54 protein-coding genes (2 of these 54 cut by a window edge) are annotated in these 57671 nt (G+C 44.6%); 24 read left to right on the forward strand and 30 right to left on the reverse strand.

Features of this window, described 5'->3' with window-relative positions; all coding sequences use genetic code 11:
• A protein-coding gene (locus R7F07_RS20000; protein ID WP_171342510.1) for an OmpP1/FadL family transporter crosses the window boundary here: on the forward strand, positions 1-321 show its end. It extends 765 nt beyond the left edge of the window; 321 of the gene's 1086 nt are visible here — the last part of the coding sequence; its start codon lies off the left edge, out of view; the stop codon is at positions 319-321.
• A gap of 176 nt (positions 322-497) precedes the next feature.
• Entirely contained in the window at positions 498-1295 is a 798-nt protein-coding gene (locus tag R7F07_RS20005; protein WP_005385112.1) for a hypothetical protein, read from the forward strand.
• Between the two features lie 47 nt (positions 1296-1342).
• Here the strand turns inward: R7F07_RS20005 and speG are convergent, their stop codons facing one another.
• The gene (speG, locus tag R7F07_RS20010) at positions 1343-1882 is read right to left on the reverse strand and encodes a spermidine N1-acetyltransferase (protein WP_005375417.1); all 540 of its coding nucleotides are present in this window, start codon (positions 1880-1882) and stop codon (positions 1343-1345) included.
• A gap of 246 nt (positions 1883-2128) precedes the next feature.
• On the opposite strand from speG, the gene R7F07_RS20015 reads away from it, so the two are divergent.
• Entirely contained in the window at positions 2129-2281 is a 153-nt protein-coding gene (locus R7F07_RS20015; protein WP_005375418.1) for a hypothetical protein, read from the forward strand.
• A 112-nt stretch (positions 2282-2393) separates the two neighbouring features.
• Here the strand turns inward: R7F07_RS20015 and R7F07_RS20020 are convergent, their stop codons facing one another.
• The 7 genes from R7F07_RS20020 to R7F07_RS20050 form a co-directional block, all read right to left on the reverse strand.
• Positions 2394-3443: a sensor domain-containing diguanylate cyclase gene (locus tag R7F07_RS20020; RefSeq protein WP_053303796.1), complete on the reverse strand. Its 1050-nt coding sequence runs from the start codon at positions 3441-3443 to the stop codon at positions 2394-2396.
• A 282-nt stretch (positions 3444-3725) separates the two neighbouring features.
• On the reverse strand, positions 3726-4577 hold the full coding sequence (gene blaCARB / locus R7F07_RS20025) for a CARB family carbenicillin-hydrolyzing class A beta-lactamase (protein ID WP_171342511.1): 852 nt from the start codon (positions 4575-4577) through the stop codon (positions 3726-3728).
• Between the two features lie 326 nt (positions 4578-4903).
• Positions 4904-5470 carry a copper-resistant cuproprotein CopI gene (gene copI, locus R7F07_RS20030; protein ID WP_171342512.1) on the reverse strand — a complete coding sequence of 189 codons (567 nt, stop codon included), beginning with the start codon at positions 5468-5470 and terminating at the stop codon, positions 4904-4906.
• 76 nt (positions 5471-5546) lie between these two features.
• On the reverse strand, positions 5547-8726 hold the full coding sequence (locus R7F07_RS20035) for an efflux RND transporter permease subunit (RefSeq protein WP_171342513.1): 3180 nt from the start codon (positions 8724-8726) through the stop codon (positions 5547-5549).
• Positions 8727-8728: 2 nt separating this feature from the next.
• Positions 8729-10447, reverse strand: a complete 1719-nt coding sequence (locus tag R7F07_RS20040) for an efflux RND transporter periplasmic adaptor subunit (protein ID WP_238952536.1) — start codon at positions 10445-10447, stop codon at positions 8729-8731.
• Between the two features lie 146 nt (positions 10448-10593).
• The gene (locus R7F07_RS20045) at positions 10594-11985 is read right to left on the reverse strand and encodes a TolC family protein (protein WP_065275409.1); all 1392 of its coding nucleotides are present in this window, start codon (positions 11983-11985) and stop codon (positions 10594-10596) included.
• Positions 11986-12120: 135 nt separating this feature from the next.
• Positions 12121-12543: a hypothetical protein gene (locus R7F07_RS20050; protein WP_017635236.1), complete on the reverse strand. Its 423-nt coding sequence runs from the start codon at positions 12541-12543 to the stop codon at positions 12121-12123.
• Between the two features lie 315 nt (positions 12544-12858).
• Between R7F07_RS20050 and fdhF the strand changes: the two genes are divergently transcribed.
• Positions 12859-17097 carry a formate dehydrogenase subunit alpha gene (fdhF, locus tag R7F07_RS20055; RefSeq protein WP_017821515.1) on the forward strand — a complete coding sequence of 1413 codons (4239 nt, stop codon included), beginning with the start codon at positions 12859-12861 and terminating at the stop codon, positions 17095-17097.
• Between the two features lie 377 nt (positions 17098-17474).
• Complete coding sequence (locus R7F07_RS20060; protein ID WP_005375433.1) at positions 17475-17846, forward strand: hypothetical protein; 372 nt, start codon at positions 17475-17477, stop codon at positions 17844-17846.
• Between the two features lie 109 nt (positions 17847-17955).
• Here R7F07_RS20060 and R7F07_RS20065 read toward each other — a convergent pair whose 3' ends face one another.
• From R7F07_RS20065 to R7F07_RS20080, 4 genes are all read right to left on the reverse strand, one after another.
• Positions 17956-19053: an ABC transporter permease gene (locus R7F07_RS20065; protein ID WP_017635233.1), complete on the reverse strand. Its 1098-nt coding sequence runs from the start codon at positions 19051-19053 to the stop codon at positions 17956-17958.
• Positions 19053-19979 (reverse strand): ABC transporter ATP-binding protein, encoded by a 927-nt coding sequence (locus tag R7F07_RS20070; protein ID WP_017635232.1) that lies wholly within the window; start codon positions 19977-19979, stop codon positions 19053-19055. Before R7F07_RS20070 ends, R7F07_RS20065 begins: the two co-directional genes overlap by 1 nt.
• 4 nt (positions 19980-19983) lie before the next feature.
• Positions 19984-20934, reverse strand: a complete 951-nt coding sequence (locus tag R7F07_RS20075) for an HlyD family secretion protein (RefSeq protein ID WP_017821513.1) — start codon at positions 20932-20934, stop codon at positions 19984-19986.
• 207 nt (positions 20935-21141) lie between these two features.
• A complete protein-coding gene (locus R7F07_RS20080) occupies positions 21142-21933 on the reverse strand; it encodes a PhzF family phenazine biosynthesis protein (protein ID WP_017821512.1) in 792 nt (263 codons plus the stop codon).
• 187 nt (positions 21934-22120) lie between these two features.
• On the opposite strand from R7F07_RS20080, the gene R7F07_RS20085 reads away from it, so the two are divergent.
• The gene (locus tag R7F07_RS20085) at positions 22121-22654 is read left to right on the forward strand and encodes a YbhB/YbcL family Raf kinase inhibitor-like protein (protein ID WP_017821511.1); all 534 of its coding nucleotides are present in this window, start codon (positions 22121-22123) and stop codon (positions 22652-22654) included.
• Between the two features lie 19 nt (positions 22655-22673).
• Positions 22674-23453: an AraC family transcriptional regulator gene (locus tag R7F07_RS20090; protein ID WP_017635229.1), complete on the forward strand. Its 780-nt coding sequence runs from the start codon at positions 22674-22676 to the stop codon at positions 23451-23453.
• Positions 23454-23489: 36 nt separating this feature from the next.
• Here the strand turns inward: R7F07_RS20090 and arsB are convergent, their stop codons facing one another.
• The gene (gene arsB, locus R7F07_RS20095) at positions 23490-24545 is read right to left on the reverse strand and encodes an ACR3 family arsenite efflux transporter (RefSeq protein ID WP_005385145.1); all 1056 of its coding nucleotides are present in this window, start codon (positions 24543-24545) and stop codon (positions 23490-23492) included.
• 85 nt (positions 24546-24630) lie between these two features.
• Positions 24631-24972, reverse strand: a complete 342-nt coding sequence (locus R7F07_RS20100) for an ArsR/SmtB family transcription factor (RefSeq protein ID WP_009706198.1) — start codon at positions 24970-24972, stop codon at positions 24631-24633.
• A 270-nt stretch (positions 24973-25242) separates the two neighbouring features.
• Between R7F07_RS20100 and R7F07_RS20105 the strand changes: the two genes are divergently transcribed.
• Both R7F07_RS20105 and R7F07_RS20110 read left to right on the forward strand, forming a co-directional pair.
• Positions 25243-25827 (forward strand): NAD(P)H-dependent oxidoreductase, encoded by a 585-nt coding sequence (locus R7F07_RS20105; protein ID WP_005375454.1) that lies wholly within the window; start codon positions 25243-25245, stop codon positions 25825-25827.
• A 167-nt stretch (positions 25828-25994) separates the two neighbouring features.
• Positions 25995-26360 carry a winged helix-turn-helix transcriptional regulator gene (locus R7F07_RS20110; protein ID WP_017821620.1) on the forward strand — a complete coding sequence of 122 codons (366 nt, stop codon included), beginning with the start codon at positions 25995-25997 and terminating at the stop codon, positions 26358-26360.
• 195 nt (positions 26361-26555) lie between these two features.
• Here the strand turns inward: R7F07_RS20110 and R7F07_RS20115 are convergent, their stop codons facing one another.
• Both R7F07_RS20115 and R7F07_RS20120 read right to left on the reverse strand, forming a co-directional pair.
• Positions 26556-27239, reverse strand: a complete 684-nt coding sequence (locus R7F07_RS20115) for a hypothetical protein (RefSeq protein ID WP_017821619.1) — start codon at positions 27237-27239, stop codon at positions 26556-26558.
• A gap of 512 nt (positions 27240-27751) precedes the next feature.
• Positions 27752-28291 carry a redoxin domain-containing protein gene (locus R7F07_RS20120; protein WP_005385152.1) on the reverse strand — a complete coding sequence of 180 codons (540 nt, stop codon included), beginning with the start codon at positions 28289-28291 and terminating at the stop codon, positions 27752-27754.
• Between the two features lie 565 nt (positions 28292-28856).
• Between R7F07_RS20120 and R7F07_RS20125 the strand changes: the two genes are divergently transcribed.
• Complete coding sequence (locus R7F07_RS20125) at positions 28857-30614, forward strand: SgrR family transcriptional regulator (RefSeq protein ID WP_171342515.1); 1758 nt, start codon at positions 28857-28859, stop codon at positions 30612-30614.
• A 9-nt stretch (positions 30615-30623) separates the two neighbouring features.
• Here the strand turns inward: R7F07_RS20125 and R7F07_RS20130 are convergent, their stop codons facing one another.
• Positions 30624-31499: a LysR family transcriptional regulator gene (locus tag R7F07_RS20130; protein WP_171342516.1), complete on the reverse strand. Its 876-nt coding sequence runs from the start codon at positions 31497-31499 to the stop codon at positions 30624-30626.
• A gap of 141 nt (positions 31500-31640) precedes the next feature.
• On the opposite strand from R7F07_RS20130, the gene R7F07_RS20135 reads away from it, so the two are divergent.
• The 3 genes from R7F07_RS20135 (at position 31641) to R7F07_RS20145 (ending at position 33553) form a co-directional block, all read left to right on the forward strand.
• The gene (locus R7F07_RS20135; RefSeq protein ID WP_054574426.1) at positions 31641-32609 is read left to right on the forward strand and encodes an aldo/keto reductase; all 969 of its coding nucleotides are present in this window, start codon (positions 31641-31643) and stop codon (positions 32607-32609) included.
• A 9-nt stretch (positions 32610-32618) separates the two neighbouring features.
• Positions 32619-33005: a GlcG/HbpS family heme-binding protein gene (locus R7F07_RS20140; protein WP_042521512.1), complete on the forward strand. Its 387-nt coding sequence runs from the start codon at positions 32619-32621 to the stop codon at positions 33003-33005.
• A gap of 167 nt (positions 33006-33172) precedes the next feature.
• The gene (locus tag R7F07_RS20145; RefSeq protein ID WP_081007913.1) at positions 33173-33553 is read left to right on the forward strand and encodes a hypothetical protein; all 381 of its coding nucleotides are present in this window, start codon (positions 33173-33175) and stop codon (positions 33551-33553) included.
• Between the two features lie 111 nt (positions 33554-33664).
• On the opposite strand, the gene R7F07_RS20150 is transcribed toward R7F07_RS20145, so the two are convergent.
• Entirely contained in the window at positions 33665-33997 is a 333-nt protein-coding gene (locus tag R7F07_RS20150; RefSeq protein WP_005375470.1) for a helix-turn-helix transcriptional regulator, read from the reverse strand.
• Positions 33998-34138: 141 nt separating this feature from the next.
• On the opposite strand from R7F07_RS20150, the gene R7F07_RS20155 reads away from it, so the two are divergent.
• The 3 genes from R7F07_RS20155 to R7F07_RS20165 all read left to right on the forward strand — a co-directional run bounded on the left by R7F07_RS20155 (position 34139) and on the right by R7F07_RS20165 (position 36904).
• Entirely contained in the window at positions 34139-34450 is a 312-nt protein-coding gene (locus tag R7F07_RS20155; RefSeq protein ID WP_047101654.1) for a hypothetical protein, read from the forward strand.
• Positions 34451-35172: 722 nt separating this feature from the next.
• Positions 35173-36330, forward strand: a complete 1158-nt coding sequence (locus tag R7F07_RS20160) for an amino acid permease (RefSeq protein ID WP_005375474.1) — start codon at positions 35173-35175, stop codon at positions 36328-36330.
• 232 nt (positions 36331-36562) lie between these two features.
• The gene (locus R7F07_RS20165; protein ID WP_081007912.1) at positions 36563-36904 is read left to right on the forward strand and encodes a hypothetical protein; all 342 of its coding nucleotides are present in this window, start codon (positions 36563-36565) and stop codon (positions 36902-36904) included.
• Between the two features lie 144 nt (positions 36905-37048).
• Here the strand turns inward: R7F07_RS20165 and R7F07_RS20170 are convergent, their stop codons facing one another.
• The 4 genes from R7F07_RS20170 to R7F07_RS20185 all read right to left on the reverse strand — a co-directional run bounded on the left by R7F07_RS20170 (position 37049) and on the right by R7F07_RS20185 (position 42403).
• Positions 37049-38920 carry a methyl-accepting chemotaxis protein gene (locus tag R7F07_RS20170; protein WP_171342517.1) on the reverse strand — a complete coding sequence of 624 codons (1872 nt, stop codon included), beginning with the start codon at positions 38918-38920 and terminating at the stop codon, positions 37049-37051.
• Positions 38921-39356: 436 nt separating this feature from the next.
• Positions 39357-40721, reverse strand: a complete 1365-nt coding sequence (locus R7F07_RS20175) for a YjiH family protein (protein ID WP_017635848.1) — start codon at positions 40719-40721, stop codon at positions 39357-39359.
• A 455-nt stretch (positions 40722-41176) separates the two neighbouring features.
• Complete coding sequence (locus tag R7F07_RS20180; RefSeq protein WP_005375484.1) at positions 41177-41848, reverse strand: YoaK family protein; 672 nt, start codon at positions 41846-41848, stop codon at positions 41177-41179.
• A gap of 153 nt (positions 41849-42001) precedes the next feature.
• Positions 42002-42403, reverse strand: a complete 402-nt coding sequence (locus R7F07_RS20185) for a GFA family protein (protein WP_025768472.1) — start codon at positions 42401-42403, stop codon at positions 42002-42004.
• A gap of 200 nt (positions 42404-42603) precedes the next feature.
• Here R7F07_RS20185 and R7F07_RS20190 point away from each other — a divergent pair, with 200 nt between their 5' ends.
• Both R7F07_RS20190 and R7F07_RS20195 read left to right on the forward strand, forming a co-directional pair.
• Positions 42604-43233 carry a hypothetical protein gene (locus R7F07_RS20190; RefSeq protein ID WP_318110554.1) on the forward strand — a complete coding sequence of 210 codons (630 nt, stop codon included), beginning with the start codon at positions 42604-42606 and terminating at the stop codon, positions 43231-43233.
• 124 nt (positions 43234-43357) lie between these two features.
• Positions 43358-44641, forward strand: coding sequence for a peptidoglycan DD-metalloendopeptidase family protein (locus R7F07_RS20195; RefSeq protein ID WP_025768471.1), 1284 nt, complete (start codon positions 43358-43360; stop codon positions 44639-44641).
• A gap of 106 nt (positions 44642-44747) precedes the next feature.
• Here the strand turns inward: R7F07_RS20195 and R7F07_RS20200 are convergent, their stop codons facing one another.
• Complete coding sequence (locus tag R7F07_RS20200; RefSeq protein WP_318110555.1) at positions 44748-46568, reverse strand: putative bifunctional diguanylate cyclase/phosphodiesterase; 1821 nt, start codon at positions 46566-46568, stop codon at positions 44748-44750.
• A gap of 183 nt (positions 46569-46751) precedes the next feature.
• Positions 46752-47639, reverse strand: coding sequence for a LysR family transcriptional regulator (locus tag R7F07_RS20205; protein ID WP_025768470.1), 888 nt, complete (start codon positions 47637-47639; stop codon positions 46752-46754).
• A 105-nt stretch (positions 47640-47744) separates the two neighbouring features.
• On the opposite strand from R7F07_RS20205, the gene R7F07_RS20210 reads away from it, so the two are divergent.
• The 3 genes from R7F07_RS20210 to R7F07_RS20220 all read left to right on the forward strand — a co-directional run bounded on the left by R7F07_RS20210 (position 47745) and on the right by R7F07_RS20220 (position 49730).
• Positions 47745-48938, forward strand: a complete 1194-nt coding sequence (locus R7F07_RS20210; protein ID WP_017821607.1) for a multidrug effflux MFS transporter — start codon at positions 47745-47747, stop codon at positions 48936-48938.
• A 176-nt stretch (positions 48939-49114) separates the two neighbouring features.
• On the forward strand, positions 49115-49462 hold the full coding sequence (locus R7F07_RS20215) for a hypothetical protein (RefSeq protein WP_005375501.1): 348 nt from the start codon (positions 49115-49117) through the stop codon (positions 49460-49462).
• Positions 49463-49595: 133 nt separating this feature from the next.
• Positions 49596-49730: a hypothetical protein gene (locus tag R7F07_RS20220; protein ID WP_017635854.1), complete on the forward strand. Its 135-nt coding sequence runs from the start codon at positions 49596-49598 to the stop codon at positions 49728-49730.
• A 127-nt stretch (positions 49731-49857) separates the two neighbouring features.
• Here the strand turns inward: R7F07_RS20220 and R7F07_RS20225 are convergent, their stop codons facing one another.
• From R7F07_RS20225 to R7F07_RS20235, 3 genes are all read right to left on the reverse strand, one after another.
• Complete coding sequence (locus R7F07_RS20225) at positions 49858-50472, reverse strand: glutaredoxin domain-containing protein (RefSeq protein ID WP_053307846.1); 615 nt, start codon at positions 50470-50472, stop codon at positions 49858-49860.
• 43 nt (positions 50473-50515) lie between these two features.
• The gene (locus R7F07_RS20230; protein ID WP_005375542.1) at positions 50516-51373 is read right to left on the reverse strand and encodes a DMT family transporter; all 858 of its coding nucleotides are present in this window, start codon (positions 51371-51373) and stop codon (positions 50516-50518) included.
• Positions 51374-51837: 464 nt separating this feature from the next.
• Positions 51838-52809, reverse strand: coding sequence for a porin (locus R7F07_RS20235; protein WP_005375535.1), 972 nt, complete (start codon positions 52807-52809; stop codon positions 51838-51840).
• A gap of 609 nt (positions 52810-53418) precedes the next feature.
• Here R7F07_RS20235 and R7F07_RS20240 point away from each other — a divergent pair.
• Both R7F07_RS20240 and R7F07_RS20245 read left to right on the forward strand, forming a co-directional pair.
• On the forward strand, positions 53419-54477 hold the full coding sequence (locus tag R7F07_RS20240) for a porin (protein ID WP_017821605.1): 1059 nt from the start codon (positions 53419-53421) through the stop codon (positions 54475-54477).
• A gap of 221 nt (positions 54478-54698) precedes the next feature.
• On the forward strand, positions 54699-55313 hold the full coding sequence (locus R7F07_RS20245; protein ID WP_171342594.1) for a fumarylacetoacetate hydrolase family protein: 615 nt from the start codon (positions 54699-54701) through the stop codon (positions 55311-55313).
• Here the strand turns inward: R7F07_RS20245 and R7F07_RS20250 are convergent.
• The 3 genes from R7F07_RS20250 to R7F07_RS20260 form a co-directional block, all read right to left on the reverse strand.
• On the reverse strand, positions 55310-55621 hold the full coding sequence (locus R7F07_RS20250; RefSeq protein WP_005385193.1) for an AzlD domain-containing protein: 312 nt from the start codon (positions 55619-55621) through the stop codon (positions 55310-55312). The two genes, R7F07_RS20245 and R7F07_RS20250, sit on opposite strands and share 4 nt — an antisense overlap.
• Complete coding sequence (locus R7F07_RS20255) at positions 55621-56331, reverse strand: AzlC family ABC transporter permease (RefSeq protein ID WP_005375526.1); 711 nt, start codon at positions 56329-56331, stop codon at positions 55621-55623. Before R7F07_RS20255 ends, R7F07_RS20250 begins: the two co-directional genes overlap by 1 nt.
• Before the next feature lie 79 nt (positions 56332-56410).
• A complete protein-coding gene (locus R7F07_RS20260) occupies positions 56411-57238 on the reverse strand; it encodes an AraC family transcriptional regulator (RefSeq protein ID WP_171342518.1) in 828 nt (275 codons plus the stop codon).
• Positions 57239-57467: 229 nt separating this feature from the next.
• Here R7F07_RS20260 and R7F07_RS20265 point away from each other — a divergent pair, with 229 nt between their 5' ends.
• Positions 57468-57671: the 5' end (the start) of a LysE family translocator gene (locus R7F07_RS20265; protein ID WP_115386735.1), read on the forward strand. Its footprint extends 429 nt past the window's final position; 204 of the gene's 633 nt are visible here — the first part of the coding sequence; its start codon is at positions 57468-57470; its stop codon lies beyond the right edge, outside the window.

Below are 57671 nucleotides of genomic sequence, written 5' to 3' on the forward strand. Positions count from 1 at the left end.
ACGCTGGGCGCAGAGACACAAGACACTTACCAAATCGCATTGGGTGCTCAGTACAAACTGAATGAAAAAATGATGTGGAATGCAGGTTTTGCATTCGATACCAGCATGTATGAAAGCCAATCAAACGGTGACATTACCGTTCCTACTGGCAAGGCGTACCGCATTGGTACAGGCATTGATTACAAATTGGATTCAGAAAACTCAATTGGTTTCGCGTTTGAAGCGATCTTGATGGAATCGTCAGAAACGCCACGCTTACAAGCTGGTTTTGATGAGCCTGCTCTGTACTTCATGAGCATGAGCTACAACTGGAAAAACTAATCATTCCTAATCGCTAAAACGCCTTCCTTACAGGCCATTCTACCCTAACTACCTGCACTGGATGCTGTCACACCATCTAAGGTAGTTAGGGCGCTTCTGTCACATCCAGTGAGTGATGATTCAAAAAGTATCTGCGCAGCTAAGTGCGGGTATTCAACATCTCAAAGGACAAAAAAATGAAAAATAAACTAGCGTTAGTGTGTACGACTTTGTTGGTCAGTACGCTGGCTCATGGTGCCGAGCATCGAGTAAAAGACAATAAAAACAAGTTGGCGGATGACCCAACAAAAGTCATCACGAAATTTGGCGCGTCGTACGCAAACAACTACGATTTTGATGATCAAAACATCTCATTCTCGGGCTCACTTGCGCTTGACCAAGCGCGCAAAATTAACCTGCGTATCAATGATGATGCGAGCGAGTGGCGTATTGGTGGCTCGTGGTTGTTTCCGGTCGGTATCGTGAACTTCAACTTCGGTAAAAATGAATACGTAAACGGCGCGGATCAAACCAACTACAGCGTTGGTACCTTTATGCCGCTAAGTTATTTCGGGATTGAGCCAGCAGGCTTCCAAATTTTCCCAATGGCAGGCTATACGTACAACACTGGTGATGTTCCTGTTTGTGACGGTGCAGAAAGTAGTCTCTGTAGCGAGCCTAACTTTACGGGGACGCCAAGTGCAGAGAATGGCTTCAATATGATGAGCTCTTCAGGCAGTAGCGGTTACGTTGGTGCATTTGCGCTGAAATCGTTTACCAAAGAGCTGACGTTAATCAGCTTCGCAGCAGGCACTTACGGCTCAGAAAACAGTGAAGGAGAGAACTACAAAGGCTTCTTTGGTGGTATTGGTCTTGGTTACCTCGTGAGCAAACGCCACTCTTTTAACGTAATGACGTTTGTCATGGACAACAACACCTATTTGGATGAAGCAGACAAGCGCATCGTGTTATCATATCAATATCAATTTGAATAAATAAAAACGCAGCCCAAATAGCTGCGTTTTTACTTTGATAGAATGAACTAGTGAATTGAGTTGTTTTCTTCGATCTTTTTCTGGTACTGGTGTTTTAATATATACATGCGCTTAACATCGCTGTAAGCGCCGTTAATAAAGTATTCTTCTACAAGGTGACCTTCTTCGATAAAGCCGCACTTTTTGTATAAGTGAATAGCGACTTCGTTATCCACTGCGACTAATAAGTAGATTTTACGTAGATTAAGAATTGAGAATGAGTAATCTAACGCACGATTAATCATCTCTGTCGCATAACCTCGGCCTTGATGCTCTGGGGCGATGATTATCTGAAATTCCGCGCTGCGGTGAATGTAGTTAATCTCGATCAGCTCAACTAAGCCAATTACGATGCCGTCTTCATCTTCGACGACAAAACGTCTTTCAGCGTCATCATGTATATGTTTTCGATAAAGTTCTTCGAGCTCGTCATAAGACTCGTAAGGTTCTTCGAACCAGTAGGCCATGATATTTCGGTTGTTATTCAGTTCATGAATAAAGCGCAAATCAGAACGCTCTAATGCACGCATTTTTAGGCCTTTCTTCATCATTTTTCTCCAATGAGGGCGGAGAATACCTCCGCACTTGATGCTAGAAAATATTACCGTATTTCACAAGAATAGCGCATCTTTTTTTGGAAAATATCCTGTGATTTTCAATGTGGAAACTTAGAGTTCACGACAAATATAAATTAATCTTTACGATAAAAAACTCGATTAGGTGCTTTGCCTAATATCGTATTAAATACCGCGCAACGACTTAGTGTCTTAATCTAAACAAACAAGGTATTCAATATGTTTTCAATCGGTGACGTAGTAGTAGCGACTAAAGGTATCGATCTTGGCGAAATGGTTGTTACAGGTTTAAGCAGTGGCGGTTTTTACACACATGTAAAAGCAGGCGAAAAAACACTAACTTACCCAGCTAAAGATCTTAAGAAAGCATAATTAAATTTGCTCATTCTTATTTTTAACTGGCTTAAAGTTCGTACTAGTTATTTTAAGCGGGTTAGAATCGATAAAAGGTAGCGCAATGAGTCGCTACCTTTTTTTATTTTTTCTACCTTTCTTCACCAATATGAAACTCAACGCGATTTCTTCCGGTTTCCTTTGCCTTGTAAAGTGCTAAGTCTGCGCGTTTAACTAATGGTTCAAATGAGTCGTCGAGACGACAGACTTGAGTTACCCCAATACTCGCGGTGAAGCTCATATCACAACCTGAATGTTGAACGGTCGTCGTTTCTAGTGCATTACGAATCGTTTCTAATGTGTCTAGAGCTTGCTGTGATGAGCGACTTCTTAATACGATGGCAAACTCTTCGCCACCAACTCTGGCAAGTAAGTCACAATCAAGTAGATGACTTTTAATAGTATTAACTGCATGGATCAGTGATTTATCGCCTGCGTCATGACCAAATCGGTCATTGAGGCTTTTAAAATTGTCGAGATCTAAAATAGCAACATGGAAGTCAATGCCCTGGGTTCGGTATTCATTTAGGCGGCTTTCGATTTGTCGCATGAACTCTCTGCGGTTTGGAATACCTGTTAGATCATCCGTCGTGGCGAGGTGCTCCATTTTCATAATCTGTATATGAAGGGCAATGTTTAAAGCAATCCAATTAGCGATGCACTGAAGCTGTGCCGCTTGTTCGTTTGTGTAAATGTGCGTTTGATGATGCGCAACGTTAAGCGTTCCTAGGCAGACTTTACCGTGCATTAAAGGCGCGTCCATACACGTACCCATACCATTGGATGCGAGCATCACACAATCGATCTCATCAGATTGCGTAACATCGTCGCAGATCATCAGTTGTTGCTTTTTGAACACTCGGCCAACAAACGCTTGATGAATGGGCACTAAAAATTCAGCGGGAATCGCTTTACTACCAGAGAAAGAGTAGACCTTTAAATGATCATTGTTTTCATAAAGTGTGATACTCGCACGGTCAGAATTAAATATACGATTTATCCATTCTGCCACCGTATCAAGTACTTGCTGTAGTGTTTCCGATTGAGCTAAAAAGTGAACAAACCCTATCGGCATACATATCGGACTTTCCATGTTTTGCATCGATAAGTCATCAGGGTTAAAAGTTCTTTCAAGTCTCAATAGACATCTCCTTGGCAATGTTGCAAATACCAACAATAAATTACGTGAAGCTATTTTGTAGAAAATGTGCTTCTTGGTAAGAGTATGGTTTAATTATCGCCGTTTGTGTGCATTTGGTTGCTTAATGTGGGCGTTAACTCACCCTAAATAAGTAAATCTTATACCTATTTATAAGTAAGTCATTACTCAATAAGTGGTGTTTTTAAGATGGAAGTACAGAATGAGCCCTTCTGGAAGAGAAGGGCTAGAAAAGGATACAAATAGGGTCAGGTGAGTGGTGACTTAATTGTCTTTGTACTTTTGTAAAATCAACTGACTTATCTGCGCAACGAGTTGGTCCCTAGCTTGAAGTGAGAGCTCGGTTTCTGTGACATAAATACTAATGTAAACAGGTCGATGATTTTCCTTCCATATAATCGCGTTAATGCCACGCGAACCATGACCTCCCGCACCAGAACGGTCTGCAATAGACCAACCTGTTGGTAATACAGAACGCATTAACGAGTCTGAAACTTTGTTGTCTTGCATCCAGATTTTTAATTGTACACGAGACTCATAAGACAACGTTTCGCCTTCGATCAAGGTTCGCAGAGTGTTTAGTATGGCGTTAGGTGTGGTTGTATCGCGGCTGTCGCCTGGTGTGGCTTTGTTCAAGCGAGGTTCTATTCTGTCTAGGCGCGTTGCTTTATCTCCAATTGTTCGCAGAAACATTGTTACGGCTTTAGGGCCGCCAATTTCATTTAATACCAAGTTGGCTGCAGTATTATCACTCATTAACATAGCGGCTTCACACGCGTGCTCTATGCGTGTGTTTTGGCCTGCGAGCTTATCCATCACTGGAGACCATACAACGATACTGCGCTCATCGACTTTTGCGGTCGCATTCTTACTTAGCTTACCGCTGTCCATATCACTTAGCATTTTGGCACAAGCTAGGGTTTTGAATGTGCTCATGAGTGGGAAGCGTTCATCGCCACGGTAGTCCCAACGCTCGTCTGCTTGGGTATCCCAAACTGACACCCCAATTCTGCTTGAGGTTTGTTGCTCGAGGAGAGAAATGTCCTCATTCAGTTGGGACGCGTAACTTAGGGTTGAGCAAACCATTAGCCCAGCCAACAAAAATAACTTTTTCATGGATCGTGTTCTTCAATTTTAGTTTTAGTTCGCACCGTAGCGATGTCACGTAAACTATAACGAGCCAATACTCTAAACACTGTTAAATCTATGTCTATTTTATGTAGGATTCTTTGCAATACGCTTATACGGTCTCAATATGAGGAGAAGAGTGTTGCTATCAAGGCCCGTAGTTTGGCTTATATATTACGTCGGTGATTCGGTCATAAAAATATCTTAGCGTGAGACACTGGCTCAGAATTTCTTATCATGAGCTAACGAATAGTTTGATCCAGAGAAATAAAAGGAGCTGAATCATCAGCTCCTTTGTCTAGTTGGATAATTACTTACAGTTCAATCTTTTTAACCATGCCCGATTCTGCATGGCCCGGAATGTTGCACGCGAACTCAACCTTGTTGTCACCGTGGAAGTGCCACAGTAATTGCTTCGCTTTACCTGGTTCTACCGTAACTGCGTTGCCTGAGTCATGCATGTGATCGCCACTCATTGTCTTCATCATTTCGCGATGTTCTAGCTGCTCTTTAGCCGAACCAATCGTAAACTCGTGGTTGATCTTACCTGTGTTCATGACTACAAACTGCACCACATCGTTTGGCTCAATCTTAACGTCTTTCTTGAACTTGATGGTCATGTCATCATCCAAGATAACGTGTACCACCTTGTCTGGCTTTGCCCCTTTTGCTGGCATACCTACTGCCGACATGCCCGGCATATCCATCATGTTTGAATGGTCCACTTTACTGTGGTCCATCTTCATGCTGCCGTGGTCCATATTTTCATGCTTCATGTTGCTATGATCCATGTTTGCGTGGTCCATGTTTGAATGATCCATTTGGGCAAACGCAGTCGTTGTTGTTAGGGCTAGAGCAAGAGTGATTAGTGTCTTTTTCATTTTTATATCCTTGTTTTAATTCATTAATAACTTGGTTGCTTCCCCTCAAACGGCATGTTTGAGAGGAAGGTAGGGATTAAGCGTTGTTGTTTACATCACTAGCTTGAGTGCTAGCTTGGTGATTAGTCGCATTGCTTGGGCGCAACTCACGTTGTTTCCACAGCTTGAAGATGGCTGGAAGCACTAACAGCGTCAGCAGCAGTGCTGATGCCATACCGCCAATCATTGGTGCAGCGATACGTTGCATCACTTCTGATCCTGTCCCTTCGCCGTACATGATCGGAATCAGACCAATAATTACTGTTAGTACCGTCATCATTACTGGGCGAACACGCAGGCCTGCACCTTCACGAATGGCATCAGTTAGGTCTTTCGCTTCAAGATTCTGTTGGCTCTCTTCCGCATCTAGCTTCTTGTAGTGCCATGCTTGGTTGAGGTAGACGAGCATGATGACCCCAATTTCAACCGCGACGCCTGCTAGGGCAATAAAGCCGACCCCAACGGCAATCGAGAAGTTGTAGTTGAGGATATGCATGAGCCACAAACCACCAACCATAGCGAGCGGTAGGGTAAGCATGATGATCATCACTTCGCCGACACGACGGAAGCTGAAGTAAAGCAGCAACATAATGATGGCGATGGTGATTGGCACCACGACACTCAAGCGATCTTTCGCACGCTTCATGTATTCGTATTGACCAGACCAAGCCAGCGAGTAACCCGCAGGAAGCTCCAGTTGATCGGCCACGACTTGCTGTGCTTCCACGACGTAAGATCCGAGGTCACGGCCATCGATGTCGACAAATACCCAGCCGTTCGGGCGTGCGTTCTCTGTCTTGATCATTGGAGGGCCGTCTTCATAACGAATGTCCGCTACATCAGCCAGCGCAATACGAGCGCCATTTGGTGTCACTAATGGTAGGTTTTGCAGTTTAACCACTGAATCACGGTAGTCTTGTGGGTAACGAACGTTGATTGGGTAACGCTCCAAGCCTTCGATGGTTTCACCCACATTCATGCCGCCAACCGCGGTGGAGATCACCTGCTGAACGTCTTTGATGCTTAAGCCATAACGTGCTGCGGCACGACGTTTAATGTCGATCGTGACATATCGACCACCTGCTACACGTTCTGCGTAAACCGATGCCGTGCCTTGTACGTCATTAAGAATTGGCTCTAGCTGAGAACCGATCTTCTCAATCACTTTCAGATCAGGTCCGGCGATCTTAATGCCGATAGGGGTTTTGATGCCTGTTGCCAACATGTCGATACGCGTTTTGATCGGCATTACCCAAGCGTTAGTAAGACCAGGGAACTGAACCAGCTTGTCGAACTCTTTGCGCAGTGACTCGGTTGTTACCCCTTCACGCCATTGGTCGCGTGGCTTCAACTGAATCACGGTTTCAATCATGGTGAGTGGCGCTGGATCGGTTGCGGTCTCAGCTCGGCCAATTTTGCCCCATACGGTTTTCACTTCTGGAACGGTTTTGATCAGCTTGTTGGTTTGTTGTAGAAGCTCACGCGCCTTACCAATTGAGATACCCGGATAGGTCGTTGGCATGTACATCAAGTCGCCTTCATCCAGCGGCGGGATGAACTCGCTACCCAGTTGACTGGTTGGGTAGTAAGCCGATGCCATCAGACCTAATGCGATAACAATCATGGTCTTAGGGTATTTTAAGCTGGTGTTCAACAGCGGACGGTACAACGCGACCAAGCCACGGTTAACTGGGTTTTTGTGTTCTGGTAACACCTTACCGCGAATGAAGTAGCCCATAAGAACAGGCACGAGTGTGATTGCCAAACCTGCTGCTGCTGCCATGGCGTACGTCTTAGTGAACGCAAGCGGCGAGAACATCTTGCCTTCCTGACCTTCTAAGGCAAACACCGGTACGAAGCTAAGAGTAATGATCAGCAACGAGAAGAACAGCGGTGCGCCAACCTCTTCTGCGGCTTTGCCAATTACTTGCCAGCGGTTCTTGTCGGTCAGTGGCGTTCGTTCAATGTGCTTGTGAACGTTTTCAATCATTACTATTGCACCATCCACCATGGCACCGATGGCAATCGCAATACCGCCCAAGGACATGATGTTGGCGTTGATGCCTTGCCAATGCATTACGATAAACGCAGTGAGAATACCGACCGGTAGGCTCAGAGCGATAACCAATGAAGAACGAATGTGGAACAGGAACAACGCACACACAATCGCAACGACGATGAACTCCTCTGCAAGCTTTTTCCATAGGTTTTCTACCGCTGAATCGATAAGGGTAGAGCGGTCGTAGGTTGCAACAATTTCCACGCCTTCTGGCAGGCTGCGTTGTAGGTCTGCGAGTTTGTCTTTGACTTTCGCAATCACTTCACTGGCGTTTTCACCAAAGCGCATCACGATAACGCCACCGACCGCTTCACCTTCGCCATTCAGCTCTGAGATACCACGGCGCATTTGTGGGCCAAGGTTAATGTCTGCGATGTCTCCTAATAGCAACGGCGTGCCTTTCTCAGTGACTTTGAGAGGCAGTGATTTGATGTCTTCAATGCTGGTTAGGTAACCCGTGGTACGAACCATGTGCTCGGCTTCGGCCACTTCGATAACGGACGCGCCGGTTTCTTGGTTACCGTTTTGGATTGCCATGTTCACTTGTTGCAAAGTGAGGTTGTAAGCACGCAGTTTGGCAGGATCAATCTGCACTTGATACTGCTTCACCATACCGCCCACGGTTGCGACTTCAGAAACGCCATCAACGGTTTGCAATTCGTACTTCAAGAACCAGTCTTGCAGGCTGCGAAGATCCGCTAAATCATGCTTGCCGGTTTTGTCTTGTAATACGTAGCTGTAAACCCAGCCCACGCCCGTTGCATCAGGACCTAGGGTTGGTTTTGCGTTCGGTGGCAGCTTAGGTGCCACTTGGCTTAAGTACTCCAACACGCGTGAACGTGCCCAGTACATGTCGGTATCATCGTTGAAAATGATATAAACGTAAGAGTCACCAAAGAATGAGTAGCCACGAACTGTCTCAGCACCCGGCACGGCAAGCATGGCGGTGGTGAGTGGGTAAGTGACTTGATCCTCGACGACTTGAGGAGCTTGCCCCGGATAGCTTGTCTTGATGATCACTTGCACATCAGAAAGATCCGGAATCGCATCAACAGGCGTATTCTTTACACTGTAAAGTCCGCCTAATATAAGGGCTAAGGTCGCGACCAACACTAGGAATCGGTTGCTCAGTGACCAACGAATAATAGCATTGATCATAATTAACCCTCGACGGCTGTTGTTGCAGGAACTAGCTGTCTAAGAACGTAGTCAGATCCTTGTTTTTCAACTAGAAACCGAACTTTCTGTCCTTCTTCAAAACCCGTTAGATCAACCTCTTCACCCACAGAGAAGTTCATCTCGCCTGCATCCCAGTTCCATTCTGCAACCGGTAGGTGGTTTAAGGTGATCATGCCAAAATCAGCCATCAGCATGGTGATGTCACCAGTTAGCCAAACTTCTGCGGCAATGACGCTGTTGTCTGCCTTATAGTCGATGATTTGGTACTGACCGGACTCCGTCTTTTGCATTTCAAATTCGATAGCCTGACCTTTTTTCAAGTCACCCATCTCAACGCCATCTGCGAAAGTGAAGTTCATTACCATGCCCGGCCAATCCCATTCTGGTACAGGCTGGTGGTTGATGGTCAGCATACGGTGATCTTTCATCACATCCGTGATCTCACCTTTAGCCCATGCCGTTTCTACTGCCGCTTCTACACCATTGATGCGAGACAGATCCGCCGACTGGCTTGATTCAGAATCGAGCATGAAGTGAGATGAAGTAACGATCTTGTCGCCTTGCTTAAGCCCTTGTAATACTTCGATTTGTTCTCCAGCTTCGCGGCCAACTTCAATTCGAGCAGAACGGTATTTGCCATCACCTTCCGCCAGAACAACGCGAGTCATACCGCCAGAGCGAATAACAGATGATTTAGGAATCGTTAATACTGCGTCGTCAGTAACAGGCTGCAAGGCAATATTGGCGAACATGTTTGGCTTCAATGCGCCATCTGGGTTAGGGAATTTAAGGCGCACACGCAACGTACGTGTTTTCGAATCAAGGATTGGGTACACGTAATCGACAACACCTTGCCATTCATTGCCCGGAATCGCGTCAAGGGTCATCGTGGCTTGAGAACCCGCTTTCATCCAGTGCGCTTGACGCTCAAAGACTTCTGCATCAACCCAAACATTGTCCAAGGGACCCGCACTGATCACCGCTTGAGCAGGGGATAAATAGCCACCTTCACGCACGTTTAAGCTCGCGATAACGCCATCAGCAGGCGCTTTGATTTCAATGGTTTGCGATGCTTTACCGCTACGAGTAATGGATTTGATTTGAGCGCGGTCAACCCCAAGCGTTACCAAGCGTTCGGTCGCGCCTTTTACAAGACCTTTGCGGCCAGTGCGGTACGCATTTAGCAATTCTTCTTGTGCTTTAACCAGTTCAGGAGAGTAGAGCGTGAAAAGCACATCGCCTTTCTTCACTTTCTCACCCACAGCATTGATGTAGAGTTTTTCTACCCAACCCGCCACACGAACGTTGGTTTGCCATAACAGACTTTCATCAAAGGCGATATAACCAACGGTTTCGATGCGTGGTGATAACTGCTGTAGTGTCGCGTTTGCGGTTTTAACCCCGAGGTTATTTTCTACTGAAGGGTCAATAGTCACTGTACCCGGTGCGTCTTGTTCACCGGATAGGTCTTCTGCGTAAACCGGAATCAAATCCATGCCCATTGGAGATTTACCCGGTTTGTCGCGTTTGTAGTTCGGATCCATTGGGGCAACCCAGTAAAGCGGATCATTAGAGCTTGCAGCAGATTCGCCACCCATCGCACTCATGTCGTGAGTCGAGCCCGTAAGAAAATGATTCGCACCAAACCCTAAAGCACCACCAACAATCAGCGAGATGGTTGCAACTTGTAATGTTTTCATTGTTTTACCTTATTTTCCCCTTCACATTTGACGCTACAGCGTTGTTGCCTGCTCTCGTTCACCCAAATCACATAGCAGATCTATGCTCATGGGATTCTCTCGTTTGCCGCCTAGCTGTAGCCCCAACTGTCTTGGGGAATCACAAATTAATATGTCGAAATAGAGCGAGCTTCTGGTGAAGCGACTTGGTAGTCGAAACCACCGAGTAGGGTGGCTAAATTGCTGTTTGCGATGTTGAGATCGGTCAGCAGACGTTGTTGCTCTAATTGCAGAGCCAACTCGTCAGTCGTGGCAGAAATCACATCGTTAAACTGCGCTGTGTTGTTTTGATAACCCCGCTCAACGGCTTGAATGCGCGCTTTCGCTTGAGGTAATAAGGTGGATTGATAACGTTCTAAGCGTTGGGTTAAGTTGCCGCGATCAACCAACAGAGTGTTCACCTTGGCATTCATCTGCGTCAGTAAGGTGTCCTTTTGTGATTGTGCCGCGCCAACTTGGTATTGAGCGGCCGCGAGATTGCGATCTTGGCGGTCACCCGTAAACAACGGAATGTCCATGGTGAGGTAAGCGCTGACCAAATCTGATGCTGGCTCACCCATCATGTTGTCGGCTTGGCGGTAGGCGTACATTACTTCGACGCCAAATTGTGGGTTGTAGGCTTGCTCAGCAATTTCCACCTGCGTTTTATTGGCAGAAATGCTGACGTCGGCCATTTTAACCATTGGGTGCTGACTAAGTTGTTGGTAGTGCTTGGTGGAACCCTGACTAGCAGCAAGTTTGCCGTTCAGTGTGTCCCAATTAAGTTGGTTGCTCGCGTGCAGAGCCTGTTCATTCGCCAACCAATCTGAACCCAACCATTCGGAGAGTTGAGAGATAAGACGACGTTGCATTTGTGCATTGGCTTGCAGTTTCTCATCCAACTTGCTGACTTGAAGTTGGGCGTTAAGCAGATCTTGCGCTTCACTCTTACCAATCGAATAGTTGGTTTGAATAAAGCTTTCCATCTCCTTCATCAACTTGCGGTTCTCAAGCATGATTTGCTCAGCGCGTTGCTGGTAACCAAGTTCTAACCAAAGTTGAGTCATGCTGTTGGCTACCTCAAGCTCACGAGCATGCACTTGAAGCCCAAGGCCGTCGGCTTGTTGATTGGCTTTCTTCTGCTGTAAATCAAGCGTAGAGCCACGCTCAAACTGTTGCATTAAACCAACGGAGATGTTGGTCATTGGGTCTTCATCGAATTTGAAGCTGTCGACAGGCAAGCCACCAAAACCTACTTTTAGTTTTGGGTCCATCAAGGTCGCACTCGCGACGCCCGTTTCACGCATGGCAGCAGATTGCGCTGAGTATTGCTTACGATTGCCATCGTTACTCAAAGCGACGTTGATCAGTTGGGCAAGCTTGGTCGTTGAAGCTCGCTCACTTGATGCGGAATTTTGCGCTGCGTGCGTCTCTTTACCTGCGGCGTTAACCAAGGTTGGCGCAGCGACCAGAGCCACCATAAAAATAGGTGCAGCTAAGCGGTATGGTTTGATATCCATAATCTAAATCCAGTGTTCGCCGGATCGATGGAGGTGCTGATTTTATTGCGGGAACAGTAAAGCCTTGTCACCTCATCGTTCAGGCGCATTAAAACAACCTGCGATACACGCGCAGGGTCGAATGCTAGGACGGATTTAGGCTATAGGAGGTCGGTATAGGTCGCGGCTGACGTGTACGACTGGGGAAGCAACTTCAGGAGTAATAGTTGCGCGATAGACGACGGGCATTGGGCTATTGATAGGATTCGGTAGGGGGACGAAAACTATCGTACACGCGGCAGTGCAGCAGGTATGAACCATGCCAGAGCCTCCACCACAGTTCATGCTGGTTTCTCTTGCATCGCCATCTTCGGACATAGAAGCGTCTGTCATGGAGACGTCCATCATGCCGGGCATACCGCAGTGTTCGCTGTCACTCATCATAGAAGGATGATGAGCCATGCCAGTAGACATCATTTGAATATTCATCAACGGCTCACTGTTCGCCACACTAGATACCAATAGTACTAGCGTCGTGAAGAGAGTTAACCAGATTGTATGCAGCGATTTTAAGTGCATACCTTTTCCCATGTGTTTGATGAAAATGATGAAAACCCTTCGATTCTAAAGGTTAACCTAAGGGTAAGGTCAATCATTTATTACTCTTATTATCAAAATAGTCCACCCCTACAGTTTTCGCACTTTCGAGGGAGTAAAACGTTTGTTAAACACCGAGTGTTGAAAGTTAGCGAAAGAAGCCCTCGCTTTTTATGACACGTGAAAAATGTGGTTTATAAGTTTTACATCACACTAACTTGTCTTACAAATGATTATCCTTATAGAATGCATGGTTTTACTTGTGCAGATTTGGATTTGCTTTGCTGCGGGGGTTGCATGATAGAAATTGTCATCGATGGAAAATATAGAATTGTAGAAGAGGGTCTAACCCTTTTAGAAGCAGCAAAAGTGTGTGGGGTCGAGATCCCATCGCTGTGCGGAATGAACAAAAGTAATGAAAAAGTACCGTGTGACTTGTGTGTGGTTGAAGTCGAAAGCGGCGGTACTAAGCGTGCGTGTGAACTCGAAGTTTACCGCGGCCTTAATGTGGTCACGCAATCAGAACAACTAAGCGAGCACCGCAGAAAAGCACTTAACCGCATCATGACGGACCATTACGCCGATTGTGAAGCGCCATGTAAAACCGCGTGTCCTGCGGGCGTGGATATCCAGTCGTACCTTTATCACATTGCACAGAACGATCATCAAAAAGCGATTGAAGTGATTAAGCGTACGCTTCCTATGCCACTATCGATTGGCCGTGTATGCCCAGCATTTTGTGAGAGCGAATGTCGCCGCTCGTTAGTCGATGAACCAATCGCAATTCGTCAGCTAAAACGTCACGCCGCGGATGCGGATTTGTCTGCGCATGAAGCCTACGTACCGGAAAAGAAACCAAGTAAAGGTTTGAACATTGCCGTCGTGGGCAGTGGTCCTGGTGGTCTAACAGCTGGCTACTACTTATCGAATGAAGGCTACGACGTTACGGTCTTTGAATCCATGCCAAAAGCGGGCGGTTGGTTGCGTTACGGTATTCCTGAATACCGTTTACCAAAAGACATTCTCGATAAAGAAATCGAATTGATGTGCCGCAACGGTATGCAAGTTCACACCAATCAAAAGCTAGGTGTGGATTTCACGCTTTCTCAATTGAGCGAAGAATACGACGCGGTGTGTTTGGCGGTCGGCGCGTCTCAAGCGGTCGAAATGCATTACACAGGCAGTGACCTTGAAGGTTGCTACTTAGGTGTTGATTACCTCAAAGATTACGTGACTGAGCAAAACTATGTAACGGGTCAGAAAGTCGCGGTGATCGGCGGTGGTAACACGGCAATTGACTGTGCTCGTACTGCGCGTCGTGCTGGTGCAGACACCACGTTGATTTACCGTCGTACCCGTGACGAAATGCCGGCAGAAGACTACGAGATTGTTGAAGCGGAACACGAAGGGGTGAAATTCCACTTCTTGACCAATCCTGCAGAAAACCTTGCCGATGAAACCGGACGCGTGAATGCGATTCGTCTAGAGCGCATGGCGTTGGGTGAGCCGGATGCATCTGGTCGTCGCAGCCCTAAACCAACTGGCGAGTTCTTTACCGAAGAGTTCGACACCGTGATTGCAGCAGTATCGCAAAAGCCAGATCTGAGCTTCCTCGAAGGCGAAGATTTGTCGATTCCACTTACGCGCTGGAATACTTCTGATGCCGATGAAAAGACCATGCACACCGGCACGGGTAACATCTTCAGTATTGGTGATTTCCGCCGTGGTCCAGCAACGGCAGTTGAAGCGGTGGGTGATGGTCGTGTTGCGGCAAAAGCAATAGACCTATTTTTGAATGGTGATATGGCGGATATGCCAAAGGCGGCGTTCAACTCACGAAAAGAGAAGAAGCTCTCTCAAGTCGATCCGCTTCACTTCGAGAACATCCAGAAAGTTGCTCGATCTATCATGCCTGAGCTGACTCCAGTACAACGCGAGCAAAGCTTCGCTGAAGTGGAGTTGGGCTTTGATAACGAAGAAGCAATGAAGGAAGCGGCGCGCTGTCTAGAATGTGGCTGTCAGGCAAATACTGATTGTGCGCTGCGTGATTACTCCACCGAATATGAAGCTGAGCAAAGCTTTGACTTCTCCTTGCAGATTAAATCACACCAAGATTGGCTAGATCTTCGTGCGAAAGACTTGCGTCATAAGTACGAAGTTGACCGCAGTTCTGAGTTTATTGAGTTTGATGCTAACCGCTGTATTAGCTGTGGTCAGTGCATCCAAGCGTGCCGCGACAAAGCCGTACACGGTGTACTGAACTTCGTGTGCGATAAACAAGGTCGTCCTGCATTACGTCCTGACGATCGTCCACACTTTGGAAGTAACAAGAATGGCTTAACCCTAATGGGTGATTCGAACTGCGTGCAATGTGGCGCGTGCGTTCAAGTGTGTCCAACGGGCGCAATGGTCGATAGTCGTGACCGTTCACAAGGTCGTACCGAAGATCTGAAAGCGGTCGACACCATTTGTACATACTGTGGTGTGGGCTGTAAGTTGACTATGTTCGTGGATGAAGCAACCAATACGATTCGTTACGTGAAGGGCGGTGACTCGCCAGTGAACCAAGGCATGCTGTGTGTGAAAGGGCGCTTTGGTTTTGATTTCATTGGCAGTGAAGAGCGTCTTACCACGCCATTGATTCGTAAAGACGGTTGGTTGCAGCCTGCAAGTTGGGAAGAGGCGATTCAACTGATTGCGAGCAAGTTCTCTGGCATCAAGCAAGATTTTGGCAGCAACGCATTGGCGGGTTTCTCTTCAGCGAAAACCACCAACGAAGACAACTACGCGTTCCAAAAATTTGTCCGTCGTGAACTGGGCACCAATAACGTCGACCACTGTGCGCGTTTGTGCCACGCATCGAGTGTAACCGGTCTTGAAGCGTCACTGGGTAGTGGTGCAATGACCAACGACATTCCAAGCATTAAGCACTCGGATGTGATCTTTATTATTGGTTCGGATACCACATCGGCGCACCCGATTATTGCTTCACATATCAAACAAGCAATTCGTCACCACGGCGCTCGTTTGATTGTGGCTGACCCGAAACGTGTCGATATGGCAGAGCATGCTGAGCTGTATATGGCGCACCGTCCGGGTACGGATGTGATGCTCCTAAACGGTGTCATGCAGCAGATCATCAAGAACGGTTGGTACGATCAAGAGTACATCGAAGAACGTGTCGACGGCTTTGATACCTTACTGCAAGAAGTGATGTCGCCAGCCTATAACCTCGATAAAGTGGAGTTGGTTACGGGCGTAAAAGCCGAAGACATTCAAGCAATGGCGCGCATGATCGGTACAGCAGATCGTACGGCTGTTTACTACTCGATGGGTATTACTCAGCACACGACAGGTCATGACAACGTGCGTTCTATCGCTAACCTGCAATTGCTGTGTGGCAACATCGGTATTGAAGGTGGTGGTATTAACCCACTACGTGGTCAATCTAACGTGCAAGGCGCGTGTGATATGGGCGCTTTGCCAAACAGCTTCCCGGGCTATCAAAAGGTATACAACCCAATTGTGCGTCAGAAGTTTGCGATTGAATGGAACGCACCAAATCTGCCTTCTGAGCAAGGTCTAACCCTGACAGAAATCATTGATGCGGCTTGCCATCGTGACGTTCGTGGTATGTACATCATGGGTGAGAACCCAGTGTTGAGTGACCCGAACCAAGCGCATGTGATTGAAGGTTTAGAAGCGCTCGATTTCTTGGTAGTTCAAGACATCTTCCTAACGGAAACCGCGCAATACGCGGATGTGGTTCTGCCTTCTTGCTCGTTTGCAGAGAAAGCGGGTCACTTCACCAATACGGAGCGTCGTGTTCAGCGCGTGAATCCGGTTGTCACGGCGCCGGGTGAAGCGAAAGAAGATTGGTGGATTATCCAAGAGATCGCCAATGCCATGGGTAGTGATTGGGATTACCACTGCGTGTCTGATATCACTAATGAAATTGCACGAGTGACACCTCAATACGCGGGTCTTCGTTGGGATGCCATTACGCCAAACGGTGTGCAATGGCCTAGCAACAAGAACAACCCTGCGGGTACTCGCATCATGCACCAAACCCAGTTTACTCGTGGTAAAGGGCAAATGGTGGGCGTACCGTTCCGTTATGCGGCTGAGCTGCCAGATGAAGAGTACCCACTTGTGTTAACGACGGGTCGCGTACTTGAGCAGTTCCACACTGGCACCATGACGCGCAAAACCAAAGGGTTGGATAACCTTGCTGGCCCTCGCGCAATGGTTAGCGTGGAAGACGCAGAAGCACTTGGCATCAGTAATGGTCAGCGTCTGACAGTGTCTACACGTCGCGGCAGCATTGAGATTGATGCCTTTGTGACTAAGCGGATTCAAAAAGGTGTGGTGTTCATTCCTTTCCACTTTGTTGAATCGCCAGTCAACCGCCTAACGACAACGGCAACTGACCCGCATGCGAAGATCCCTGAGTTCAAGGTCGCTGCGGTTAAAGTGGAAGTGAGCGAAAAGACAACGCAGACAGAGTCTCTCGAAGATAGTTACCAACACGTTTAAATTCGGCGAGTCACGTTGTTGTGGGCACTGACAATTTGAGCCTAGTTGATGGGCGGATAATCTACTCTTGATTTCCGCTCTCACTACATTCACTCGGATTGTCTTTTTCTTCAAACTCCTTTTACTTTTCTGTTATCACCGCGCTCCGGTTAGTTTTCCTTTCTTACTTCTTACTTCTTACTTCTTGCTGTCTCTGTGGCGTATTTTTGTTCAAGCCCATGATGAGAGTGCAATAAAGTTTGTTGTTGAGCTTGTCATAGAATTGACTGTCTCTGACTGTCCCCTGTTATTTGGGCAAGTTCTATAACCTAAACTTTGCTCGCTTCCTATACTGAATTAACGAAGCAAGATTTTTATAACAACAAGAGGAAGCTTGTATGACAAGAACAACCTCATTTGCACTCGTTTTATTACTTATGTGCGCATACTTTGGTTACAACCGTTATTATGTATACCCCCAGCAGTTGGAAACACAGGCGAAATCGATGCTAATACAAATGGCAAATCGCGAAGAGTGGGTAGATGTGTTTGAGATGATGAATCGCGTAGACGCGCATAAGGGCCATTTGGAACTTGTTGCTGACGTGACATCCTCTGATGGTCAGCGAGCGTACAGTGAAGGTATTATCACGTACACGGATCGCGAAGGCGTTGTCTGTAAACAGGTAGTGTTCAACTTTAAAATAAACTCTTTGAAAAACTACAATATTTCCGATTTACGAGATTGTTCCTACGGTGAGTACTATTAATATTGTCTGAGAGTTGAGCTCGATAGCACAGTGTATGAATACACAAACAAAAAATAGCCCTTCGTTGGGGCTATTTTTGTTTTTAAGGAATGAACGCAATATCGTGGGATTAGTCGAGTGATTTTTTGAAGCGAAATGAAGCGACAATAAGGCCGATAACAGTGAATCCAAGTAACCAGACTGTATCTCGCCATAGCTCCATTAAATCTGCACCACGCAACACCACACCACGAATAATGCGCATAAAGTGAGTGGCAGGCAGGGCTTCTGAGATCCATTGTGCCGCGACGGGCATTCCTTCATAAGGGAACATAAATCCGGACAGAAGAATCGATGGCAAAAGAATAAACACCGTCATCTGCATGGCCTGAAGCTGTGTCGTCGCAATGGTGGATATCACCAAACCTAAGGTTAAACTCGCGGCGATAAACAGCAGCGTGCCAAACAGTATCTGACTAATGGCGCCGTTTATTGGCACGCCAAATATCCAGTGCCCCAAGCCTAAAATGATAAACACCTGTATCAGACCAACAAAGATGTAGGGAATGATCTTCGCCACCATGAGTTCGATGGAGTGGATTGGCGTAGTAATCAGTAACTCTAAATTGCCGCGTTCCCGCTCACGAACAATGGCTGCACTAGTGAACAAGATCATCGTCATAGTCAGAATCACGCCCAATAAACCGGGGACAATGTTCACCGCCGAGCGCCGACTCGGGTTGTAATACAGCGCAACTTCAAAGGTTTTGGTTGGGGCAGGGCGTATCTCAAAATCAAAATCCGTTAACGGCATGGTTTGTAGCGAGAGAATCGCAGAGCTGATCATGGTGTCTGAACCATCCACAATCCACTGTCCAAGTTCTCGACCTTGCACCATACGTTGGGTTAAGTCGCTAGGCAGAATCAAAGCCGCTCGTACCAAGCCGTCTTGAATGGCTTGCTCGGCTTCTGATGCGGTAGCGAAGGTTTCGACCACATCGACCACTTGTGTGACTTTGACGGACTCGGTAATCACGCGCCCGGCAGTACTGCCACTTTGATCGACGACGCCAACGGGAATGTTGCGAATATCGGTATTAATGGCAAAGCCGAACAGCAGGAGCTGAATCAACGGGATCATCACGACCATGCCAAAGGTAATGCGGTCACGTGAAAGCTGACGGATCTCTTTGATCATTACCGCTTTCATACGGGCAATAGATTTCATCATTGGCGACCTTCTCCCGTAACACTGACAAACACATCTTCCAAGCTCGGGCGAGCAATGTTCATCTCGCAGCCCTCAAGCTCTGGAAAGGTTTGGGTTAACCATTCGATCGGTTGTTCGATGTGCTGGTGGATCAAAATGCGTAAGCGAATGCCGAGCTGTGCGGCAGAACGGACTTCTTCGCGTCGAATGACTTTCTCTTTTAGCTCGCGTAAGTTATCCGCTTTGACTTCGACGATGTTAACGCCCATTTGCGTCATGAGTTCTTCTGGCTCACCATCGGCGCGGATTTCCCCAGCTTCCATGATAGCCAGACGATGGCAACGCTCCGCTTCATCCATGTAGTGCGTTGTGACCAAAATCGTCGTACCTTGGTCAGAGAGATCAAACAACTGCTCCCAGAAATCGCGTCGGTTCTCTGGGTCAACCGCAGACGTGGGTTCATCGAGAAACAACAGTTCTGGTTTATGCATGGTGGCTGCGGCGAGAGACAAGCGTTGTTTCTGGCCGCCGCTCATTCCTCCGACGCGCTGTTTACGCAGTTGGTCGAGACCGTAGGTGGCTAGTTGTTCTTCGATGCGAGCCTTTAGGGCCTTGGTTTCCATACCAAAGATTTGTCCAATAAACTCAAGATTCTCTTGAACCGTCAGGTCATCATAGAGGGAAAACTTTTGTGTCATGTAGCCAATCTTGAGGCGCAGCAATTCCGATTGTTTTGGGATCTCGAGTCCTAGTACATCAACATTGCCCTCACTTGGGCTGAGTAGGCCTGTTAACACACGAATGGTTGTCGATTTACCGCAGCCGTTGGGGCCAAGAAAACCATAAATACTGCCTTTGGGCACATTAAGCGTGATGTTGTTGATGGCGGTGAAGTCACCAAACTTCTTCACTACATTTTCAGCTTGAATCGCGTATTCGGTCATTGGCTTACTCCACCAAATCCACTTGCGCTGGGATACCTGAAGGCAAGGATTGTGCGGAGTCTTGTAGGTCGACTTCTGCTAGGTACATCAAACGCGAGCGTTCTTCCTCGGTAAGCGCGAAATAGGGCGTGAATGAAGGCTCAGTTGCTACCCAACGAACGGTGCCGCTATACGGTTGCTCAACGCCATCTACATGCACGTTAACCGTTTTACCCGGCACAAAGTCGACTCGATAGTTAGCAGGAACATAAACGCGAGCGTATGGGACGCGGCTGGCTTGAATTACGGCAACAATACCATTAACAGGAACGCGTTCACCAAGGTTAAACGGTAGGTTATCTAACAAGCCATCTCGCGTGGCCGTGATGGTGAGTTCTGCCAGCTTTTGTTCTTGCAGTGCTACATCGGCTTTTGCAGCCATGAGTGCGGCTTTCGCTTGTTCAATATCTTCAGGGCGAGAGCCAGCCGTCAGTTTACTGAACTCTTCTTGTGAGGAGTCCAATTCAGCGCGGGCAGAATCTCTGGCTGCTAAAGCGGTGTCTTTTTCTGATTGGCTGATGAGTTTCTTGCGGACTAACTCCGCTTTACGTTGGTAGTTCTTTTGCGCTTCAACCAATTGAGCTTCCGCTCTGGCAACGCGTGCTTGCGCTGCGGCAATGTCTTCTGGTCGCTCACCATTGGTCAATTTCAAAAGATAGGCGTCAGCCTTGGCTTGTTCGGCAACTGCGTGAGCTAAAACGGCTTCTTGGTTCTTTGTATCGAGCTGAACCAGCACTTCTCCTTCGGTGACTTGGCTGCCTTCCTTAATGGGTAGGGCACGAATTATCTCGCTAGAGGTGGCAGTGAAGGTTACGCGGTCACGTTCTAATGTGCCAAGGGCTTGCTGTCCGTCATCTTTGGAACAGGCAGTTAAAAGAGTCAGGGCTAGGGTGCCAAGAATGATTCGCTTCATCATGCGACGCTTCCTCTAAGAAGGTGAGCTCGAACTCGTATCAAGCTATAGAAGAGTATGGGACTGCATTCAGTGTAACGTGAGTCAGTTTTGTCCGGCTAGGAAGTTAATTCCTTCAATATTCATCAATTGATTAATTATTGAAGCTGGCTTGATCCTGCGGAAGCCGTGCTTTACTTGGCTCTTTTAAGTTGATTACATGAAAATCATTTAAACAAAAATCTTGCCTTTCATGTAGAGCACGCCGTCGCCAGATACTCTTACTTGTTCGCCAGTAACTTCACAGTGCAAAATGCCTCCGCGCTGAGAAGCTTGGTAAGCGACCAGTGATGTTTTGCCTAACGCTTCTGCCCAGAACGGTGCTAACCCAGCGTGAATCGAGCCAGTTACGGGGTCTTCGTCACCACCATTTGCAGGCCAAAAGTAACGAGATACAAAGTCTTGTTGATCGCCTTTTGCGGTAACGACCACATCGTAAGGAGCGAGTGTCTTGAGGTGCTCTGAACGGTATTGAACCTCAAGTACCTCCTGCTGGTTGCCGACCACCACGAAATACGCTTGAGGGCTAAGCAGTACGCGTTCCACATCGCAACTTAGGCCTTCAATCAATGCCGAGGGAATATCAGAAACGGCTTTTGGAGGACGAGCAGGGAACGTCATCTCGATCTTACCTTGCGCATTCTTCTCTACGGTGAGGGTCCCTACTTCCAGAGTATGAAATTCAATCGTGCCATTAATGCCAAACTCATCAAACAGAACTAACGAAGAGGCCAGTGTTGCGTGTCCACAGAAATCGATTTCAGTAATCGGAGAGAACCAACGAATCTCATATTGGTTTGCGCCAATGGACTTTAGGAAAGCCGTCTCTGATAAGTTGTTTTCTGTCGCGATATTTTGCATCAATTCTGGGGCTAGCCATTCCTCTAATGGTATCACCGCTGCTGAGTTGCCTTTGAATTGCGTATCGGTGAAGGCGTCCACCACGTAGATATCCAATTCCATTTTCCTTCCTTGTTCCGTGAGCGATTAATTAGCATAAACCAAGTGCAATTAAGAGAGTAAGAAATTTGTGTTAGAATCTTAAAGTGTCAAAATTATAGATTATTTTGTGTTTTTTGATACTTACTGACAAGGGTTCGGACTGCTGGGTACTTACACTAGTGTTGAATTCATTGAAAGGAAGAAAAACATGAAAGCGATCTACAAATCAGTTTTGGCATTGAGTGTTTTTGCGGTCGGTTCTGCCCATGCATTTGAACTCGTGAGTAGAGATATTCAAGAAGGCCACCCGATGGCGAAGACATTTGAATACTCTGGTTGGGGATGTGATGGCGGGAATCAATCACCACAATTGATGTGGAAAGAAGCTCCAAAGGGCACAAAAAGTTTTGCGATCACCGTGTATGACCCCGATGCGCCAACAGGCAGTGGTTTTTGGCATTGGATAGCGTTTAATATTCCATCCACCGTTAGCGAGCTGCCTCGAGGCATTGATATGAACAAGTTAGGCGGCAAAGAATCTCGTATTGACTACGGCACAACGGGGTTCGGCGGCGCGTGTCCTCCAAAGAATGATGGGATGCATCGTTACCAGTTTACGGTGTGGTCATTGCCAACTGAAGAACTGAATTTGGCTGAAAACACGCCTCCAGCCATTGTAGGGTTTACTTTGAATAGTGTTGCTTTGGGTAAAGCGACATTAACCACGACTTACACGCGATAATTGAATATAAGGGGAGAGAATGGGTCACCAATATCAGGTTACGCTGTTTCGTGCGGAGCAGCAGCAGAAGCTTCGTAATGTCAGGATTCACTCCCCAAGCCTTATTCAGATTGTTAAGGGGAGTAAACATCTTTTCTGGAAAGATGAAGTACTCGACATCCATGATCCAAATATCATGCTTTGTGAAGCAAATGCATCCCTAAATTTTGAAAACCTTCCTCTACAAGGGCGATTTCTTTCTCGAATGTTCAGTTTTCACTGTGTGCCTAGCGATGAAATGTTGGAGCTAAGCATGAGCAACGCATTAGGAAACTATGTACCCGTTGTTGAGACAGATAAAGCATTGAAAGCGACGTTAAATGCTTTGTTTTCGTTTGAGCGGGAAAGCTTAAGTGAAGCGACACAACGCTATTGGATTATGGGCCTATATCAGCAGCTAGCTGAGAGAGGGTTATTGCATCGGTTGTTCTCGAGTTCACATATCTCTTTTAGTCAGAAACTTAGTCGTTACTTATCGCGCTCTCCAGGGGAGGAGCATCCATTAGACATGGTCGCGGGGCACTTTGCTATGAGCCGAGCAACATTGATACGCAAACTGAAACAAGAAGGTACCCAGTATCGTGAAGTATTGGCGGAAGTGCGCTTAAATCACGCACTTTACTTGATGCAAAATGGCTCGTATAACGTTGCTATGCTCGCACAGTTGTGTGGTTATCAGTCAGAGGGGCGTTTTAGCCAACGCTTTAAAAGTAAGTTCGGCCTAACGCCCAGCGAGTATATTAAAACGGTAGTGAGTTAATGTTTTACCGCTTTTGTATTTTTTGTGCTTTTTAGGTTAGCCATAATATTTGGCTTTCATTCGCAATGCTACATTCACCAAAGCAATCAACACAGGCACTTCGATCAGCGGGCCAATGACACCAGCAAAAGCTTGGTCTGAGTTTAGGCCAAACACCGCGATAGAAACCGCAATTGCCAATTCAAAGTTGTTGCCTGTTGCCGTGAAAGCAATCGATGCATTTTTGTCGTAGTCGATGCCCATTTTCTTACCAACGAAGAAGCTGACAAAGAACATCAACACAAAGTAGATAGCCAGTGGAATTGCTACACGGAATACATCCATTGGCAGTTCAAGAATCATTTCACCTTTCAAGCTGAACATCAGTACGATGGTCGCAAGCAGGGCGATAAGCGTAATTGGTGAAATGCGTGGGATGAACACGTCGTTGTACCATTGTTCACCTTTCGCAGCGACCAGCCATTTGCGGCTTAGGAAGCCCGCTAGGAATGGAATACCAAGGTAAATCAGAACACTTTCCGCGATGTCCATCATCGAGATATCAACCACGAAACCTTCGTAACCAAAGACTGGTGGCAACACAGTGATGAACAACCATGCCATCACACTGTAAGTCACGATTTGGAAAGCGCTGTTTAGTGCAACTAGGGCTGCGCCGTATTCTTTGTTACCGCCACCGATATCGTTCCATACAAGCACCATCGCAATACAACGAGCAAGACCGATCAAAATGATACCAACCATGTAACCCGGATGATCACCTAGGAAAGTCAATGCAAGGATGAACATCAAAATAGGGCCGACAATCCAGTTCATGACCAAAGACAGCGTGATCGCTTTTTTATCTTTCGTCACTGTACCTAGCAGGTTGTAGTTCACCTTTGCGAGTGGCGGGTACATCATCAAAATCAAACCAATCGCTAGCGGTACGTTTGTGCTACCAACTGACATTGACTCGTTCCACTCAGCAACTTGAGGGAATGCTGCGCCAATACCTACACCGATTGCCATTGCAACAAAAATCCACACCGTTAGGTAACGGTCCAAGAAGCTCATTTTGTCGCTGGCACTATTTAAAACTTGAGTAGTCATAGTGTTCTCTTATTCGTTTATCGTCGAAAGGCGATAGTTAAAGGTATAGTTTATCTGTGCACGCCTGACCAGCGTGCAAAGGGAATTAATCAAATAACTTGGAAAATCCTAGATTGAACTGATCAAACGCGTCGCGTTGAATGCGGTAACACACCTTAGGTGGGTTTGGCTCGGCGCTGATAAAGCCAGCTTGCTTTAGAATACGCAAGTGCTCGGAAACAGTAGATTGCGCAAGACCGAGTTCAGAAACCAAATCACTGTTCAAACAACCGCCCATGGTATCGAGAGTGTGCAGGATATGCAGAATGCGCAAACGTGCTGGATGTGACAAAGCTTTTGCTTGTGCTGCTAGAGTTTGTTCTTTCTCGAGCTGTTGTTGTGTTGTCTGAAAAACAACTTCGCACGTGTCGTTGCACTTATCACTCATTCGCTGGCCTTAATAGTTAATCGTCGAATTGCGATAAAGTGTACGCCTGCTCTGTGGAAGATGCAACAAATCGATGAAAAAATTAATCGGGAAATAACGATGAATAAAAAGTTGAAAAAATATCTCTTTTAAAAACAGTAATATAATCAAAATTCAAGTAGGTTACTAAAAGTTAACTAATTGCACTATATTTCTAGGTTACCATAATAAACCACATCCGACGCACAATGGTTATTGCGTCATCTTGTGAACTTATTTAAAGGTAATCCCATGAGCAACGTACTGATCATCAATGCACACGAACCATCACCATACTCAGAAGGTCGTCTAAACGCTTCTCTTGTCGACAAAGCACAGACGCTTCTGCAAGCAAAAGGCCATGAGGTTCGCGTTGTGACAATGCAAGATGAGATCAACGTAGATGAGCAACTCGCACACTTTGAATGGGCTGATCGCGTGATCATCCAAAGCCCAATCAACTGGATGTCTGTGCCTTGGTCATTCAAAAAATACATGGACGACGTGTTTACTGCGGGTATGGGCGGCGCACTGTGTGCATTCGATGGCCGTAGCGCAGAAGAACCAAAGAAAAACTATGGTACAGGCGGCACTCAAACCAACAGCAAATACATGCTGTCACTGACATTCAACGCGCCAGAAGAATCGTTTGATGATGAGAACGAATACCTATTCCAAGGTAAAGGCGTGGACGATTTGATGTTCCACATGCACGCTAACTTCCGCTTCTTTGGTATGTCAGCACTGCCTACATTCGCTTGTTACGACGTGATGAAGAACGCAGATATCGAAAACGATTTTGTTCGTTTCGAAGCGCACATTAACGAAAACTTCTAATCCTTTTAGAAACATAGTGCGAACTGAATGATGAATTGAGATGGACTGCTGCATGCGGTCCATTTTTATTTGTTTGCGGCGAGGTGACGTTTTTATTACTCTAAAGCACTAAATGTATCTAGCTTACTTTTCGTTACCTAGATTAGGTGCGTATCTTGAGGTGTATTGTGGAAAGCAGAATCAGTGTAGATAGCAAAGGTCGTAAGTCAGTGGCGAACGTATGTGCGGAGCCATGTGCTATCGAGAAAGGGATGCGTCTAATTGGTGGTAAATGGAAAGGCTCTTTGATTTTTCATTTGAAAGACGGCCCAGTTCGTTTCAATGACTTAGCACGCATGCTAGGCGGCGCAAGCAAAAAGATGATCGACCAGCGCCTCAAAGAGCTAGAAGCGGAAGGTATGGTGGTACGCAAAGTGATCAGCGATCGCCCAATTGCAGTCAGCTATGAGCTAACAGAGTTCGGCCGTACCGCACTTAAGATTCTTGATGATTTGCGAATTTGGTCTGAAAAGCATCAAATTGAGCTTCGTTAAGACCAAAGTAGTTAATCGCAAACGTCACTCTCTTTTGAAAGCTGATTAACAATACATCGCCGTTTATACCCAAGTAACTTAGATGTGCTTTATTCAAATCGTAATTTGTTTCGTAAAACAACGTACTCTTTCTAGTCAGGCATATCGAAGCTACTTGAGCATAATCGTACTTTTTAACTTTTTGATTTTTAGTTATTATTTTATCATGCTTAATAAGTTGTAGAATAAATCACTCACTTCAGTTGAATTTAAAAAAGCACTATTTAATTCCAGTTTCTTTTCAAAATCGGAATATTTATCGAATTCCTCTTTCTCAACTAAACCTATTGGTGAGTTGTCGTTAACGTGGCTTTCATATTTTTTGATGGTATATAATTTAGACTTTTCGTCAAAATATTGAATTATCTTAATGTTAACGTCAGGTCTCTCCGTATTATACGTGATCGTAATTTTTTCATAATCTTTATTAATCGGAGTCGTAAGCCCTGTAGGGTAGATGATTTTAAACCTATTAATGTCATTCTTCTTCGTGCTTTTATAATGTTTTGAGTATGAAAAGTTTTCAATTGCACTTTTAGTGACGATAATTGACTCACCTTTCTTTAAACCGTATTCGGTACATTCATAATCGTCGACAACCGTAGAATTTCTTTTCTTTTCAATCAGGTAGGACATAGTTGCAGATGTCCCTCCGTGTTCCAGTTTTTGTTGGTTTACAGAACAATAGAAATGACCTTTGTCCACCGTCATTGCGTTGACTTGTTCCGGATTTGAAATGGTGGGATGTATATCTTTTGCTGGATCGTTGTCGCTTCCTCCTGAACCGCATCCAACTAATCCGATACAAACGGCCATATAAAGCAAAGAGATTTTATTCATACTGTATTTCTCAATTAAGATGTGTGATTGCAAATAACGATTAATTACATTTTTATAAAGTGAAATGTTTTTTATTTTAATTGAACGGTGTTTTATTGGTAATTTAATCGTTTGCTTTTATTTTGTCTCTTACGGTATCTATGTTTTCATTTATGGTATGAATTATTAGATTTGCACAATTGTGAGTTGCAATAGGATAATAATCGCTAGCCAACTACTTGTGTAGGTACCGTTATGATTTATATATCCGTTAAGTCTAAGTTTTTAGTCTTAATTTCATGTATTTATCGCGAAAGTGACTTAGAAGTAAATAACTAACGTTGTTTGAGGGGAGCCTGGGCTTCACTGATCTTGTTTTTCATCAAGGCGTTGTATAATGAACAAGGACTCTATTTCCAACTTGTTGATACATATCAGATCTCACGGATCTGATATGCATTCCAAGTTATTCTCACTAAGGCAAGAATCTTAGCTTATTTAAGGATAGAAAGTTTACTTGGGTGTAGAAGATATTAGTAATCCAATGTGCCACGGATAGGGTAGTTATTGTTTGGATCGCGAATCCATGCCAATCCGCGTGATAGCGCGCCAAGCTCAGGGCGAACAAACGGGTTGTTTGAAATATCCACCACGTGTAAGTCGCCGTGTTCATTCACCACAAACAGACCTGGTTCTGCGAAATTATGATCGGTTTCCTGTTCAGATCGAGGAATAGATACATACAAGCCTAGCGTTTTCATTTGTTCTTCGGTCAGGCCGTAAGCGATAGGGAAGCTGATTTCGAGTTTCTCTAGATGCCCCTCTAGCTGTGCTTTTGAATCGCCAGAAACGGCAAGAATATCGACGCCAGCATCAGCGAAAGCCTGTTTGTAACTCTCAAGCTCGTTGAGGTACTTAGTACAAAGAGGGCAGTGTTTACCACGATAAACGAATACTGCTTGCCAAGTCGCATCACCTTGCGGCTGACCCAACGTTACGCTTGAACCATCTAGCAAAGTGGCTTGAAGATGAGGGAAGCTGTCGCCCGCTTTAAGTTTCACTGAAGTTGCCATATTGACTCCCGAATTGGTGGTGTATATCCATGAATGCCCCTTTCTCAACAAAGCGATTGGGGGATGAGACTTCAATGTAGACTCTGTTTTGCTGTGTTTCAACTAGTTAACTTTTAGTAACCTGCAATAAGGTAGTAGAGTGCAAAAGATGAAAAAGCAGAACTTAAGATACAACGAAGTGGGGGTGTAGTATCAGGAGCTAAGTTCTGCTTGAGGTTAGGCTATGACCACTGGAACATATCGTTAAGATAAACCAGAGTCATCACTTCTATTTTATTACTCGATTGAGCTAGGCGTTGCTGAAAAAAGTACGCCATCATTGGCTTCTTCATTTCTTCCTCCTTTACGCTGACGAGTAAATTATGTGTATAAAAGGGGATATAAAAAAGAGAGTGCTTTTGTTGGCTTTTTTCCTAATAACGTAAATATATGGGGCTTTAAAGCCGAATTTGGAGGTTAATTGTGGAAAAGGGGAACAGATAATTAGGAAGTTTTCTTATTTTATTACCGCCAACTTAAGTAAACTATTCCTATCCACAAACTTCACAGATCTAAGGTTGATTCAGTGTCTGATCTCAATTTGTTTCGCTATTACCAACGATTACTCTCGTTTAGCGTTGGTGATGAAACAAAAACCACGTTACAGGACATTGCCGACATCATGTTCACTTCTTCTCGGCATGCTCGTAGCCTGCTAACGCAGATGCAGCAGAAGGCGTGGTTGAGCTGGCACCCGAAAGCTGGGCGGAACCAACGATCGACTCTTATTCTGAATATGGAGTTAGACGTTTTAAAAGAGAGCTTGGCTCTTGAACGTATCAAGTTAGGCAAGTATGAAAAAGCACTGGCGATATTAGATGAAGACGAAATGGCATTTGGCCGTTTGTTAAAAACAACGTCTGGTGCTTCTGTTCAAGAAGGACAGCTCAATATTCAATTAACCTATAAGCGAATGTTTGAGCGCGTCGTTCCACATCAACTTCAGCGTAGCAGCGAACGTTTCTTATTAAGGCAAATCTATTGTTGCTTAGTTTCGAGTGATCACAATGGGAAAGTGCAACCAGAACTCGCACATCACTGGCGTTATGACGAAGACACCTACGAATGGACTTTCTACCTTCGTCCAGGTCTGACTTTTCATAATGGTAATTCCATTGATGCAGAAACAGTGGTTAGCTTGTTTGCAAAATTGAGTTCACTACAGTATTACGAAAAAGAATTGGCACATGTCGCTAACATCACTGCGCCAACGCCATTGAAAGTTGTTTTTAAGCTTAATCGAGCTGACTTGGGCTTTGCTGGACTTATTTCTGGGGTGAAATACGGCATTCAACCAGTAAGCCAAGTTAACGTAGCGAATAACAAGCTGGTGGTCGGAAGTGGCCCATTCTCTGTTGTCGAGCACAATGAAAGTCGTTTAAAACTGCAAGCATTTAATGGTTACTACGCATGTAGAGTTCTAACGGATTTGGTGACTATCTGGATTGTTAATGACGAGCAAATGGAGAACCCGTCATTGGCAGCAAATACGTTGCAAAGGGATGCTTCGCCCGAGGAGGATTTGTGTGGACACTATATGTCGACGCAAAACCGAGAAAACTCATCGGCGAGCAAGCGTAGCCGAATAGAAGATGGTTGCTTATTCACCTTATTTAATCAGCACGCTAAGCACAAACTCTCTTTAGCGCAGCGCCGTTATATTAGTGAGCTAATTCAACCTGAGCACTTGGCCGAAGTGATGCGCCGCGAGAATATTGTGTTTGGGAGTATACCCGCTTATAACCTGCTACCAGGTTGGAAGCCAGTGCTCCGTCCGTTCAGTGAGCCGCTTAAGTTACCTAAACACATTACGATAGCAGGATATAACTATACCGCATTGCGTCGCTGTGCGCGGGCTATTTCTAATCGTTTGGCGAGTGTTGGCAGTAAAGTAGAAATTGTTATGTATTCCTACCGTGAGCTGAACGAGAAGGCTAAGAACGGTGAGCTAAATGAGACAATGGTCGTAACGAACATAAACCTAGATGATAATCGTCATGCCTCAGCGTTCACGAACTTCTTCAGCAACGCTGTGCTATTCCACACTTTGGGAGAAAAGAACGCACAATGGTTAGATGAACAACTACAGAGAGTCAGATCTTTCGTTCCACTTGAGGACTACCTTAATGCATTGGAGCCAATTTCATCGACGTTGATCAGCGAGTATTGGATTGCACCTATGTTCCACCATACACAAACTTTGCGCTTCCAAGGTGTATTAGAAGACGTTGCTTTAACCAATTGGGGTTGGCCAGATATCCGCTCGGTGTGGTCGGCAGATTAACTACCTTAGTTATTTAGCAAAGTGCTGCTTCACGAATTCAATGAAGGCTCTGGTTTTCGCCGATTGATAGATAAGTTGTGGGTACACCAAGTAAACCGCGTTGTGCTGGTGGTCGGTTTCTTCCGATAAAACCTGCATTAGACGACCATGTTCAACGTCTTGTTCGACAAAGTAACTTGCTAACCGAGCAATGCCATTGCCAGACAGGGCTGATTCTTTGAGTAAGCGGTTTTCATTGCTTGAAAGCCAACCTTGGGTTTGAACTGTTCCCGTTTTTAACGGCCACTCTTTTTGATGCAATGTGGTTAAGCATTGGTGCTGTTTTAAATCCGCTAACGTCTCCGGCGTACCTTCTTCTTGCAGATACTGAGGAGAGGCAACCAGCCAGTGGTGGTAGTCCAAAAGGTGATGCGCAATCATATTCTCGGGCGGCGTTCTTGTTGCTCGAAACGCAAAGTCGACGCTGGTTTCCGTCAGATTAAACGCTTGATAGCTAGAAAGAATCTCGAACTCTACGTTTGGATGTAAAGCGCGAAACGCCACACACAAATCATGCAGCACCGCTTCGGCAAACATCTTGGGAGCAGTAAGACGAATCAGACCGTCTACTTGCTCAGATTGCTGACTTAAACTCTTTTCCATTTCCATTACGCGGCGTTTGAGATCTTCCGCTTGTGCAAAGATCGATTCACCTTCTGCCGTCAATCTCACGCTGCGTGTGGTTCGAACAATCAAAGGCGTGGCGAGTTCCGATTCCAATCGCTTGATTTGTTCCGACAGGTAACTTTTAGAGATACCAAGTTGCTCTGCTGCTCTAGAAAAGTTGAGTGTTTGAGCCACTTCAGCAAACAGCATCAGTTTTTCGATTCTCTTATAATCTGCCATCTTTATTGCTCGCTTTAATTGTTCGGTAACGAGGATAATGAATTCGATTTTACGGTATTAAACTAATTTTTACGAACGGTAAGATGGTTCGAGTTAATTTAAGAAATTGAAGATGCAGAAATCGGAAAAGTGAGAATAACGATGAACAATCCAACACTACCGCTCGCCAAAACCTTACCTAACGTTAGCCGCTTGGTCTTCGGCTGTATGGGACTTGGAGGGGAGTGGAATCGCAACCCATTAACCGCCCAAGATGAAAACCAAGCTTATGCCGCTGTAGAGGCAGCATTAGAGGTTGGCATCAATCTCTTTGATCATGCGGATATCTACAAATTCGGTAAGGCTGAAGAAGTGTTTGGGCGCATCTTAGCCAATGACTCAACCTTACGAGAACGAATTTATCTGCAATCCAAGTGCGGCATCCGTCTAGGAGATGAGCAAGGTGTTAAGCAGTATGACTTCTCTGCCAAATGGGTGACGGCTTCTGTTGAGGGCATTCTTGAACGCCTTGGCGTGGAAAATCTTGATGTTTTGATGCTGCATCGTCCTGATCCTTTGGTTGAATTTGAAGAACTGGGCACAACGCTAAAAGCCCTGAAACAAGCTGGCAAAGTTAACCACTTCGGTGTTTCTAACATGAACAGTGCTCAAATTGACCTTCTTCAACAAGCAACGGGCGAAGTTGTTGTGGCGAACCAGTTGGAAATGAGTCTGGCTAAGTCTGACTTTATTAAGCAAGGCATGGGGCTTCCTTCGTCGGAATCTGACTACGTTGCGGGAACACTGGAACATGCCCGTAAGCATAATATCCAACTGCAAGCGTGGGGCAGTATGGCGCAAGGAAGATTCTCAGAGCGTGGTTTACATTCTGATGATCACAACACCAGACAGACGGCGGAGATGGTAATGGCGCTAGCAGCTGAATATGGCGTGTCGTCTGAGGCGATTGTTTTAGCCTTCCTGACGCGTCATCCAAACCAAATTCAGCCTGTTATTGGTACTGCAAACCCACAGCGTATTCGCGCTTGTGCTCAAGTAGAGAACGTCACGCTATCACGTAGCCATTGGTATGGCTTGTTCGAGAAAACCCTTGGTCATGAGATCCCGTAGGAGAGAAAAATGAAATACGTACAAGTTCAAACTCTGATTCAAACGGCATTGGAAATTGCGACTGCTCGCAAGCAAAACATTGCGGTTGCCGTGGTTGATACACATGGAGAATTGCTCGGTTTTGCCCGAATGGATGATGTGAGTGTGCAAGCAGGTTTGTTGGCACAGAACAAAGCTTACACCTCGGCTAGAGACCGTCAGCCTAGCGGCAATCTGGGTGCTTGGGCTCGTGAGACGGGTAAGCAGTTGAGTTATTGGACTGACCCGAAGATCACAGGCTTTATGGGTGGTGTGCCTATAGAACAAGAGGGGAAAATCGTCGGTGCAATTGGCATTAGCGGTTTGGCTGAGCAAGATGATGAAGCACTTGCGATGGAAGTATTAAACGCGCGTTGAGTATAATGTTTATCAGTAGGTGTGATGCTTTGTCCAGCTTTGTACTCACTGTAGGGACTCAAGTTCACAGGCTTCGTCGAGTCACAATGCTATCTAATAGCCTGAAGTAAGCAGAAGTTGAAATCGCGAACTATGATTAATTTATTTGAAAGCTTTGAGGCCTAAATATGTTTCATAGGGTATTCGTTTCGCTATTTTTTGTTCTCCTCTCAGGCTGTGGTACGAGTGACAGCGCGTTAAAAGAGAGCGGTTATGATGAAGCTTATATCCAAGGCTTTCATGACGGTCGGCATAGTGGTATGCAAGAGGCAGGGAATGATTTTGAACACTATATTAAGGACGAAACAAGGTATCAAACCGACTCAGATTATCGACAAGGCTGGGATGCTGGTGAGGTAGAGGGTAACAAGTTACAAAAGCAGGCGACCGCGATAGGACAAGGCATGATTGATAATTCATATGAAGAACGTGATGTCTTTGATCCTGATAAAGTGGCGAAAGATGCAATAAAAGGCGTTAATACATCGGAACTGAAAAGCCTAGAGTAACGGACTGATATAAAGAATAAAACTCGTCATTTGACGAGTTTTATTTTTGTCTAAACGATTCATGTTTCAACGCTCAACAGGGCATTCATCGTTTGGGTATGAGTAATGTCGTTAATCACCTTTCTTGTTCTTTTGTTCAAGGATTAACGATAACAGGCGAACTAGCAGGGACTGAGCTTCCGGTGAGAGCAATCGCGCCACGGCCGTTAAGTCATTTGCTGTGACATGCTGAACATCACGTACATCTAAAGCAATATCTAGGTCAGTCAAATGAAGCGAACGCAATATGGCACGATATTGTGAGAGTTTAAGATCGGACTCTCCGCGCTCGATCCTTTGATATGTTTTTACGCTCATTCCAGCGATGTTTGCCATTTGCTCACGGGAGAGGCCATTCGATTTTCGTCTTGCGATCAGTGCTTGAATTATAGGGTCTACCTGCATGTGCTCTCCTGAAAGGACAGTTTTGACCTAAACGGAGCAAGAAGTGGACCAGTTTAACCACCACATATTTACCTGCTTTGCAATCAGTATAAAAATAACTGTCTTATAAAAACGTAAATATTTTAGTCAGTTATTAACTCAATGGAAAAGTATCAATCATACAAATCAATAGAAACGAAAGCTTCTATTCGCAAAATGCAACGCATTTTAGATCATTTATTTAGTGAAATTGCTCAGCAACATCGTGAGACTAAAGAGAATGTTGTGACACTGATTCAACAGTCACAACAGCGATTGATGAACTACAAAGAGCTTTACCTTCACAAAGAATCGATAAGTGAAGTAGAGCTGCGGATGGCGCATGAAAATATGAGTGAGACTGAGAAGCAGGTCGCCGATATGGGTATTCCAGTGTTAACTTATATCATTGGCGCGCTAGATAAAGCGTATTAACACAGCCGTAAAGTCGGGCGATACAAGATTTATGCAATTTCGATCAATTGATGACATCTAAAAGAAAGGATGCAAATGCTGGGGAACCACACCCAGCATTCGGACACTCATTTACCTATATTTTCGAACCGTAAATCAGTGTTTAGAGGTATGTGAACCGAACGTGTCGGTACGCAGCGAATAATAGCGATATTGTCCGATCTAGGCTACGTCCTTGGAATCTAACACCTTCACTTAAACTGTAAATTAATCTGTACACCCAGCCAAATTGAGCCATTGAGCACGTTCCTCCTTCTCTTTAAGCGATAAAAGACTAATTAGTGACGAAAAAAACAACACATCTTAGGTAAAAGATAAGAGTTGTTAAAATATATCGCTATAAGATTGACCTTTTGCTTTTCAATCGTCCTGCTTATGCCTTACAATCTTTTCGAACCAAATCCATTCATAACGAATGGGGTTGATGAATTAAGATGAACAATTTTGCTTCGAACCCAAAGTTGCGCACATTTCATCAACGATGACATCGCCAAAAACGACTCTCAAGTGTTCATGTGCAAATGATTAACCACCTTTTGTTGCGTGTCTTCTTAGCCATACAGGGCTCTTGTAACATAGTGCTTTTGTAACCAAATTTTGACTAAGTCGGAGCGTTTTGTTGTGTGCTTTAGATAAAGCACAACTGGCGAGAAATTAACGGATTGAATTTAGAGGTATTAACCGTGAACCTAAAACTTGTCGGCAGCTCCCTGATCGTTGCAGGTACTGCTCTTGGCGCTGGTATGCTTGCTATACCAATGGTGCTTGCTCAATTTGGCCTCCTTTGGGGCACTCTTCTTATGTTGTTCATCTGGGCTGGAACGACTTATGCTGCGCTGCTCCTTCTTGAAGCCAGTTGCAAAGTAGGTGGTGGTGTGAGCATGAATGCAATTGCTCGCGAAACGCTTGGTAAAGGAGGCCAGTTGGTAACCAACAGCTTGCTTTACGCCCTGTTAGTTTGTCTATTAATGGCTTACATCATTGGTGCGGGTGATCTCGTACAAAAAGTAACAGCCTCAATTGGGCTTCCAACATCTACGATCTCAAGCCAAGTCGGTTTTACTCTTTTAGTTGGTATCATTGTTTCGGCAGGTACAGGGGTAGTAGATAAGCTGAATCGCGGTTTGTTCCTAGGCATGATCGTAGCGCTGATCCTGACACTTTTTGCGCTTGCACCAAGCGTCTCGTTTGAAGGACTTGATGAGGTTGTGAGCGACGATAAAATGGCACTTATCAAAACCAGTTCGGTGCTTTTCACCAGTTTCGGTTTTATGGTCGTGATCCCATCGCTTGTAACTTACAACAAAGAAGCGAGTAAAACACAGCTGCGTAATATGATTATCGTGGGCTCAACTATTCCGCTTGTTTGTTACCTATTATGGTTGTTAGCGGTTGTCGGCAATCTACCACCTCATGAGCTTGTTCAATACTCCAACGTAACAGAGTTGATCTCGGTACTAGGTCAGCAATACGAGGGCTTAGAGTTCATCCTATCCATGTTTACTGGTTTGGCACTACTAACGTCGTTCTTAGGTGTTGCAATGGCGCTATACGATCAAAATGCAGACCTACTGAAAGCAAGTAAGCCAGTGATTTTTGTTACTACTTTTGTGCTACCACTATTAGGTGCTGTATTTGCGCCAGAACACTTCCTAGCTATTCTCAGCTACGCGGGGATTATTCTTGTGTTTCTCGCGGTCTTTGTTCCATTATCAATGACCATGAAAGTGCGTCGAGTGCCGGTAGAAGATGACAATATTTATGAAGCTGGTGGCGGCGCAATGGGAATGAGCATGATCTTCCTATTCGGCTGTTTCTTGCTGTTTGCCCAAGCAGTATAAAATCACGCTAGCTTATTTAAAAACTGAGCCGCTCGTAGTCAAACGGGCGGCTTTTTTGTATTCATAGCCGAACCCAGGCCACTCGAAGTCATCAGCATTTGTGATGTTTGACGTTTCTCTGATAATCACGGTTAGCGCTGACTTTTTAGTAAAACTCCTTAGCGAAAGGCTGACATGTACAGTGATTCACCCTTCTATTATATCGATGTTGATATGAATAAGAGGCTCTGTTGTGTCAAAGCAATTATCTTTTGCCATGGTTGGCGTTATGTTGTCTTTAGGTGTGTTGAGTACAGAAGCGGTGGCTGACCCGAAGCATAAGCATGGACATCGGTACGATCACCATCATGCGCATCACCACCATCATAAACACAATCGCAAGCACAAGCATAAACACAAACATCGTGACGTTATTTATGTGGAGACCAGACGACCAAGGCGCAGTTACTATTACCATGACCGAATTCCTCGGAATAGTACCTACATAAAGATTGGAGATTTCACTTATCTAAAAGTGGACGACCGTTATTATCGCCGTTCTAATGATCGCTATATCCATGTCGAGTTCAATTAAACTTGAAAGGGCACATAGTCGGCGTTCTTGTAATGTTGAGCTTAATAGCAACAACATGTCACATGTAACATCGACCAATACTAGGGTTGAGGGTTAAAAACAAAAACAGCGAGCCGGTGCTCGCTGCTTTTGCTTAGATGAGTGTTAGACAGTAAATCTATTTAAGATTTGATCTTGTTTATGTACATCTTCTTGTTGCGCCTGCATCGCGTCGTTGGTTCGATTTGCCGATTCGGCGACTTGAGTCGATAGGTCTTTAATATTCACCGTATTGTTGTTGATCTCTTCAGCGACAAGGCTTTGCTCTTCCGCTGCTGAGGCAATTTGCAAGTTCATATCGGAAATACGCTGAATCGCGTCACGAATGCATTGTAACGCACTATTTGCTAAATCCGCTTTTTCAACGGCCTCTATAGCACTACCTTTGCTTTGATGCATGGCATTTGCCACAGAAGAAGCGCCAGATTGTAGTTGCTCAATCATAGTACGAATCTCTGTTGTCGACTCTTGAGTACGTTGTGCCAGTGTACGGACTTCATCTGCAACAACGGCGAAGCCTCGGCCAGATTCTCCCGCACGTGCAGCCTCGATTGCGGCATTCAACGCGAGTAAGTTCGTTTGGTCCGCAATATCGTTGATGACTTTTAGAATCGTTTCGATATTGGCGGTAGCAGATTCCAACACTTGTACTTCTTCGACTGCAAGGTCAATGCTATCGGAAAGCATGTTTATCGTTTGTGTCGATTCACCAACGATAGAAGACCCCTCAACCGTTGCTTGGTCGGCTTCTTTGGCTGCACTTGCCGCACCTTGCGCATTATTAGCAACCTCTGTCGCGGTGACAGACATCTCATGCATCGCGGTAGCAAGTTGTTCTAGCTCTTGCAGTTGAGTGTGAATTGCGCCTGCCGAGTCTTTTGCGCCCTCAGCGGTGATTTGAGTTCCGTTTAAAATTTGATCAGAAATACGTTTCGACTCAATGATTTGCTGTTGTAAGTTCTCCATGAACGTATTGAAGTTTGTGGCAAGCTCAGAAAACTCTTGGTCAGTATCTGTTTCGAGGCGTTGTGTAAGGTCGCCTTTCCCTGATGCTACATCTTTAATCGCATTGTTTAGCGTGTCCAAAGGACGCATGAGAGTGCGAATCAACAGAGTTAGGGCGATAATAGATGCAATCACGGCAATGATTGAATAAATAATAGCGTTGTTACGAAGCTCTCCTACGGCAGAATAGGCAACAGCTTCATCGATCACCGAACCTACGTACCAGTTCTCGCCAGGAATGTGAGTCAGGTTAACCATGTAGCGGTTGCCATCAATCTCAACATGTTGTGCTGATTGCGTAAGTTCGATTTGCGGGAGGTAGCTACCGACTTTCTCACCGTTGTATTTACTTTGAGGGTGAGCAATGGTTGTGCCATCAGCGGTGACCAGAAATAAGTAACCAGCATCAAACAGATTCACTTGGTTGACCAGATCTGAAAGGGTAGTTAATTCGAGGTCATAAAACATACCGGCTAAAAACTGGCCATTTTCTTTTACTGGTGTACCAACAGAGATGATAACGTTTTTCGAAGACGCATCGACGTACGGATCGGTTACGACCAAATCGCCTTTGCTCTTAGCTGCAATAAACCAAGGACGCTGACGTGGGTCGTAGTCTGGACCCGCATCCCAGCCGTCGTCATTTTCAATCACAAAGCCATTACTTTCATAACCAAAACCGATGGCAAGGAAGCTGCTTTTTGGTGTGGGTCTTTCAAGTATGTTTTGAACATAGCTATGTGAACTGGGGTCAAGCTCAATCACTTCAGTAATGGAGCGAGCGAGATCCTTCTTTGCATTCATTTCTGATTGCACAGTGTTACCAACACTGGTCAATATCTCGTTGACACTTGAGTCGATTTGCTCCTGAGTTTGGGAGCGGATGGTCATAACTTGTTGTGTCGACAATAACGATACGGTAATTAGCAGCAAAAATGAAGAGGCTGTGACAACCTTATGTCTGAATTTCATGAGCTTTCCTCTGATTCTCCCGGTTGGTTCCACTTTGCTTTCGCCTCTTTTAAACCGAGCGAATTGGGCATAAAGAGAAACCTATTGTGTTTGGTTATATTTTTATCGACATCTTTGTCAAAAACATGAACTCATTTGTCGTCTTTTTTAACTAAATTTAAACAAACCGACAATTTACGTTAAAACTTGTGAGTGTGATCATGTTTGCGAGCTCGATTAATGAAATCTTCATAATGAAAAGAATTGCTTAACAAACAGTGGTATCAACTGGTTTTACAGGTGAGGTGATGAAAATTTTGTTGGTGCTGACAGGTATTTTGTTTAAGTTTTGTCTTTGTAAATTATGAGTTTTTTACTAAAAGCCTAATGTGGACGGAGTTTTAGGTATAAAAAAGGCCCCGACGATGCGGAGCCTTTGTTAATTGACGTCTCGATTTTAGAAAATAAGATGAGCAACGCCAGCAATCACAGGTAACGTGATTAGCGTACGTAAAATGAAGATTACGAAGAGCTCTACAATGTTTACTGGAATTTTGCTGCCTAACAGTAGGGCACCTACTTCCGACATGTAGATAAGCTGAGTTACTGACATTGCCGCAATAACAAAACGTGTCATTTCGTTATCGATTGAGGCCGCTAAAATTGCTGGAATAAACATATCCGCAAAGCCAACAACGATTGTCTGTGATGCTGCAACAGCTTCAGGGACTTGCAGTAGCTCTAGGTATGGGATAAACGGTTGACCCAGAATTGCAAATACAGGCGTGTATTCTGCAATCACCAATGCAACGGTACCAAGACCCATAACTACAGGTAGTACGCCAAATACCATGTCGACTGCGTTGTGTACGCCTTCTTTAAATACAGACTGAACCGATGTGACTTGACCAGCACGCTTAAGAGCTAGATCCATACCCCAAGAGAATGTGGTGTGGCCTTCTGGCACTGCATCTGCGTCTTTATCTGGGTTGCTGCCGTCAATGTAGCGATCTTTCTTCAGACTAAGCGGAGGCAGGCGAGGAATGATAATCGCAGCTACGATACCAGCTAGACAGATAGCGCCGTAGAAAGGCAAAAATAAGTGCTCTAGTTTTACCTGAGCGATAACAACTAAGCTAAACGTGATCGATACTGCTGAGAAAGTGGTCCCGACAACAGCCGCTTCACGCTGAGTGTAGAACTTATTTTCGTATTGCTTGCTGGTTAGCAAGATACCAACACTTCCGTCGCCTAACCAAGATGCCATACAGTCAATTGCACTGCGGCCAGGTAGGTTGAATACCGGACGCATTATTTTACTGAGTAACGCACCAAATAGCTCCAGAAGACCGAAGTTCAAAAGAAGCGGAAGCAGTAAACCCGCGAAAATGAAAACGGCAAACAGAGTAGGTAGGAGACCAGTAAGAACAAGCCCGCCAGTGTTCTCTTCCCAAATTGCTTTTGGACCCACTTGGAAAAACGTCATTAACACGGCAGCGCCGCCGATTAAACGAACAACGAGCCAAAGTGGAGATGGGTTGAAGAGACCGTTTAAAAAACCATTACGTAAAATTGCAGCTGGCTTAAAAATTTTGCAAAGAACAGAAGCAACGGCCATGAAAGCGATGATACTGGTGACGATAGCAATCAAGGTATCGCCTAACACCGCTGGGATGACTTTTGCCATCACGGCAACGGGAATGGTTAGGCCGCCATCGTAAGAGATCGGAGCCATAAAGAGTAGAAGACCAATTAGGGAAGGGATGAAAAACATCCAAAAGTTGCCCTTAGGAGCTTCAGTAGCATTAGTGGTGTTATGCATAGTTGTCTCGTGTTACTACTAGTCAATACTTGCCATTTCCATGACATAAATATTCACTAAACATCCGTATTTAATCACAGTTTTGCGGAGGGTACCCGCAAACTGCATCCATTGCAATACTATTCATTAAATACATCTAGTTATTCAGCCGATTTGTCGGGTAATTGGTCAAATAACGTCTAAGTGTATGCGAATATGTTGCTTGTGTTAGAAAATTGTAGCACGAGAGGCGAATTGCGCAGTGAATTATGGGGCGCATTGTGACTGGAATAATAAAATGGTAAACAAATGTGATTTTGATCTAACTAACTTCTTTGCCAGAAATTCAGTTAGCCTTATCTATTTTAAGGTTTTTAGTGGTGTCAAAATACCGTTCAGCGTTTCTTGTACCGTTGCAGTGTGAACCTATTGAGCCAAATCCGATTGAAGCATGTCGCTTCAATCGGATCGAAATTTTATGCTTTTTGTTGACGGCTAAGTATGTATAGGTAACTCCAGTAAATCAGAGCTGTAGAAAAAGCCAATATTGCTGGGAAAACCAGCGTATATAAACCATATACCGTAAATAGAGCCGCTCCCGCGACGCCGCCAAACAAAAAGCCAAAGAAAATGAATAGGAATAATTTTGCTTTACGTCGGTCAAATTGACGACCTCTCAAGCTCTCTCCAATCATAATCCCTAGATCGGTGATGATTCCGGTCATATGTGTGGTTCTGACTACTGCGCCGCTAAACGTGGTGATCATTGCGTTTTGTAATCCACATGCTGCTGATGCTAGATATTGGCCGTACAAATCCCCTTGCACCAAAAAGCCCAAGCTGAGTAAGAGTAAGCTTCCTTCTATGCACAGTGCAACACCATATCTTCGTCCTAGCTTTAACGCACTGCTTTCAATAAAAAAGCCGCTAAAGGCAGCGCCAATCAAAAAGCTAAATACGATGAAGAGCAGGTGAATGGAGCTATCCACACCTGTTAGCAAGCTGTTCCCTAGCTGAGTTACGGTTCCCGAAAGATGAGTTATCGCTTGGTGTTGAAAGCCGAGAAGACCAACGGCGTTGACGCAGCCCGCGAGAAGAGCTAGTAGAAACGCACCATATTCCACCCAACGAGGAAGTCTGGAAATCACAATAAACCCCCACCAAATATTAGGAGCCGATTATAACGCTCACACCGAGTTACGAAACCCTTTACAGTAAAACTCGATTGATCATTCTCAAAAAAATCTCACTTATAGGGTGTTTGTCCGAGCCAAAGTAAATATGTGAACGTGGATTGCCCGCTAGCAGATGTGTTCCGTTGTGCATTCGAAACTCACCCACCCGTGTTTCATTTGTTCATAGACTGAAACGGTAGGTTGGTGGAACTCTTTATCGGTAAATAGACCGACGGGAATGATCATGATTTCTGGGTATGCAGCAACGAACAACCTCATTGTCGTGCCGCAGGATGGACAAAAGTCATACTGAACCTCACTGCCATCATCGCCAATTCGGGTATAGCTAGTGACTTCACCGTTTAAAGTGACGTGCTCTTTTTCAAAGCGAGCTTGTACCCCAAAAACACTGCCAGTTCGTTTTTGGCATTCGAAGCAATGGCAGACAGACGTGTGGGTGGGCTCTCCCTTACAACGGATCTCAACTAAACCGCAGGCGCACTCGCATGTATGAATGGTTTTTGTCATCGTGATTACCTATTTGTCCCAATACACCAATAGACCTAGAGCACAGAGCTTGTGTCACTAGCTCGTTATGAGCTCTGGACTTGAAACTATTTGGATATAATCAGTTTAGTTTAATTTTGAAACACTTGAAGAGGTGAAATCATTTGGGTATACAATGGTATACTCGCTTTTCGTTTATACCTTGAAACAAGGAAGCTTTCATGACTCACAAAAAAATCCTGCCGATACCACTTATTCTACTTATTCCAATCGTTTTATTAGTTGTGGTTGTGATCGCGGGTGTTTATCGTTTTAGTTTGTCTGATGACGAGATCATGGCTAAGTTTCCTCAAACAGAAGGAGAAACTAACGTTATTGTGCAAGAGACGCTTGGTATCACTGCACGTAATCCTTGGACGATCCAAGTCCCCGAGCAGGGTGCGGTCACTTTTCTTGATGAGTGGGATAAAGAAAACGGCTATTTGATAGGTGACTATGATGCAGGTGCGACGAAAGGTCAGGTACTTGTCCCAACTGCGTCGATTAGTCAGCGTGAGATTGAAGGTGTTTCATGGGTTGTTGCACCGATGATTGTAACGACACAAGGTAGCGGTTCGTTTAACTATGTTGGCTTGTTCAAGTTTGACCCCGTGCCGAGCCGAGTTGTACTTTTAGACAGTATTTTTGTTGGTGACCGCGTGAAATTTACTCAGCTCGAATGGAAAAGTGATACAACTATCACGCTTTCATATTTAGCGCACGGTGACGATCAAGCAATGGCAGACACGCCAAATCAATTCAATTCATCCACATTACAGCGTGTAGGGAATAACTTACATATGCAACAGTGATGAATTTTTTTTGAGTTCTGTAAAAATTCAGTATTTTCTGCGCTAGATCTCGAAATTTCCTAGTGATTTCTTATTCGGGAATGCATAAGCTATGAGCCTTGTTTGAAAGGAGATAGTAATTCCCGTGTCTACAAATGAAATTACAAGACGGTTGCCGAATCTGACAAGTCGTAGAGCGCTGCTGTTATACTCCTTGCCAGTTTTAGTTGCGATTGGTGTTTCTCACTCTCTCAAAGAGTCATCTTTAACCAAAACCATCGCATTGAACCTACCTGAATCTCAGGTCGTTGAAAAAATTCTTGATGCGACAACTGCCGAAGTTGTCACTCCCCCGAACTTCGAATATCAAATCCAAGCAGGTGACAACCTAAGCACTATTTTTAGTCAGCTCGGTTTCGGTTACAGCTCGTTAATGAAAGTAATGGAAACGGATTTGAACTACTTGGCACTTGATACACTTAAGCCGGGCAATACGCTCCGTTTCTGGCGTGATGATGCGACAGGCGAGTTAGCGAAAATGGAACTGCAATTTTCTATTGCAGATAAAGTGGTCTACAAGCTGAATAGTGATGGTAGCTATGACTTTACTGATATTTCCATTCCTGGCGTGTGGAGCCAAGAGCCTTTAGTTGGCGTTATTCAAGGCAGTTTTTCTTCTTCTGCGAGTCGTTTAGGTTTAACGTCGGCGGAAGTGAGTCAAGTCGTAAGCTTACTCAAAGAACAACTTAACTTTGGACGTGACCTTCGTGCAGGTGATCGATTTGAAGTTGTTCGTCGCTCACAAAGCATCAATGGTGTACCAACAGGTAAGAACGAAATTGAGGCGATTAAGATTTATAATCGCGGCCGCGAGATCACCGCTTACCTTCATACTGATGGTCAATTCTACAATGCCAAAGGTGAAAGCTTACAGCGCGCATTCCAGCGTTACCCTGTAAGTAGCCGTTGGCGTATCAGTTCTGGCTTCAACCCTAATCGTTTACATCCAGTAACGGGGCGTGTTGCGCCGCACAACGGCACTGACTTTGCTGTACCAACCGGTACACCAGTCGTTTCTACTGGTGATGGTACAGTGATCATGACTCGTAAACACCCCTATGCGGGTAACTACGTGGTTGTTGAGCACGGCAGCAAATACAAAACCCGTTACTTACACCTAAGTAAGATTTTGGTGAAGAAAGGGCAAAAGGTTTCTCGAGGCCAGCGTATCGGTCTTTCTGGTAAAACAGGTCGAGTGACTGGGCCACACCTTCACTATGAGTTGATTGAATACGGCCGTCCAGTTAACGCTATGCGAGCAAATATCCCAATGGCGAGTTCTGTTCCTAAGAAAGAGATGGCTACTTTTGTCGCGAACAGAGATGAAATGGATAGACTATTACGCGATAAAGAGAAAGCAGTGCTGTAATAAAGTACTTCGCTTAAAAAACAAAAAGAGACTAAGCATAGCTTGGTCTCTTTTACTTTGTGCATTAACTAGATTTGAATTCTATGACAGCAGTCTGTTCAGTACGTTAGGCACTCCGCACTTCACGTTCATTTATCAGGTGTACGATTTCTTCAACACTGTGTGGACGAGAGTAAAAATAACCTTGGATGTAGTGGCAGCCCATTTCAATTAACTTTTGTAGTGCTCTATCGTCTTCTACGCCTTCGGCAATCAAATCCACATCAAGCAGCTCTGCCAATTGCGCTATCAAAAACACTACTTGTTCAGAGGTTGTATTTGAGAGCATGTTCTGCACAAAGGTAGCATCGATTTTGATGCTATCAATCGGATAATTGTGTATATAGTTCAAGCTTGAGTATCCCGTACCAAAATCATCCAGTGCGACTTTAAAACCCAAGTATCGCAACGAGTTAAGTACCATCTGTTCATGGCCACTTTGTGAGAGTAAGACGGTCTCGGTGAGCTCTATAACAAAGTCTTTTGCTTCGTGCTGATACTTTTCAACCATGTTGGTTAAGTGATTAATATAACGGTTGGAATCAACCAGCTCATACGCTGAGCAATTGATGGAGAGTTTGACTTTATAGCCTAGGTTCGCTTCGAGTTCTTGCTTTGCGATACACGCGAGTTCAATAATCCGTTCACCTAACTCGATAATCAGGCCTGATTGTTCGGCAGCTTCAATGAACTCCGCTGGAGAGATATTTCCATAGATATTGCTATTCCAACGAGTCAAAATTTCAAAGTAATTCCAGCGGTCGCTCGTGATATCGACGATCGGTTGAACCACTACATACAACTCATCGCTGTCTTGTATATCAGTACTTAGCTGGATTCGCATTGCCTCAATAAGCTGCGTCCTACGGTGGTATAAAGCACTAAGGTGTGTGTCGTAATGCTGAATCCGTGTATCGCGGTGTTTTTTACAATCTTTGAGAGCGAGACTGGCATTCAAAATCAGCTCATCGCTGTTCAACATATGTACTGGGGCACGTGCAATACCAATACTAACGGTGAAAGAAATCCGGTTAGATTTGTCGCTGTAGCCGCTTTCAATTTTGTCGAGTACTTCCTGACACACGGCGACAGGATCTTCGTCGTACGTGATGAAGGCGAATTCATCTCCTGCAACACGGAACGCATTGTTTGGCGACGACAAGCTCTGTTGAATGGCGTTAGCTGTGAACTTAATGATTTGGTCGCCGATATAGTTTCCGTTGATATCATTGATCGATTTGAAATTATCGATATCAAGATACGCCAAACTGAATGGGCGAGTCGCCTGCTGCGTTAATGTCTCCAAGGTATCAGCTAAACAGCTACGGTTGAGCAGTCCAGTTAGGTTATCATGCGATACCTCATAGCTAAGCTGATTAAGAAGCTTATCTGAACGTTCACTGACCCACTTTTCACGTAAGCTATGAATAATGACATTGGCATAAAATCGGTGGAAGTCGAGGATATCTTGCGCTTCTTTCGCGTGGATGCTTCGGGTAAAGGTAGACAGTAAAATTCCCAGAACTTCGCCATTTTGTGTCTTCAATGGCAGGCCAATGTAAGCTTGAATGCCATCTTCTTGAAACATCTGATCTTCAGGAAAACGCTTGTATACCTGGTCTTGATAGAAAATATGTTCGCCAATGTCTTTCGCCACTTTTTCACAGGGGGTGCCTGAAAGGTGGTAGCTTAGGTTGTCTGTAATTTTTCCATTGCTGGCGAAGGAAATGGTATGAGCCGAATGCTGAAGATGCGCAACTTCTACAACGCAAGTGCAATGGCTCTGCAAGTGTTGATGAATATCTAGCGTGACTCGGTTTAGCTGAGCCGTGCCGTTTAGCTTCAATATCTCATCAATTTTGTGGAAACTGATTTGTACCTGACCCATTGAGCATTTCACCTAGCGTTGTTATTTACATATCGTGTAAGACACGACGAATTATTATTTGATATGCATCAAATAAACTATCGGTTACTAAGGCAGATTTTTCAAATTTTGTGAACGAACAAATCATTATTTTCATGTTTTTATGCTTGAACCTTTTAAAGCTATAGCGATAAAAACGCTAAGCTAGGCGCGCTTCTCCTCTTCTAATCGTGATTTGAGATAATCGAGGAATAGCTTAGTTCGGGTATGCTGATAATCCAGCTTTGGATAGTAGGCATATACAGTGGCTTTATCCGCTGTGATATCGGGCAGGATAGGGACTAACGCGCCGGATTTGAGGTCATCTTTGATCATGACGTTGTTCGTCATCAAAATACCCATGCCTCTTTTGGCACCATGAAACAGCGCTTCTGGGTTGGTCGTGGCAAAGTTACCGGACAAGCTGATACGTTTGCCTCGATTTGTTTTGATTTCTCGTGAGGGTTTTTCTCCCCAAATCAGGACATTATGCTCTGTCAGATCCTCAACGCATTGTGGGGTGCCATATTTCTTTAGGTAACTAGGCGCGGCGTAAAACTGGGCTTTATGTTCGAAAAGTGCAGTAGCTTTGAAACTTAGAGAGTTCAGTTGCTCTAATTCCCGGCTAATAAACAGGTCTAAGCTTAGCTCTGGCAATTGGCCTGGTAGCGTTGTTGTTAATTGAAGTGTGATGTCTGGATATTTATCAAGAAAATCATCAAGATAATGAACTAGAAACTTGGAACCAACGGCCAGCGTTGCCCCAATTTTTAATAGCCCCGCTGGTGATTGGTTGACTGAGCGAGTTTCATCTAATACCGATTGCCATGAATCAAGCTGACTTTTTGCTCGTTGATAAAACAGCGCACCAGCTTCAGTTTGGCTAATTGAGCGGGTCGTACGTTTGAGTAGTTGAACGCCAATTTTATCTTCTAGCCATTGAACTCGCTTACTGATAGCTGAGCTGGTGGTATTGAGTTTCCGCGCTGCGGCATTAAAGCTACCTTCTTCGACCACACGAATATAACTCTTCACGCTTTGAATCCAGTCCATTGTATCTCCTTGGGAATTAATTCCTTTCCAACTTAGCTGATTATCATCTTTGAGTATCAAATATACACTGTTTGCCATCAATCTGTCACAAAGTAGGAGGAACGTTTGCGTAAAACACCATTGTTATTAGCGATGATGATCATTGCCACAGGCCAAGTTGGCGTTAGTATTTATCTTCCTTCTTTGCCATTGATTGGTCATGACTTGAATTTGCCGCAACATTCGATTCAGAATCTCGTCACGCTATTTCTCGTTGGCTTCGGTATCTCTCAGCTTTTTTACGGCCCATTGTCTGATGCGATTGGTCGTCGGCCAGTGTTTATTCTGGGGCAAAGTGTATATCTAGTTGGTACGGTTATTTGCATCGCGTTTTCGGACAACATTGTTGCCCTTGAAGCGGGACGGTTACTGCAAGGCCTAGGAGCGGGCAGCGCTTCGGTACTTGGTCGGTCAGTACTGCGTGATAGTTATGACGGTATGCAATTAACCAAAGCGCTATCTTATATTTCAGTCACTGCTTCAGTGATGCCAATTATTGCTCCGCTGTTTGGTGGCTGGATTGCTTTTCACCTGAGTTGGCATGCTGTCTTCGTGTTTGTACTGATTTACTTAATGGCAATTTTTACACTTGGTTTATTGGTGCTGCCAGAAACGCTGCCTTATCCGAAGAGAAAATTTAAAGTAGGCGAAGTAAGCGCGAACTATTTGCGTCTGTTAACGAATACACAAGTGATTGGTAGTGCGAGCTACAACTGGCTTAGTTATTTATCGGCTCTGGTTACGCTCTCCTTGTATCCATTTTTAATGCAACAAGAGTTAGGATTAACGGCGGCAGATTACGGCTCTTTGATGATCATACCGTCAGTTGGTTTGCTGACGGGTAGCTTAGTGCTGAATTTGATCAATGCTCGTTACAAAGCTCAGCAAATCTTGCTGATGAGTTTCGCGATTGTTGCTGTTGCTGGCTTCATGTTGTTGGTTACCCCCTTCAGTGTATTTTCATTGCTGACGGCATTCACGTGTTTAAGTTTTGCCCAAGGCATGTCATTCCCAGTATCGATCAGTTTGCTACTTTCGCCACATAAGCAACAGGCAGGCGCGGTTTCTGCGTTATCTGGCTCTATTCAAATGTGTTTAGCAGGTTTGTTTGGTGGGTACTTAGTAGACTCATGGGTTACGAATCAGCAGCAGCTTGGGGTGTTTTATTTGTTTATTGCGTTACTTTCTTGCTTTGTTCTTGTACTAAGCCAATTTCGTAAAGTGCCAGAAGGGACGGTTCAAGCAGAAACTTCCATCTGAATATACTTGCAACCAGAAGGTCGGCTTTCTAAAATGCGCAGCTAAATTAAGCTAGGCCTGTTGTGTATACTGAATGACTTGGTTTGAAAGGAAGAGGGCGAACCTTGATACTTCTCTCAAGCTTGGAATACATTTCTGCCCAATGGCTATCCGATCTCTAATCGTTAGGTGAAAGAATGCAACAAAACGAATTTGAAACACTGGTAAAAGAAATTACTCAGCAAGAAAGCATGCCAAAGGCACTTGAAATCTTGAAGGCGTGTGAGGAAGAAGAAGTTGCACAAGCGGCGCAATCCCTAACGGGTCAGTTTGGCCTTGCAGAAGTTGATGGTGAGAAACGTATTTACCATATTACCACTCAAGAAGATGAGTCCGGAGAAGAGCAAGAATACGTAGAGCACGTCATGAATGAAGGCGATCACTTGATCAAGTTTGCTGCGTGGTTCTTTGAAACATTCTTTGAAATCAAACAGAAAGATACGTACGTCGCAGCGGGTAAAACATACCAACAACCTAAGCGATAGACGCTCATTTCAAGAAATCCACGAAAATCAAACTGAAAGTTAATTACAAAATAAATGTGACTGGAGTCTTGTTTTTATCTAATTGTGGTGTAAAATTACAACATAGTTAAGTCAATACATTCAGGAGAAGGTCATGGGTAACGAACTTGGTGGTGCTTATATTGGCCAGATGATTGCAAAAGACGCGATGCACAAAGCGCTTTACGGTAAAGCGAAGAAGAAAAAAGCTTCTGTTTTTGCTCGTGTTATTAAAAAACTGGCGAAATAATTTAAAAAGCCCTGATTGAAAAATCAGGGCTTTTTGCTTTTCTCTGTTTTGTTGTTAGTAAGTAGCCAACATATTGCACAACATTGGCAAAACGCTACTCAAAGATTGATGACATTTAAATCTAGAATTACGCGGATTGGCTTGGTATCTCCACAACATTGTTAGGCACTTTATCTAGCCCCTTTGCTGATAACCACTTTTCTAAATCGTCAGCGCCTCCAACATATTTTCCATCTAACCAAATTTGCGGCACTGTTACCGGTGTTTTTTCGCCAATGATGGCTTTTACTTCAGGAATCATGCGGTATAAGGCGGCGCTGTCTTTAACTACATCATGGTACTCATACTGAACGCCAGCCTCGTCAAGTAATTGTTTGGCTTTGACACAGTAAGGGCAAGTTGCTTTACCATAAACAATGTTGCCTTTTAGCTCATCGCGTTTTACCCACTCAGCAATAACAGACTGTACAAGCACACCCCGATTCAATGCTTCTCCTTGGCTGATAACTTTCCCTTCGACAAGAAGAATGGGTGCATGCCAAGCACCAGCTTTTAATGGTTCCCACCAGTGCGATAACCAATCTTTTACTTCAAGTTCAACGGGCACATCGGCTAGTTCGTTTTCAAAAGTATCCTTTAAAATATCTTTGGTTAATGTACATTCACCACAAGGAATATTGACTTTGAATGGGCCCCAACTACCAGCCCAGCGATACAGTGTAATTTTGATTGGTTGACTCATATGGGTTCCTCATTTCCTTTCCTGAAAATATAGAACTTTTAAATTAGATTTTTCTTTCAACTAACTTTGTCTTTTTCGCTTCCCAATGCGTAATAAACGCAATAGATGCAATAATAATCGCAGCACCTAACCATAAACGACCAGGTGGCACCCAACCAAACACCAACCAACCAGCAACAACATTCAAAGGCAGTTTGGCGTGATCAAATGGTTGCACAAATGAGGCGTCTGCTACTGCATATGCTTTAACGATAGCCCATTGAGCGAGTGCTGTAAGTGCACCTGCGGCTAAAAGCACACCCCATATCGTCCACGTATCTGGCATAGTAAACGTCGGTATCGCTAACAAGATATTAAATGGTGTTATCAGCAGCAATAAATAGACAACCATGGTTGAAGGCGGATCGTTTACCGACATTTTTTTTACCATTAATGAATACGCTGCCCAGAAAAATGCGGCGCCAACAGGGAGCAGGGTCGCCCATGTAAATGAGTCTGCCCAAGGCTCAAGAATAATCATGGCACCAACAAACCCCGTCAATGTCGCTAACCAGCGTGCAGTACCTACTTTCTCTTTGAGTAACAAGCCAGAACCAACTGTGGCAAATAACGGGGAGGTCATGAGAAGTGCAATACCTTGCCAAATTGGAACTGGGTAAGCGAGAGCCCATAACCAAAGTTGAATCCCGATAACAGAGAGAAAAATGCGGAATGCATGCCAGCCAAAGTGTTGGGTTCTTAAAGAACGTCTAATCCCAAGTGTACGTAGGTAGGGCAGAATAACAAATAAGGCGATTGCATATTGGAATAACGCAAATGTGGTGGAGGAGACACCAAAGTTGATGCTAGCAATTTGGGCGAAGCTGTTCACTATGGCGAATGCCAAGCCAGCTGTTAGCATCCAGGACGCACCTTGAACAGGATGATGATTCAATTGAAAAATTCCAGTTTGATAGAGGTGGCGGGATCATACGTCCTATTGTTTTTCGCGCCAATAAAAAAATGCCTCCCAGAGGGAGGCGACATTACCAATTCAAAGGACGTGCCTGTTATAACAGGTACAAAGAACGAGAAGCACAAACGCTGCCATGCATTTGCATAAATAATATTGCAGAACACGTGCCAACTTTTATATATTTGATTTTAAATGGTTTTTTGGTTTTTCTATGTTGTCGATTAGATGAAATGCACTAACTTAGTGATCAATCGCATTAAAAGGGGGCAGAAGTAGGCGTCGTTACGCTCGTTTTTCATTGCTGAGCGATGCTTGGATAGTGTGAAAACTTATCGAGTTGTGTTGGGTTAATAAAAAAATGGCCAGCAAAGGTGCTGGCCAAGTGGACTCGCTCTTAGGACAAGAGTGAATTAGAAATCGTAACGTACGCCTAGGCGCAGTGTATCTTCGCCTTCTGTTACTAGACCTGTTGTTGCATCTTTTGCTTCATCAAGTTGGTTGATGTAGTAAGACAGGTAAGTACGGAAGTTGCTGTTTAGTTTGTAGTAACCAACAAGCTCGATACCTTCAACGGTGTCGTACTTTGAACCGTTGTCTGGATCATTCTCTTGAGCTGTGTATAGAGCTGCAAGTGTCACTTTGCTTGCTACTTTGTAGCTTGCGACTAGCTCGTAAGCCGTAAAGTCTTCAGAGTCAGTCAGGGAACCTTGAGAATAAGTACCTGCTAGGTAAAGGTTGTCCATCGAGTAAGCGATACCACCTAGAATTTGATCTTCAGAGTTATCTTTATCTACATCGCCACCAGAGTATGCAAGACCAAAGTCGAGGCCCATTGGTAGTGAGTACATTCCAGAGATGCCGTATTTATCTTCGTTATCGCTAGAGTTTGCTTGGTAGGTTGCTTGAAGTTGTAGTGCATCAAACGCACCACGGTATGCGAAAACGCTGTCTTGCTTATCAGACGACGAATCAATAACTTGCTGAACACCAGAGAATTCTGTGATATCCGTCATGTCAGAGATGATGACTGCAGCCATGTCTTGACGACCTACAGAGAAAGCACCGATATCAGAGTCGACGCCTGCATACATGTAGCGGTTTTTGAATTCACTCTTGCCCGTTTTTTGTTCGGCTTCGTAAACACCGAAAGCAGAAAGGCCGTTGCCGATGTCTGTTTTACCTTTTAGGTTAAGACGAGCACGGCTTTTATCTTCCATAGAACCTTCAACTTCAGCACCGTCTGAACCGATGAAGTCACCACGAAACTCAACGCGGCCGCCAACTTTTAATTCAGTACCGTCGTTTTTGTATACAGTTGCTGCGAATGATGGTGCTGATACCAATGCTGTAAGAATTGCAGTAGTTAGTGCTGCCTTTTTCATTTTCTTATTACCCTAGTTGTAATCGATGGGCTTTCTTGCCCGATGTGTTGATGACGCTAAGGTAAAGGCTGAAAATGAAAGATAGATTTCTGTTAAGTTATGATTTGATTGCACTTTTATTGCTGGCGAGAATAAGTGCCCCTTCTCATACCACTTATAAAAAGAAAGGTTTATCTTTTTTGAGGTTTTTTCCTCTCCGTTGAAGACTGTGTTTTTTTCAAAAAGTTCCTGAATTGTTTCTTGACCCTAAATGTAAGTAAACATTTCAATTTGGCAAGGAAGTTTGGCCTAAAAATAGCGAATCATCAGCTATTTGTGAGCTAACTCTCTCTAAAGCATTTCTTATTGTAAGGTTTTTATTTCTCGATTTCTTGAAGGCTAAGTAAACGATTGCTTTTTAGATTTTGTCTGAGATCTTTTCACTCGGTTGTCAGGAACTAATCAAATAAAGTGTCGGCAGTTGTTACACAAAGGTAAAACTAATCTGGTGGAAACGATGCCTCGGATAGCCTTTGTATTCCTCTCTTTGTTCATCATTTCGTTTTTACGAAAGTGAACCAAAGCCGGGTCTAAAACTGACTAACCAACTAATAAGTAATGGATTTAGAAATGAATAAAAAATTATTAGCAGCGGCAATCGCGGCAGCAACCTTCGGTACTCAAGCAGTTGCAGTGGAACTATATAATAACGATGGCACAACATTTTCGATGGGCGGCCACGTTTCTGTTAATTTAAATGGATCAGAGCAAGGTGACACGGATGTGGGTACTAACTCTCCTCGTATCAATATCTCTGCGACACAGGATTTGGGTAATGGCTTCACCGCAGACGCACGTGGTGAATGGGCGCTAAACTACTTAGACGGTGGTGAAGAGTCGTTTAAAACTCGTCTAGGTTACTTAGGTATAACGCATGAGGTTTATGGTCGTGCAGTAGGTGGTACGCAATGGTCACCTTACTACGATGTCGCAGGTATTGCAGATATGCCAATCGCGTTTGCCAACGACTTCATCTATGACGATCATGGAAACCTTGGCACTGGCCGTGCGGATAAAATGCTTTCTTACCGTAATGCCATCGAGCTGGGTGAAGCGGGTGTGATCAACTTTGGTCTTGGTTGGCAGGGTGCAAACGATGATTACACGCGCAACGATGCTGGAGTTATAACTGGCGGTGCTAAATACGATGACCGTGTGCAAGCTGCGCTTTCTTACTCAATCATGGGCGCTAAAATCGGTTACTCTTACAATGGCGGTGATTTCCAGCACCCTGCATATGCAGGTAAGCACACGGCGGAATCACACGTTGTATCAGCATCTTACGGTGCGTACGGTCAAGGCCTATTCCTTGCTGCAGTTTATGGTTCAAACGAAAACATGAACTTCAGTGCAAAAGGTGACCGTTTAGAAGAAAGTGATGCGTACGAGGCGATCATCGCATACGCTCTGGCGAACAGCCTAAACTTGAGTGTTAACTATGAAATGGTGGAAGGTAAAGAGTTTAAGAACTCTAAAACAGAAACTGCTCGTGAAGAAATGGCACTACAAGCAGAATACAACTTCACGCCTAAATTTGTTGGTTACGCGGGTTACCAGTTTGACCTAAATGACGACAATGGTCGTGAAACTGATGACAAATGGGCGTTAGGTGCTCGTTACTACCTATAATAGGGTTTAGCGAGAACTATTATTCAAGCTCATTGATCTAAAGCCAGCCTCGTGCTGGCTTTTTTGTCTATTTGTTTTACAAATACTTTGCTGTTTCAATTAGATGATACAAAATTCAAAACGGGGTGAATGTCTTATTTTTTACACTAGAGGTTGCTATTTAGTGTCGTTAAGTCAATAGGTTAGATTATGATGGGATTTTTGTTTTGCAGGGAAGAATGATGAGTGTTATTCAAGTTGAAGAAAAGAAAGTAGAAGTGGGTAAAGTGCTTTGTGTTGGACGAAATTACGTTGAACACATTCATGAGCTTAATAATGCAATGCCTGAGCAAATGGTGGTATTTAATAAACCCGCAACTTCCGTATCAACAACTCTGCGTTCATTCCATCAAGAGCCCCTTCATTATGAGGCTGAAATCTGCTTTTTGATCAAGGATGGACGTTATTCAGCGGTTGGTTTGGGATTGGATCTGACCAAGCGTGGTTTGCAATCCTCGCTTAAAAATCAGGGGTTGCCGTGGGAGCGTGCTAAGGCATTTGATGGCTCTGCTGTGTTTAGTCGGTTTGTCTCTTTGGATAACATTGATATCAACGATCTTAACCTTGAGCTCTTAATTAACTGTGTTCGTGTACAAAAAGGTCACGTTAACCAAATGCTCTACCCGCCGCTAACTATCCTGAATGAATTAACCAGTTACACAACACTTCAAGATGGCGATGTAGTGATGACTGGTACACCAAAGGGCGTTGGTGAGGTACATGAAGGTGACATCTTCCTTGGTCGATTAAAGTGTGGCGATGTCACCTTGTTGGAGATTGAGTGGTTGGCAGATTAAAGCCAAATTCGTAGAACGAGAAATACCACCATACTGATAACCGTCGTTAAAAGAACATTTTTAGTAAAATACGCGATTAAAGCAGCCAGTACGGCAGCCAGTAAAAATGGGTTTTGCACATTGACGCTGAGCTCCCCATCGGGAATGAAAACGATAGGTGCCCAGATCGCAGTCAGTACTGCGGGGCTAGCGTAATTGAGTACTTTTTGAGTGCGCGTCCCTAATCGCAATGGTAGCTTGGGTTCTAAAAACAAGTAGCGGCTGGTGAAAACAAGTACCGTCATCAGCAAAATAGCCAACATGATCATTAGCGTTTCTCCTTTACTTGTTCCACAAAGTAACCAGTAAGCATGGCTAAAATGCTTGAAATCATCAAACTTCCCTCAATTTGATAATAGGTTAGGGCAACTGAGCTCACCAAAGCCACAATAACACTCGCGAGCACCGCTGCATTTTTAATGGTGGGTACTACTATCGCGATAAAAGTTGCGGCCACAGCAAATTCCAAACCCATTTCGTTCAGTTCAGGGATTAGACTTCCCGCGATAATGCCCGTCAATGTCGCGACATTCCAAAACAGGTAAAAACTCAGACCAGCCCCAAGTGCATACCAGCGATTAAATTGTTTATCGGAATGGTGGCCTACAATCGCAAACAGCTCGTCAGTAAGTAAGAAGCCGAGTGATAATCGCCATTTTAGAGGGAGCGGTGCAATTTTACTGCGCATCGATACACTGTAGAGGAAGTGTCGAGAGGTGATAAAAAACGTTGTCAGTAACATGGTCACTAGACCTGCTCCCGTTTTAATCATTCCCATCGCGACGAGCTGTGCAGAACCTGCGAACAAAATGGCGGATAGTGCTTGTCCTTCCAAAGGGTGAAGCCCAGTATCAATTGCGAATGAGCCTGCGAGTAAGCCCCAAGGGAGCACTGCGATACTCAAAGGCATCATCGCAAGTGTACCTTGCCAAAATAGCGTGGCTTTTGATTCTTTTTGTAACGGCAAAGTGTGGTCCATAGTTTCTTCTTATTTATTCCTAAATCAGATTACCAAGATAGCTCGGTAGTCGCATAACGCCTTGTACAATATTGCTGCTTTAGCTGTGACGGACGTATTGGCCGGGAGTGACGCCCATGGCTTTTTTAAAGTGTCGATGCAGATGACTTTGATCATGGAAACCGCATTCTTGTGCCACGTCTGAAATTTTTTGTCCCATTTTTAGTAGCTTCTTCGCCATACGTAAACGTTGCTGAATTTGATAGGCATGAGGCGGAAAGCCAAATTGCTTTTGAAATTCTCTCAGCAAATGAAAAGGGCTTAATCCTGACAGTTTCGCGAGTTCTTCTAGTGAGACGTCCGTTTGTGGAAAGTCTTCCAAAAATTCTCTGACGAGCTGCACTTGTCGCTGAGCTCTGGTTGATTCTTTCAGTGGTGCCCGATGAGTGCTGTGTTTACTGGCTAGCTTAATCAACGTGCCGTAAACCAAAGTTTCTCTCAACAAACGGTTGTCTGATTTTTCTAGTGTTTCAAATACCAATCGTAACTGACTAGCCAGCTCAGGATCGTAAACCACAGGTTGAGGGAAATAGGGCAGAGCTACATTTGGTGAACCAAGCTCTTGTCCTAAAGTTTGAAACTGCTGAGGTACGGGGTACATTGCTTTGTATTCCCAGCCGCCTTCCGAGGCTGAATGTCCGTTGTGTACTTCATCTGCATTAACAAGGATGATGCTGTCCTGTGGCGCGATATGATTCCCGCCCGTCCTAAAAAATTGTTGTGCCCCTTTTTCGATGACACCAATAGTGTAACCTTCGTGGCAATGGCGTGAAAAATTCTGCTTCTCATACTTTGCATCGAGAAGTTCTAAACCGCCGAGCTCTTGAGCTATCTTGAAGGTAGCGATTTCCTTATTCTTTTCTTTCATCTTTATCCGGTCTGCTCAAGAAAATCATTTTAGAAGTGTAACGGATCCATCGTGCTTATTTTTGTACAAAATTGCTATTCGATTTTGATAAACAGGCGAATTGATTGCTATTTTTCAACTGGGCAAACTATGATTTTTATTTTTTGATTTATCTTGGCTATTTTGGGCTGGATGATGTTATTTTGTTGGTATAACATTCGCCGCCTTGTTGTAGAAAAGCGGTTCCATCATGATTGATTTATCTGTACTTCCTGTTTATCTCACCGCAGTAGTGGCTTTGTTGCTGTTACCAGGGCCCGATATGTTGCTGATAGCGAGCTCTAGTATGAGTTACGGTAAGAAGGTCGGTTTTTTTGCTAGCTTAGGCAATGCGACGTCTGGTGTTATTCTTACTTTGCTTGCAGCAATGGGCGTATCTACCCTGATTGCCATG

This window comes from Vibrio sp. YT-16 (assembly GCF_033337405.1).
GTDB lineage: Bacteria > Pseudomonadota > Gammaproteobacteria > Enterobacterales > Vibrionaceae > Vibrio > Vibrio alginolyticus.

What these genes read in the sequence shown, in the direction of transcription:
- R7F07_RS20135 (WP_054574426.1), top strand. Translation starts at nt 31,641, where the DNA reads ATGAACAATCCAACACTACCGCTCGCCAAAACCTTACCTAACGTTAGC.
- R7F07_RS20235 (WP_005375535.1), bottom strand. Translation starts at nt 52,809, where the DNA reads ATGAAAAAGGCAGCACTAACTACTGCAATTCTTACAGCATTGGTATCA.
- R7F07_RS20155 (WP_047101654.1), top strand. Translation starts at nt 34,139, where the DNA reads ATGGAAAAGTATCAATCATACAAATCAATAGAAACGAAAGCTTCTATT.
- R7F07_RS20085 (WP_017821511.1), top strand. Translation starts at nt 22,121, where the DNA reads ATGAAAGCGATCTACAAATCAGTTTTGGCATTGAGTGTTTTTGCGGTC.
- R7F07_RS20035 (WP_171342513.1), bottom strand. Translation starts at nt 8,726, where the DNA reads ATGATCAATGCTATTATTCGTTGGTCACTGAGCAACCGATTCCTAGTG.
- R7F07_RS20205 (WP_025768470.1), bottom strand. Translation starts at nt 47,639, where the DNA reads ATGGACTGGATTCAAAGCGTGAAGAGTTATATTCGTGTGGTCGAAGAA.
- R7F07_RS20215 (WP_005375501.1), top strand. Translation starts at nt 49,115, where the DNA reads ATGCAACAAAACGAATTTGAAACACTGGTAAAAGAAATTACTCAGCAA.
- speG (WP_005375417.1), bottom strand. Translation starts at nt 1,882, where the DNA reads ATGAAGAAAGGCCTAAAAATGCGTGCATTAGAGCGTTCTGATTTGCGC.
- R7F07_RS20245 (WP_171342594.1), top strand. Translation starts at nt 54,699, where the DNA reads ATGAGTGTTATTCAAGTTGAAGAAAAGAAAGTAGAAGTGGGTAAAGTG.
- R7F07_RS20080 (WP_017821512.1), bottom strand. Translation starts at nt 21,933, where the DNA reads ATGGAATTGGATATCTACGTGGTGGACGCCTTCACCGATACGCAATTC.
- R7F07_RS20050 (WP_017635236.1), bottom strand. Translation starts at nt 12,543, where the DNA reads ATGCACTTAAAATCGCTGCATACAATCTGGTTAACTCTCTTCACGACG.
- R7F07_RS20140 (WP_042521512.1), top strand. Translation starts at nt 32,619, where the DNA reads ATGAAATACGTACAAGTTCAAACTCTGATTCAAACGGCATTGGAAATT.
- R7F07_RS20230 (WP_005375542.1), bottom strand. Translation starts at nt 51,373, where the DNA reads ATGCTAACAGCTGGCTTGGCATTCGCCATAGTGAACAGCTTCGCCCAA.
- R7F07_RS20005 (WP_005385112.1), top strand. Translation starts at nt 498, where the DNA reads ATGAAAAATAAACTAGCGTTAGTGTGTACGACTTTGTTGGTCAGTACG.
- R7F07_RS20225 (WP_053307846.1), bottom strand. Translation starts at nt 50,472, where the DNA reads ATGAGTCAACCAATCAAAATTACACTGTATCGCTGGGCTGGTAGTTGG.
- R7F07_RS20090 (WP_017635229.1), top strand. Translation starts at nt 22,674, where the DNA reads ATGGGTCACCAATATCAGGTTACGCTGTTTCGTGCGGAGCAGCAGCAG.
- R7F07_RS20170 (WP_171342517.1), bottom strand. Translation starts at nt 38,920, where the DNA reads ATGAAATTCAGACATAAGGTTGTCACAGCCTCTTCATTTTTGCTGCTA.
- R7F07_RS20145 (WP_081007913.1), top strand. Translation starts at nt 33,173, where the DNA reads ATGTTTCATAGGGTATTCGTTTCGCTATTTTTTGTTCTCCTCTCAGGC.
- arsB (WP_005385145.1), bottom strand. Translation starts at nt 24,545, where the DNA reads ATGACTACTCAAGTTTTAAATAGTGCCAGCGACAAAATGAGCTTCTTG.
- R7F07_RS20250 (WP_005385193.1), bottom strand. Translation starts at nt 55,621, where the DNA reads ATGATCATGTTGGCTATTTTGCTGATGACGGTACTTGTTTTCACCAGC.
- R7F07_RS20100 (WP_009706198.1), bottom strand. Translation starts at nt 24,972, where the DNA reads ATGAGTGATAAGTGCAACGACACGTGCGAAGTTGTTTTTCAGACAACA.
- R7F07_RS20120 (WP_005385152.1), bottom strand. Translation starts at nt 28,291, where the DNA reads ATGGCAACTTCAGTGAAACTTAAAGCGGGCGACAGCTTCCCTCATCTT.
- R7F07_RS20105 (WP_005375454.1), top strand. Translation starts at nt 25,243, where the DNA reads ATGAGCAACGTACTGATCATCAATGCACACGAACCATCACCATACTCA.
- R7F07_RS20240 (WP_017821605.1), top strand. Translation starts at nt 53,419, where the DNA reads ATGAATAAAAAATTATTAGCAGCGGCAATCGCGGCAGCAACCTTCGGT.
- R7F07_RS20070 (WP_017635232.1), bottom strand. Translation starts at nt 19,979, where the DNA reads ATGACCGAATACGCGATTCAAGCTGAAAATGTAGTGAAGAAGTTTGGT.
- R7F07_RS20175 (WP_017635848.1), bottom strand. Translation starts at nt 40,721, where the DNA reads ATGCATAACACCACTAATGCTACTGAAGCTCCTAAGGGCAACTTTTGG.
- R7F07_RS20190 (WP_318110554.1), top strand. Translation starts at nt 42,604, where the DNA reads ATGACTCACAAAAAAATCCTGCCGATACCACTTATTCTACTTATTCCA.
- fdhF (WP_017821515.1), top strand. Translation starts at nt 12,859, where the DNA reads ATGATAGAAATTGTCATCGATGGAAAATATAGAATTGTAGAAGAGGGT.
- R7F07_RS20130 (WP_171342516.1), bottom strand. Translation starts at nt 31,499, where the DNA reads ATGGCAGATTATAAGAGAATCGAAAAACTGATGCTGTTTGCTGAAGTG.
- R7F07_RS20220 (WP_017635854.1), top strand. Translation starts at nt 49,596, where the DNA reads ATGGGTAACGAACTTGGTGGTGCTTATATTGGCCAGATGATTGCAAAA.
- R7F07_RS20015 (WP_005375418.1), top strand. Translation starts at nt 2,129, where the DNA reads ATGTTTTCAATCGGTGACGTAGTAGTAGCGACTAAAGGTATCGATCTT.
- R7F07_RS20040 (WP_238952536.1), bottom strand. Translation starts at nt 10,447, where the DNA reads ATGAAAACATTACAAGTTGCAACCATCTCGCTGATTGTTGGTGGTGCT.
- R7F07_RS20075 (WP_017821513.1), bottom strand. Translation starts at nt 20,934, where the DNA reads ATGATGAAGCGAATCATTCTTGGCACCCTAGCCCTGACTCTTTTAACT.
- R7F07_RS20260 (WP_171342518.1), bottom strand. Translation starts at nt 57,238, where the DNA reads ATGAAAGAAAAGAATAAGGAAATCGCTACCTTCAAGATAGCTCAAGAG.
- blaCARB (WP_171342511.1), bottom strand. Translation starts at nt 4,577, where the DNA reads ATGAAAAAGTTATTTTTGTTGGCTGGGCTAATGGTTTGCTCAACCCTA.
- R7F07_RS20060 (WP_005375433.1), top strand. Translation starts at nt 17,475, where the DNA reads ATGACAAGAACAACCTCATTTGCACTCGTTTTATTACTTATGTGCGCA.
- R7F07_RS20150 (WP_005375470.1), bottom strand. Translation starts at nt 33,997, where the DNA reads ATGCAGGTAGACCCTATAATTCAAGCACTGATCGCAAGACGAAAATCG.
- R7F07_RS20065 (WP_017635233.1), bottom strand. Translation starts at nt 19,053, where the DNA reads ATGAAATCTATTGCCCGTATGAAAGCGGTAATGATCAAAGAGATCCGT.
- R7F07_RS20200 (WP_318110555.1), bottom strand. Translation starts at nt 46,568, where the DNA reads ATGGGTCAGGTACAAATCAGTTTCCACAAAATTGATGAGATATTGAAG.
- R7F07_RS20045 (WP_065275409.1), bottom strand. Translation starts at nt 11,985, where the DNA reads ATGGATATCAAACCATACCGCTTAGCTGCACCTATTTTTATGGTGGCT.
- R7F07_RS20255 (WP_005375526.1), bottom strand. Translation starts at nt 56,331, where the DNA reads ATGGACCACACTTTGCCGTTACAAAAAGAATCAAAAGCCACGCTATTT.
- R7F07_RS20115 (WP_017821619.1), bottom strand. Translation starts at nt 27,239, where the DNA reads ATGAATAAAATCTCTTTGCTTTATATGGCCGTTTGTATCGGATTAGTT.
- copI (WP_171342512.1), bottom strand. Translation starts at nt 5,470, where the DNA reads ATGAAAAAGACACTAATCACTCTTGCTCTAGCCCTAACAACAACGACT.
- R7F07_RS20185 (WP_025768472.1), bottom strand. Translation starts at nt 42,403, where the DNA reads ATGACAAAAACCATTCATACATGCGAGTGCGCCTGCGGTTTAGTTGAG.